The sequence below is a fragment of the Methylobacterium terricola genome, from assembly GCF_006151805.1.
GTDB classification, from domain to species: Bacteria; Pseudomonadota; Alphaproteobacteria; order Rhizobiales; family Beijerinckiaceae; genus Methylobacterium; species Methylobacterium terricola.
The window spans coordinates 1-54,666 of record NZ_VDDA01000011.1; the positions used below are offsets into that span (position 1 = coordinate 1).

At 68.3% G+C, this 54,666-nt stretch carries 58 protein-coding genes, 1 tRNA gene and 1 pseudogene (1 of these 60 only partly in view); 32 read left to right on the top strand and 28 right to left on the bottom strand.

Translation table 11 applies throughout. From position 1 onward, the window contains the following. Positions 1-82 precede the first annotated feature (82 nt). Positions 83-1,630 (bottom strand): putative bifunctional diguanylate cyclase/phosphodiesterase, encoded by a 1,548-nt coding sequence (locus FF100_RS21265; RefSeq protein ID WP_139037750.1) that lies wholly within the window; start codon positions 1,628-1,630, stop codon positions 83-85. Beyond that, positions 1,578-2,480 carry an MHYT domain-containing protein gene (locus FF100_RS21270; protein WP_139037751.1) on the bottom strand — a complete coding sequence of 301 codons (903 nt, stop codon included), beginning with the start codon at positions 2,478-2,480 and terminating at the stop codon, positions 1,578-1,580. The genes FF100_RS21265 and FF100_RS21270 overlap by 53 nt, the downstream gene beginning before the upstream one ends. Before the next feature lie 420 nt (positions 2,481-2,900). Between FF100_RS21270 and FF100_RS21275 the strand changes: the two are divergent. Continuing rightward, positions 2,901-3,248, top strand: a pseudogene (locus tag FF100_RS21275) (SOS response-associated peptidase family protein); the annotation flags it as partial. A 132-nt stretch (positions 3,249-3,380) separates the two neighbouring features. Then, on the top strand, positions 3,381-3,620 hold the full coding sequence (locus tag FF100_RS38660; RefSeq protein WP_425463335.1) for a DUF6894 family protein: 240 nt from the start codon (positions 3,381-3,383) through the stop codon (positions 3,618-3,620). A gap of 3 nt (positions 3,621-3,623) precedes the next feature. Here FF100_RS38660 and FF100_RS21280 read toward each other — a convergent pair whose 3' ends face one another. Together FF100_RS21280 and FF100_RS21285 are read right to left on the bottom strand one after the other, a co-directional pair. Further along, complete coding sequence (locus FF100_RS21280) at positions 3,624-3,878, bottom strand: hypothetical protein (protein ID WP_425463336.1); 255 nt, start codon at positions 3,876-3,878, stop codon at positions 3,624-3,626. Further along, entirely contained in the window at positions 3,875-5,041 is a 1,167-nt protein-coding gene (locus FF100_RS21285; protein WP_139037753.1) for an oxidoreductase, read from the bottom strand. The genes FF100_RS21280 and FF100_RS21285 overlap by 4 nt, the downstream gene beginning before the upstream one ends. 309 nt (positions 5,042-5,350) lie before the next feature. Here FF100_RS21285 and FF100_RS21290 point away from each other — a divergent pair, with 309 nt between their 5' ends. Further along, positions 5,351-6,520, top strand: a complete 1,170-nt coding sequence (locus FF100_RS21290; protein ID WP_342779020.1) for an ABC transporter substrate-binding protein — start codon at positions 5,351-5,353, stop codon at positions 6,518-6,520. 73 nt (positions 6,521-6,593) lie between these two features. Here the strand turns inward: FF100_RS21290 and FF100_RS21295 are convergent, their stop codons facing one another. From FF100_RS21295 to FF100_RS21320, 7 genes are all read right to left on the bottom strand, one after another. Further along, entirely contained in the window at positions 6,594-6,809 is a 216-nt protein-coding gene (locus FF100_RS21295) for a hypothetical protein (protein ID WP_139037755.1), read from the bottom strand. Between the two features lie 239 nt (positions 6,810-7,048). After that, entirely contained in the window at positions 7,049-7,210 is a 162-nt protein-coding gene (locus tag FF100_RS37215; protein ID WP_171070282.1) for a hypothetical protein, read from the bottom strand. A gap of 92 nt (positions 7,211-7,302) precedes the next feature. Further along, positions 7,303-7,485 (bottom strand): hypothetical protein, encoded by a 183-nt coding sequence (locus tag FF100_RS21300; protein ID WP_425463340.1) that lies wholly within the window; start codon positions 7,483-7,485, stop codon positions 7,303-7,305. Positions 7,486-7,543: 58 nt separating this feature from the next. After that, positions 7,544-8,191: a hypothetical protein gene (locus FF100_RS21305; protein WP_139037757.1), complete on the bottom strand. Its 648-nt coding sequence runs from the start codon at positions 8,189-8,191 to the stop codon at positions 7,544-7,546. Between the two features lie 255 nt (positions 8,192-8,446). After that, positions 8,447-9,160 carry a hypothetical protein gene (locus FF100_RS21310; protein ID WP_139037758.1) on the bottom strand — a complete coding sequence of 238 codons (714 nt, stop codon included), beginning with the start codon at positions 9,158-9,160 and terminating at the stop codon, positions 8,447-8,449. 289 nt (positions 9,161-9,449) lie between these two features. Then, positions 9,450-9,692 carry a hypothetical protein gene (locus tag FF100_RS21315; protein WP_139037759.1) on the bottom strand — a complete coding sequence of 81 codons (243 nt, stop codon included), beginning with the start codon at positions 9,690-9,692 and terminating at the stop codon, positions 9,450-9,452. Between the two features lie 124 nt (positions 9,693-9,816). Continuing rightward, positions 9,817-10,449 (bottom strand): hypothetical protein, encoded by a 633-nt coding sequence (locus FF100_RS21320; RefSeq protein ID WP_139037760.1) that lies wholly within the window; start codon positions 10,447-10,449, stop codon positions 9,817-9,819. A gap of 621 nt (positions 10,450-11,070) precedes the next feature. Between FF100_RS21320 and FF100_RS37220 the strand changes: the two genes are divergently transcribed. From FF100_RS37220 to FF100_RS21335, 3 genes are all read left to right on the top strand, one after another. Further along, positions 11,071-11,232, top strand: a complete 162-nt coding sequence (locus FF100_RS37220) for a hypothetical protein (protein ID WP_171070283.1) — start codon at positions 11,071-11,073, stop codon at positions 11,230-11,232. A gap of 275 nt (positions 11,233-11,507) precedes the next feature. After that, positions 11,508-11,891 carry a hypothetical protein gene (locus FF100_RS21330; RefSeq protein ID WP_139037761.1) on the top strand — a complete coding sequence of 128 codons (384 nt, stop codon included), beginning with the start codon at positions 11,508-11,510 and terminating at the stop codon, positions 11,889-11,891. Beyond that, a complete protein-coding gene (locus tag FF100_RS21335) occupies positions 11,888-12,163 on the top strand; it encodes a hypothetical protein (protein ID WP_139037762.1) in 276 nt (91 codons plus the stop codon). The genes FF100_RS21330 and FF100_RS21335 overlap by 4 nt, the downstream gene beginning before the upstream one ends. 80 nt (positions 12,164-12,243) lie before the next feature. Here the strand turns inward: FF100_RS21335 and FF100_RS21340 are convergent. The 3 genes from FF100_RS21340 to FF100_RS21350 all read right to left on the bottom strand — a co-directional run bounded on the left by FF100_RS21340 (position 12,244) and on the right by FF100_RS21350 (position 13,902). Next, positions 12,244-12,329: transfer RNA gene (locus tag FF100_RS21340), tRNA-Leu, on the bottom strand. Positions 12,330-12,408: 79 nt separating this feature from the next. Next, positions 12,409-13,641: an FAD-dependent oxidoreductase gene (locus FF100_RS21345; protein ID WP_425463337.1), complete on the bottom strand. Its 1,233-nt coding sequence runs from the start codon at positions 13,639-13,641 to the stop codon at positions 12,409-12,411. A 3-nt stretch (positions 13,642-13,644) separates the two neighbouring features. Then, positions 13,645-13,902, bottom strand: a complete 258-nt coding sequence (locus tag FF100_RS21350) for a zinc-finger domain-containing protein (protein ID WP_139037763.1) — start codon at positions 13,900-13,902, stop codon at positions 13,645-13,647. A 178-nt stretch (positions 13,903-14,080) separates the two neighbouring features. Here FF100_RS21350 and FF100_RS21355 point away from each other — a divergent pair, with 178 nt between their 5' ends. The 8 genes from FF100_RS21355 to FF100_RS21390 all read left to right on the top strand — a co-directional run bounded on the left by FF100_RS21355 (position 14,081) and on the right by FF100_RS21390 (position 21,218). Beyond that, complete coding sequence (locus tag FF100_RS21355) at positions 14,081-14,416, top strand: DUF456 family protein (RefSeq protein ID WP_246102209.1); 336 nt, start codon at positions 14,081-14,083, stop codon at positions 14,414-14,416. Positions 14,417-14,500: 84 nt separating this feature from the next. Next, positions 14,501-15,328 (top strand): type I methionyl aminopeptidase, encoded by an 828-nt coding sequence (map, locus tag FF100_RS21360; RefSeq protein WP_139037764.1) that lies wholly within the window; start codon positions 14,501-14,503, stop codon positions 15,326-15,328. 9 nt (positions 15,329-15,337) lie between these two features. Then, a complete protein-coding gene (gene radC / locus FF100_RS21365; RefSeq protein WP_246102211.1) occupies positions 15,338-16,090 on the top strand; it encodes a RadC family protein in 753 nt (250 codons plus the stop codon). A gap of 277 nt (positions 16,091-16,367) precedes the next feature. Further along, positions 16,368-17,807, top strand: coding sequence for a circularly permuted type 2 ATP-grasp protein (locus FF100_RS21370; protein ID WP_139037765.1), 1,440 nt, complete (start codon positions 16,368-16,370; stop codon positions 17,805-17,807). An 82-nt stretch (positions 17,808-17,889) separates the two neighbouring features. After that, complete coding sequence (locus tag FF100_RS21375) at positions 17,890-18,834, top strand: alpha-E domain-containing protein (protein ID WP_139037766.1); 945 nt, start codon at positions 17,890-17,892, stop codon at positions 18,832-18,834. Between the two features lie 113 nt (positions 18,835-18,947). After that, positions 18,948-19,814, top strand: coding sequence for a transglutaminase family protein (locus FF100_RS21380; RefSeq protein ID WP_139037767.1), 867 nt, complete (start codon positions 18,948-18,950; stop codon positions 19,812-19,814). Between the two features lie 149 nt (positions 19,815-19,963). Continuing rightward, on the top strand, positions 19,964-20,713 hold the full coding sequence (locus FF100_RS21385) for a proteasome-type protease (protein ID WP_139037768.1): 750 nt from the start codon (positions 19,964-19,966) through the stop codon (positions 20,711-20,713). A 43-nt stretch (positions 20,714-20,756) separates the two neighbouring features. Next, positions 20,757-21,218 (top strand): GNAT family N-acetyltransferase, encoded by a 462-nt coding sequence (locus FF100_RS21390; protein ID WP_139037769.1) that lies wholly within the window; start codon positions 20,757-20,759, stop codon positions 21,216-21,218. Positions 21,219-21,354: 136 nt separating this feature from the next. Here the strand turns inward: FF100_RS21390 and FF100_RS21395 are convergent, their stop codons facing one another. Both FF100_RS21395 and FF100_RS21400 read right to left on the bottom strand, forming a co-directional pair. Further along, positions 21,355-21,897 carry a glyoxalase superfamily protein gene (locus FF100_RS21395; RefSeq protein ID WP_139037770.1) on the bottom strand — a complete coding sequence of 181 codons (543 nt, stop codon included), beginning with the start codon at positions 21,895-21,897 and terminating at the stop codon, positions 21,355-21,357. A 408-nt stretch (positions 21,898-22,305) separates the two neighbouring features. Continuing rightward, positions 22,306-23,118, bottom strand: coding sequence for a helix-turn-helix domain-containing protein (locus FF100_RS21400; RefSeq protein WP_139037771.1), 813 nt, complete (start codon positions 23,116-23,118; stop codon positions 22,306-22,308). A 108-nt stretch (positions 23,119-23,226) separates the two neighbouring features. Between FF100_RS21400 and FF100_RS21405 the strand changes: the two genes are divergently transcribed. Genes FF100_RS21405 through FF100_RS21415 form a run of 3 tightly spaced genes read left to right on the top strand, consistent with a single transcriptional unit; the run spans position 23,227 to position 24,682 of the window. Then, the gene (locus tag FF100_RS21405; protein ID WP_139037772.1) at positions 23,227-23,586 is read left to right on the top strand and encodes a nuclear transport factor 2 family protein; all 360 of its coding nucleotides are present in this window, start codon (positions 23,227-23,229) and stop codon (positions 23,584-23,586) included. Next, complete coding sequence (locus FF100_RS21410; protein ID WP_139037773.1) at positions 23,583-24,389, top strand: alpha/beta fold hydrolase; 807 nt, start codon at positions 23,583-23,585, stop codon at positions 24,387-24,389. The genes FF100_RS21405 and FF100_RS21410 overlap by 4 nt, the downstream gene beginning before the upstream one ends. Beyond that, positions 24,386-24,682 (top strand): putative quinol monooxygenase, encoded by a 297-nt coding sequence (locus tag FF100_RS21415; RefSeq protein ID WP_139037774.1) that lies wholly within the window; start codon positions 24,386-24,388, stop codon positions 24,680-24,682. Before FF100_RS21410 ends, FF100_RS21415 begins: the two co-directional genes overlap by 4 nt. Positions 24,683-24,822: 140 nt before the next feature. On the opposite strand, the gene FF100_RS21420 is transcribed toward FF100_RS21415, so the two are convergent. The 4 genes from FF100_RS21420 to FF100_RS21435 form a co-directional block, all read right to left on the bottom strand. Further along, complete coding sequence (locus FF100_RS21420; RefSeq protein WP_342779018.1) at positions 24,823-25,017, bottom strand: Trm112 family protein; 195 nt, start codon at positions 25,015-25,017, stop codon at positions 24,823-24,825. A gap of 87 nt (positions 25,018-25,104) precedes the next feature. Then, positions 25,105-25,773 carry an LON peptidase substrate-binding domain-containing protein gene (locus FF100_RS21425; protein ID WP_139037775.1) on the bottom strand — a complete coding sequence of 223 codons (669 nt, stop codon included), beginning with the start codon at positions 25,771-25,773 and terminating at the stop codon, positions 25,105-25,107. Positions 25,774-25,917: 144 nt separating this feature from the next. Beyond that, a complete protein-coding gene (trxA, locus tag FF100_RS21430; protein ID WP_139037776.1) occupies positions 25,918-26,826 on the bottom strand; it encodes a thioredoxin in 909 nt (302 codons plus the stop codon). 152 nt (positions 26,827-26,978) lie between these two features. Continuing rightward, complete coding sequence (locus FF100_RS21435) at positions 26,979-28,286, bottom strand: MFS transporter (RefSeq protein ID WP_139037777.1); 1,308 nt, start codon at positions 28,284-28,286, stop codon at positions 26,979-26,981. Positions 28,287-28,400: 114 nt separating this feature from the next. Here FF100_RS21435 and FF100_RS21440 point away from each other — a divergent pair, with 114 nt between their 5' ends. The 5 genes from FF100_RS21440 to FF100_RS21460 all read left to right on the top strand — a co-directional run bounded on the left by FF100_RS21440 (position 28,401) and on the right by FF100_RS21460 (position 33,356). Then, a complete protein-coding gene (locus FF100_RS21440; RefSeq protein ID WP_139037778.1) occupies positions 28,401-29,042 on the top strand; it encodes a TetR/AcrR family transcriptional regulator in 642 nt (213 codons plus the stop codon). A gap of 143 nt (positions 29,043-29,185) precedes the next feature. Further along, positions 29,186-30,073, top strand: a complete 888-nt coding sequence (locus FF100_RS21445; protein WP_139037779.1) for a CYTH domain-containing protein — start codon at positions 29,186-29,188, stop codon at positions 30,071-30,073. Between the two features lie 466 nt (positions 30,074-30,539). Continuing rightward, on the top strand, positions 30,540-31,886 hold the full coding sequence (locus FF100_RS21450) for a dicarboxylate/amino acid:cation symporter (protein WP_139037780.1): 1,347 nt from the start codon (positions 30,540-30,542) through the stop codon (positions 31,884-31,886). Between the two features lie 5 nt (positions 31,887-31,891). Beyond that, complete coding sequence (locus tag FF100_RS21455) at positions 31,892-32,815, top strand: ROK family protein (protein WP_139037781.1); 924 nt, start codon at positions 31,892-31,894, stop codon at positions 32,813-32,815. A gap of 52 nt (positions 32,816-32,867) precedes the next feature. Continuing rightward, positions 32,868-33,356, top strand: coding sequence for an Lrp/AsnC family transcriptional regulator (locus FF100_RS21460; RefSeq protein WP_139037782.1), 489 nt, complete (start codon positions 32,868-32,870; stop codon positions 33,354-33,356). Between the two features lie 235 nt (positions 33,357-33,591). Here FF100_RS21460 and FF100_RS21465 read toward each other — a convergent pair whose 3' ends face one another. Genes FF100_RS21465 through FF100_RS21480 form a run of 4 tightly spaced genes read right to left on the bottom strand, consistent with a single transcriptional unit; the run spans position 33,592 to position 38,321 of the window. Further along, a complete protein-coding gene (locus FF100_RS21465) occupies positions 33,592-33,999 on the bottom strand; it encodes a DUF2000 domain-containing protein (protein ID WP_139037783.1) in 408 nt (135 codons plus the stop codon). A 34-nt stretch (positions 34,000-34,033) separates the two neighbouring features. After that, the gene (locus FF100_RS21470) at positions 34,034-34,876 is read right to left on the bottom strand and encodes an AraC family transcriptional regulator (protein WP_139037784.1); all 843 of its coding nucleotides are present in this window, start codon (positions 34,874-34,876) and stop codon (positions 34,034-34,036) included. A gap of 4 nt (positions 34,877-34,880) precedes the next feature. Further along, a complete protein-coding gene (locus FF100_RS21475) occupies positions 34,881-35,537 on the bottom strand; it encodes a YoaK family protein (RefSeq protein WP_139037785.1) in 657 nt (218 codons plus the stop codon). A 30-nt stretch (positions 35,538-35,567) separates the two neighbouring features. Next, a complete protein-coding gene (locus FF100_RS21480) occupies positions 35,568-38,321 on the bottom strand; it encodes a bifunctional acetate--CoA ligase family protein/GNAT family N-acetyltransferase (protein ID WP_139037786.1) in 2,754 nt (917 codons plus the stop codon). A 259-nt stretch (positions 38,322-38,580) separates the two neighbouring features. On the opposite strand from FF100_RS21480, the gene FF100_RS21485 reads away from it, so the two are divergent. Then, on the top strand, positions 38,581-38,907 hold the full coding sequence (locus FF100_RS21485) for a hypothetical protein (protein WP_139037787.1): 327 nt from the start codon (positions 38,581-38,583) through the stop codon (positions 38,905-38,907). Between the two features lie 159 nt (positions 38,908-39,066). Then, on the top strand, positions 39,067-39,972 hold the full coding sequence (locus FF100_RS21490) for a peptidylprolyl isomerase (RefSeq protein ID WP_139037788.1): 906 nt from the start codon (positions 39,067-39,069) through the stop codon (positions 39,970-39,972). A gap of 283 nt (positions 39,973-40,255) precedes the next feature. Here FF100_RS21490 and FF100_RS21495 read toward each other — a convergent pair whose 3' ends face one another. After that, positions 40,256-42,175 carry a bifunctional sugar phosphate isomerase/epimerase/4-hydroxyphenylpyruvate dioxygenase family protein gene (locus tag FF100_RS21495; protein WP_139037789.1) on the bottom strand — a complete coding sequence of 640 codons (1,920 nt, stop codon included), beginning with the start codon at positions 42,173-42,175 and terminating at the stop codon, positions 40,256-40,258. 184 nt (positions 42,176-42,359) lie between these two features. Between FF100_RS21495 and FF100_RS21500 the strand changes: the two genes are divergently transcribed. Together FF100_RS21500 and FF100_RS21505 are read left to right on the top strand one after the other, a co-directional pair. Then, positions 42,360-43,217, top strand: a complete 858-nt coding sequence (locus tag FF100_RS21500) for a shikimate dehydrogenase (protein ID WP_139037790.1) — start codon at positions 42,360-42,362, stop codon at positions 43,215-43,217. A 79-nt stretch (positions 43,218-43,296) separates the two neighbouring features. Continuing rightward, on the top strand, positions 43,297-44,634 hold the full coding sequence (locus tag FF100_RS21505; protein ID WP_139037791.1) for an MFS transporter: 1,338 nt from the start codon (positions 43,297-43,299) through the stop codon (positions 44,632-44,634). A gap of 305 nt (positions 44,635-44,939) precedes the next feature. Here the strand turns inward: FF100_RS21505 and FF100_RS21510 are convergent, their stop codons facing one another. Then, positions 44,940-48,080: an autotransporter serine protease gene (locus tag FF100_RS21510; protein WP_171070284.1), complete on the bottom strand. Its 3,141-nt coding sequence runs from the start codon at positions 48,078-48,080 to the stop codon at positions 44,940-44,942. Between the two features lie 271 nt (positions 48,081-48,351). Between FF100_RS21510 and FF100_RS21515 the strand changes: the two genes are divergently transcribed. The 3 genes from FF100_RS21515 (at position 48,352) to FF100_RS21525 (ending at position 49,989) form a co-directional block, all read left to right on the top strand. Further along, positions 48,352-49,239 (top strand): MBL fold metallo-hydrolase, encoded by an 888-nt coding sequence (locus FF100_RS21515; protein WP_139037793.1) that lies wholly within the window; start codon positions 48,352-48,354, stop codon positions 49,237-49,239. Positions 49,240-49,392: 153 nt separating this feature from the next. After that, the gene (locus FF100_RS21520; RefSeq protein WP_139037794.1) at positions 49,393-49,614 is read left to right on the top strand and encodes a hypothetical protein; all 222 of its coding nucleotides are present in this window, start codon (positions 49,393-49,395) and stop codon (positions 49,612-49,614) included. A 147-nt stretch (positions 49,615-49,761) separates the two neighbouring features. Beyond that, positions 49,762-49,989, top strand: a complete 228-nt coding sequence (locus FF100_RS21525; RefSeq protein WP_139037795.1) for a hypothetical protein — start codon at positions 49,762-49,764, stop codon at positions 49,987-49,989. A 42-nt stretch (positions 49,990-50,031) separates the two neighbouring features. Here FF100_RS21525 and FF100_RS21530 read toward each other — a convergent pair whose 3' ends face one another. Further along, positions 50,032-50,787 (bottom strand): glycerophosphodiester phosphodiesterase family protein, encoded by a 756-nt coding sequence (locus FF100_RS21530; RefSeq protein ID WP_139037796.1) that lies wholly within the window; start codon positions 50,785-50,787, stop codon positions 50,032-50,034. Positions 50,788-50,806: 19 nt separating this feature from the next. Beyond that, a complete protein-coding gene (locus FF100_RS21535) occupies positions 50,807-51,280 on the bottom strand; it encodes a RidA family protein (RefSeq protein WP_139037797.1) in 474 nt (157 codons plus the stop codon). A 311-nt stretch (positions 51,281-51,591) separates the two neighbouring features. On the opposite strand from FF100_RS21535, the gene FF100_RS21540 reads away from it, so the two are divergent. From FF100_RS21540 to FF100_RS21550, 3 genes are all read left to right on the top strand, one after another. Next, positions 51,592-52,785, top strand: coding sequence for an aspartate aminotransferase family protein (locus FF100_RS21540; protein ID WP_139037798.1), 1,194 nt, complete (start codon positions 51,592-51,594; stop codon positions 52,783-52,785). Then, complete coding sequence (argF, locus tag FF100_RS21545) at positions 52,785-53,732, top strand: ornithine carbamoyltransferase (RefSeq protein WP_139037799.1); 948 nt, start codon at positions 52,785-52,787, stop codon at positions 53,730-53,732. The genes FF100_RS21540 and argF overlap by 1 nt, the downstream gene beginning before the upstream one ends. 446 nt (positions 53,733-54,178) lie before the next feature. Further along, positions 54,179-54,666, top strand: partial view of an Hsp33 family molecular chaperone gene (locus FF100_RS21550; protein WP_139037800.1) — the start only. The gene runs 529 nt beyond the window's last position; only the first 488 of its 1,017 coding nucleotides appear in the window; the start codon lies at positions 54,179-54,181; the stop codon falls past the right edge of the window.

Below are 54,666 nucleotides of genomic sequence, written 5' to 3' on the forward strand. Positions count from 1 at the left end.
CGACGATAGCGGACAGGCGCGTCAGGTCGGCGGCGCTGGGGATCACACAGACAGTCTGAGCCATGCCTCAGACTCGCATGCCTCATGCCCCCTGTGAATCCTCTGAATGCGTCAATGCACTAGCGTTAGAAATTGCCACGACAGGCAGACGCGAATTCATCTGACGCTCAGGTCGGCCGATCAAATATCCTTGAACCGCGTCGCAGCCAATACTTCTAAGTAGCGCTAGTTGATCAGCGTCCTCAACTCCTTCCGCAATCGTAACTATGCCCATGTCACTTCCCATTTGAGTAACCGCTTTGACAACTGCCATTGAGTGTTTGTCATTTAGCGCGGCAGCAACGAAACTGCGATCAATCTTAATTCTATCCAGTGGTAGATCGCGCAAGTGGGCTAGTGAAGAATACCCTGTCCCGAAATCATCCATCGCAATCTTCAAACCGAGCTGGCGTATAGCGGAGAGAGTGTGTGCAACCTGGCGGCCGTCTTCGACCAAAGCGGTCTCTGTTAATTCTATCTCCAATCTATGAGGTGGCAATCCGCTGGCGGCGAGCGCCGATGTAATGTGAGCTAGAAGTTTTGGGGAGCGGAGCTGGACCGCCGATACATTGACGGCGACATGCTGATGAGCGGGCCAGAGAGCTGCTCGGCGGCAGGCCTCGTTCAATACCCAAGCCCCTATGGGCACAATGAGACCGGTCTCTTCGGCCAGGGGGATGAAACTTACCGGCGAGACGAAACCCCGCGTCGGGTGCTGCCACCGTATGAGCGCTTCATAGCCGACGATGGCATCATTCGAGAGTGACATGATCGGCTGGAAGACAAGGTGAAATTGATGCTTGTCTAAGGCGATCCGAAGGTCGTGCTCCAAGGCATGTCGCTCGGCTACGGCCTCAACCATACCCGGGGCGTAGCGCGTTACGCGTCCTCGGCCATGACGTTTAGCCTCGTAAAGAGCGATGTCGGCGCATTGCATGAGTTCTTCAGGGCTCGACCGATCCTCGCACCCACACAAGCCAATGCTACAGCCTATGGAAACCGTAAAATCAGTCAGCGCGTATGACTTCTCGACTGCAATGATAATGTCTTCTGCTATACGCGTGGCTGAAGCAGGGTCCGACCGGAGAATGATCGCCATCTCGTCGCCACCAAGCCGGGCCACGAAGCCCAGGTCGCCGGCTAGTGTGCGCAGACGTTCTGCGACTTTGATGAGCAGGAGGTCTCCGGTTCCATGACCGAAAGTATCATTGACTGCCTTAAAGCGATCGAGATCGATCAGTAGTAATTCATATAAATCGTTGCTCGAATGTAGCTGACCCATATGCTCGATAAGCGAGCGTCGATTGGCGAGGCCTGTCAAAGGGTCGTGGTAAGCAAGGTGAAGGATTTCCTGCTGCGCTCTCTTCTCACTTGAAATGTCGTCAAAAGTTAAAACTGCGCCATCGTTAGTGGGCTGACAGGCAATAGAAAGAATGCGCCCATCGTCGAATGTGTGTTCTACCCGCGTTTCCGTGCTTCCGGCCATCCATTCTCGATGATTTGCGATTACTCGGTTGATGCGATGCTTGTCCCAGCCATTAGCACTGCCGGTCATTTGCAAGAAGGACGATAAAGTCATGCCACGCACCATTCCACCGGGGGGGCAGCAGGAGCATCGTACACAACTTTTCGTTATAAATCTCGACTATTTCTTCCTTTGATACTTTTAGAATGCCATTAGACATATTCTGTAGAGTAGTCGCGAGTAGTCGGGCGTGTATTGCTTCTTGCCCTTCGAGGCGACTCGCAACCACCAGGGCCAAGAGAGTGCCAAACAAGAGAGTAGCTGCCCCCGTCGCGGCCAAAATTCCTAGTTGTAGCTGCATGATCGGTATGATCTGATCGGACGCTGTCCCAATTAGCTCTGTGCCGGCGATAGACACGAAATGCGTGCCGCAAACAGCTGCAACTATAAGAGAAACAGTAGTGGCTAGCTTATAGCTGCTTCGCGCCGCAATCCGAGCCAGCGACATGCAGGCGGCTCCGATCAAACAAGCAATAATGTCAAGGGCTAGCGAATGCGCTTGGGTGCAGTCCTTCAACGCAGCCATACCGATGAGGTGCATGGCTCCGATGCCGAAGCCAGATAATGCGCCGGCTGCGGCGCACGTCCACGTTCGTGCACAACGTGCCGATACAGCGAGCGGGCCGCCTACCGCGACAATGGCTACGAATGCGGAGTTCAGGGTTCTAGCAGCGTCGTAGCTCAGGAGGAGGTCAGTACGATACCCGAGCATCGCTACAAAATGAGTCGTCCAAACCCCAGTCCCACTAATGGCTGCCGTTCCGAGCAGCCACCATGGCTTTTCACCTTTCGCAGCACTTTCGGCTTGCTGGACGAAGTGCATAAGGAGCCAGGCACTAAGGTAGCATAGGACAATTGCAGCCAGCAAAAATCCAGCTGATTGACCGTCGAACAGGGAGACTAATGAGGTCTGCATTACTCAGCGGTACATCAAAATTACTTTCATAATATGAACCATCATAGTTAACAGCTGTTGGCAATTAGCAATTTTCTGCAGTCTAGACAACCAGGGATTGCGATAATCGCTCTTATGAGTTTTAACTCGGCCGAATTAGGGCGTCCGTGGACCGTCCGCCAATCTGCTCACGCTTTCCAGAGTGATCACCCGCTATTGACCGGCTCTCACCAATTTCTCGAACTCCGCTTGCTCCACTTCGTGAACTGAAAACGGACCGACGACGACCAGTTCTCTCATATCATAGATCACCCTCTCCAGGGTGCTGCAAGCGGAATTTCCCGGGGTCCGAATCGGGTCGAAAGCGGCGGCTCGCACCTCCAGCGACGGCCAACGACGCTTCACGAGACCGGTAGAGGCCAATCAGCTACGATCGCGGCCATGTGCAACCTCTACAGCTCTGTCCGCTCCCAGGATGAAATCCGGCGCACCTTCGCGGTCGATCGCGACGAGACCGGTAACCTGCCGCCGCTACCCGGGATCTTTCCCGACCAGATGGCGCCCGTCATCCACGCTGCCGGCGGCGAGCGGGTGCTGACGATGATGCGCTGGGGCTTCCCGCCGCCGCCGAAGGTCGGCAGCCAGCCAGTCACCAACGTGCGCAACGTCGCCTCGCCCTACTGGCGGCCCTGGCTCAAGCCGGCGCACCGCTGCCTCGTGCCGGTCACCTCGTGGACGAAGCCGGGCCGCTTGCACAAGCGCCTGGCTTTTGTTTTTTTCGCTGTGACTTGAGTTCGTTTCCAGACAGTCTGTGCGTAACGCAGACCAGACTGGCGTGAGCCAGATGGCACCTCGCATGACTTTCTGTCAGACCAGCATGCATAGTCATCGATATGAATGACGCAGGGCTGGGAGCGAACGATGCCCCACTTCTTCTTCGACACACACAACGGAGATTGGGCCCACGACAATGTTGGCATCGAGTGTGTCGACATAAAATCCGCACGCGAGGCAGCTAAACGGACGCTGGCAGAGATGGCGTCGTCGACTGTACCACTTGGGTCTGACTATCAGTCAGTTACAGTCGTGGTTAGGAACCATAGGAGACAACCTGTCTATACCGCGTCGCTTAGTTTCGTGGGGCTAATGGTGGAAAGCTAAAGCTCACCCCACCGTCGCCAGCAGCACCGCCGTCTTCACCGCATTCCGCCGCCGAGCCGGTGTCGCATCCTCGACGGCAAGCTCGTCCGCCGACCACTGGTGCACCAGGACGGCCGCGGCGACGTCGATACTCCCCTTCCTGACCTCGATCATCACCGGCTTCGACGGATCGGTCAGGAAGGCAGAAATTGCCGCGTCGAGCGCGTCGTCGGTAACGAGCTTCACCTTGTAGGCCTCGCCGCCGGTCATATCGTTCACGCTGGGCGGGCTTCCGTTTCCAATAACGGTGACGCTCCAGGAACTGGCCAACCGATGCAGGCTTCGTGCGCTCGGAAATTGCGCAACCACCATCCCCAATCCTCCGGAACCAGGGAAAACGGGTCTTGGTGGGCGAGTTCGCGGGCAGCCCAAACGGGCCAGTGGGGGTTCGAGAGAGCAGGACGGCCGAGGAAGACCAAATCGATGAGTTCATCACGGATCACCTGGTCGGCGACGGCAGGAAGCCCAAGGTTCCAGCTAACGCCAACTGGTATACCGATCTCCCTCTTCACGCGTGCCCCGCGCTCGACCATGAAGGCCATTCGGGCGAATGGCGGATCCGTCATCTCGTCCGTGTTGAACCCGATCGACAGGTCGGCGAGATCGAGTCCGTGCTCCTTCATGCGAGCGACGGCCGCAACGGCCTCATCAAATTGAACACCCGCCGGATGCAGATCGTCAGAGCCGAGGCGCATCGTCAGAGGCAATCGCTCGGGCCATACGGCTCGGACGGCGTCGAGAGCTTCGAGATGGTAGCGCAGCCGATTGTCGAAATTTCCCCCGTAATGATCGGTCCGCTGATTAGCCAACGGCGAGAAGAAGCTCGCCCCAAGATACCCATGAGCGAAATGCATCTCCAGCCACTCGAACCCAGCTTCCAAGGCCCTTTTGGCGGCAGCAGCGTAGGCTCTATGAACGTCACTAATCTCGTCGACAGTCATCTCCTCGACTGGATATGTGTACCGTCCGCCGTAGGAAATCGCCGATGGCGCCTTAAGCTGCCATCCATGAGGATGGTCGGGCGGAAGTTGTAACTTGCCTTCCCATGGTTTCTGCTCGCTGCCCTTCCGCCCAGTATGCCCGAGCTGGATGGCTGGTACGCCTCCCATTTCCTTGATGATGGACGTGACACGCGCGAGCCCTTCGATCTGGTCGTCGTTCCAGAGTCCAGCACATCCGACCGTAGTCCGACCTTCAGGGGTGATCGCAATCTGCTCAGGGAATACAAGACCGAATCCGCCTGCTGCGCGCGACCCGTACAGCATCACGTGATAGTCGCCGACCTTTCCGTCGACCGAGCGGTGCATTGTCATCGGCGACATGACGATACGATTGCGAAGCGTAACGTCCTTGAGGCGAAAAGGGCTGAACAGGTCGGGCATATCACTTCCAACAGGCTGATCTTCGACCGCGAACCGGACTCATCGTCATCGCTGGATGACGGATAGGCGGTAGGAAGTTCCATCACAAACGAGCGCTAGGCAAGGCCGGCAATCGCTCCCCACCCCGTAAGCGCGCATTATGACGCGACCGGCGGGCAGCTCGAAGCGATCCGTATCTCGACGGACTTCGTCTGGCGTCCTAAGGTCAGTTGTCCTGGCGCAGCGCCGGTCCACGCGCGGCTCGTGCGAACGCCGAAGGGTACAACGTCGATGCGCTCGAGCGCCTACCGTCTTCTCCTCACTGTGGCTATGGCACTCGCGCCTCTAGCGGCCCAGGCGCAGATCTCCGACGACGTAGTGCGGATTGGAGTGTCGAGCGATCACTCAGGCGTAAACTCTGCCGCTACGGGCCTCGGAACAGTCGCGGCCGTTCGCATGGCGGTGAAGGATTTTGGCGGAACGGTCGCTGGCAAGCCGATTGAGGTCGTAATAGCTGACGACGGAGGCAAGCCCGACGTTGGATTGAACGCCGTGCGCGCGTGGATCGATGGAGGGAAAGTCGACGCTGTCGTGGGCGGTGGCGCCTCGTCGATCGCGCTGGGCATCCAGAATTTTTTGCGTGAGCGCAAGAAGACGTTTTTAATCACAGGCGCCGGCTCGTCAGACCTGACCGGCAAGGCCTGCTCGCTGACGAGCGTCCATTTCGCTTACGATACTTTTGCTCTCGCAGCATCTACCGGTCGGACGGTTCTCTCGCGGGGTGGCGAGAGTTGGTTCTTTATCACAGCAGATCAGGCTTTTGGTCAGTCCCTCGAACGCGATGCTGCACGCTTCATCACCGCAGGTGGCGGCAAAGTCGTCGGCAGCGTGAAGCACCCGACCGGTACAACCGACTACTCATCGTATCTACTTCAGGCTCAAAGTTCGGGTGCCAAGGTCGTCGGACTAGCCAATTCTGGGTCTGACATGATCAACGCGGTCAAGCAGGCACATGAGTTTGGCCTGCAAATCTCCGGTCAGACACTTGCTGGATTGTTGCTAGTCGTGAACGACGTCCAGGGTATGGGACTTCAGAACGCCCAGGGTCTAGTACTCAGCGAATCGTTCTATTGGGACCTGAACGACGAGACCCGGGCTTGGTCGAAGCGCTACATGGATGCCTTCGACGGCAAAGTGCCGAATATGATTCACGCGAGCGCTTATGCCGGGGTGATGCATTATCTCAAAGCCATACAGGCAACGGGAACGGACGACAGCGCCACCGTTGTATCAAAAATGAAATCAACGCCCATGAACGATTTCATCAATAAAGATGTTATTATCCGTCAGGACGGCCGCGTTTTACACAATATGATTTTGTTGCAAGTCAAAGCGCCCAAGGACTCAAAATACAAATATGACTTTTACAACGTACTCGGAACAGCGCCTGGCGATAAGGTCTTTCGTCCAATGGCGGAAGGCGGCTGTCCGCTGCTCTGATTTATTCGCTCACACTGCACTGGCAGCATGAGGGCCAGCGCACGAACGTCCTCCGGTAGGCAGGGCATTGTCTCTAGACGCCCGTCGTTGACGCTTGCCACTCGGTGTCAGGATGCTCACGATCCTCCTGCACCACCTCCGGGTCATCGTCCCGGCTCACGAACTGGTAGATGGGCGGAAACATCGCTTCGAGACCACGAGCGACACCGTCGAGCACCGAGTCGTTGTCGCTCCCGAAGCTGCGGGTAGGGACGTTTGCCTCGGTGAAGCTTGAGTTGGTGCCCGACATCGGATCCTGCCCGCGATTAACGGGCGTTAACTTCCAGGTATGCGAGCGGTTTCACACGGTGGGGGCGAACTTTTGCCCGCCATATAAACCTCTTGCCGGCGATTATCTTGACGACGATGAAATAGCCCTGAAAGGAGCGGGGCTCCTCAATCCTAACAGTCAGACGGTCACACCCAGCCCTCAGATAGTTGCCCAGGCGGCGGGGGAAGCCGATTTGGCGAGCTTGTTCCGGCGTTCCGCTACCGCAGTGCCGTCGAGCTGCTCACTGTCTGGACTGCGGCCACGGGGAGCATGGCGCGCTCCAGGCGCGCCTGCACGCCCCGTTCCGCTGCAGCGGCCATGGCGAGGGCGATCAGGCCGATGCCGATGGCAGTCAGGAACGCGGCGTGCAGGTTCTGCATGAGTGGGGCCCTGGATTGATCGAAGCGCAGCTGTGGCAGGGGAGGGTGGCCGCCGTGTGGTCCGCTCCGGGCATCTTTAGGCTCAAAGGGTTTCAGTCGTATTCCAAGCCGATCGTTCGCTCGAACGCCGCCCCGCCCTGCTGCTGCCCCTTCGGGTCGAAAACCGAGATGTCGCGGAAGCCTCGCGACATCAGCTCTCGGACCTTGTCGAGCGCCTGCAAATCCGTGCCGCATGCGAAGGTTAGCGCGCGGCCCATTGGGTCGGTTCCTGTCACCTTGTACAAGCTCGGTTCCTTGTTTGGCGTTGAGCATACGGCCGCCTGTCGGGCGCTGCTACCGCGGCCCGGATCCGGCGTCGGGCATGGACGGAAGCTCTACTGTCTCGCCAAACCCTGGCGGATTCTTCACCCGGGCGATATGCGCATCCACGTCGGCGAAACGGTCGTCAAATCGCTGCTGAGCCTCGCCGATTGCCGCCTCCGCGTTTACCCGCAGGAGCGCTCGCAGTCCGCCTACCACGTTGAACAGCTGGAAGAACACCGACCCAAACAGGAAAGCGACAGCCGCGTTGGTTGCACCATTGCCGACACGCGTATCTAGGGCGAACCCCTTATACTCGACGAGCACCTGAGGCGTGCAGGTCGCTCCCGCGGCACACCCGATCCAGGGCTTCGCTACGACGATGAGTGCCACGGCTGCGAAGCTGTAGAGCACTAGGCCAGCCCAGAACTTCATCTGCAGGTCGAGGGCGTCGCGAAGCTGCATGAGGCGCCTCACCGACATGCCGCTGCCGCGCAGGGTTGTCGCCGTCAGCGCCATCGCCGGCAACACCGCGGCGATCACGAAGCCGAAAAAGTTGATAAGCTCGCCGCTCACGATGGCGATGAAGTCGTTGGGTAGAACGCAGACAGCAGCGATGGAAAGGGCGCATGGTAGTGCTAAGCCTTTCCATTTTTTTGCGAGTCTGAAGATCCTGCCCACAGCTAGATATACTCCTGCTTTTCGAAGTAGCGAAACGCCGCCCAAAGCGCCGCCATGATGCTTGGCCGCTCGTATAACTCACCAATCGTTTCAACCTCGGCCGGAAACGCCAATCTCGCGATTCGGCCGGACTTTTCGCGCCCACCTTTTGAGTATAGTATTAATTCTTTCTCAGGTACATCCCTGATGAGGTCGGCAAGATCGTGCCTAGATATTTCGTGTTTAGATCCGTCTGATTTGAAGTAAACTTACAGCTTAAGCTCGATGTCCACCCCCCTGCGCCTCTAGCGTTGCGATGCGCTCGTCGGTGAAGTGGGCTGCCTTGAGGATGCCGAATACGGAGGATCCGGTAAGCCGTTCCGTGTCCGCTCGCGTCTCCATGGGCACAATTTCGCGCGATTGAGACCGCCAATCCCGGCCCGGATCCGCAGCTTCACGCGGGCGGAGGACCATTTTTTGAACTGAGGCCAGCGCTTCCACATTGACCTCTGCGGTGAAACTCAGAGAAAGATCAGGCGTTGCAATCGTCGTCCTATTCGCGAGCATCCACTCGATTAGATCTTCGCATCTATGTACCGCCATTTCGCGATTGACATAAAGAAAATGATCTTCGATTACGATCGCGTAAAGAAATCCCCTGATGAGTTCAGTTCCCCGAGGGGTGTTCGCATTTTGCAAACTGTACTCGCTCCCGCCGGCGCCAGTCTGAATTAGCGGGATCTGCGAGCCGGGTGCAAAGCGCACGATCTCGATGAAAATACCTTTTGGCAACGGATCGGCATGGTTGATCACCAGAATTCCATAGTCTGGTGCCGCATCAGATCTTCTAAGGCTCGCGTCTGTGCTAATCACAACTCCGCCAATCTTTGTGTTGAGCGACGCCCTCAGGGCTTGCTCTAGGTTAGCATGATTCAGCTCCCCTTTGCGCACTCTGGCCTTCGAGTAGAGCACGTTCACGTTGCGCGTCACGTCTGCAATCCTGTCTCAAGCTTGACGCTTAGAGACCATAGATTGCGTAGGGTGTCAGCGGTGAGTCTCGCCTATTCCGGCCGATTGGCATTAACGCCCGTGAATTTCGACCCATTTCGTTTCAACCTGTGCGTGTCGTGGCTCTCGGTCGCTGGAGTAATGTTCGCTTTTTGTTCCTGCAGTATATTGGATCCACGAGGTCTCTTTCAAGTGCGTCCCCCGCCGCCTTGCCGGGCACGGAGGTCTCACCCCAATCGCCTGCCAAGCGGGAGCGCAGGTTCGCGGTGTATCAACCTCCCGGCGTCCAGTCGATCGTCGGCTTCTGCGACAGGATCCGCCCGAAATAGTCGGCTACGGCCTGCGCGCCGCTCGCGTGCATCATCGCCACCGGATGGGCGAGATAGGCCCGGGCGAGATCGAGGGGAATCTCACCGGCCTGGAGCGCGCCCAGCACCGCGTCGATGAAGGCGTTGTTGGCCTCGTTGAAGTCCGACGAGAGCTTCTTGCGGTCGTTGAGCGCCTTGATCGGCATCGTGCGGCTGCTCTCTTGGCATGCTGCTGGCCGTGATAATGAGTTCTTTACTGTGAGCAATAAGCCAGCAAGCGCCATCCAAAATTCATGGTGCTAAAATTTATCGCGTACATGTCTAATTGCATTATATTCTTTTCGCCTCGAGGGAATAATAGTATCTTGAAACAATCGACATATTAATCGCCACGCCTTCACATGTCTCTGCAATAGTTGATTTTATCTTACTCAAATCGCGCGTATTTTTTATTTCTGACAATAATTTAGATGATGGGGTAGGTAGTGCACTAACCCCGCCTCTCTCGATAATGCCACGCACATCCATTTGCATAACGAAAGGAGAGTCTGTGAATGTTTGTGTCGGCGGATGTGAAAAATAGAACCCTAGCGCTCCAATATAGTTTTGAACGTGCGGATCTTGGCAAGCCTCCAGATATCCCTTGATTTTTTGTTGAAATATATCCCTGAAAGGCTCAAGTTCTCCGCGTTCTTTTTCGAAATCATCGATAATCTTTTTCAACTCTTGAGAAAATTCAAACTCATCCAAATTTAGCTTTGCATTTCCGAGACCCCTGATTTTAGTTCGCAATCTATAAAACATATCAAAGTAATTCATATTTATTTTGACAAATTCATCATGCAATGGAGTTATAAGTATTTTTATATCTTCTCTGCGCATTCTATCTAATATCTCAAATATTTTTGTAAAATAGCTTGCAAGCCCGGTGAATGTTTTTAATCCTGTTTGCATCTCACTCATAACGGTACCTCTAGCACTTGGATTGATGCATACTATTTATTATCACACGATATATCTGGGTTTACTATTGCTCTGGAAGCGAGGCTTTTAGATGCTAGTCTGCGTAAGGCTTCTGGCCTTGAGGGTAGATCTGGCTCTAGCGCTCGAAAATGATCAAGGGCTGCTAGGTCGTCTGGCTGCAGACGTACCCCGATCAGTTCACCTGTCACTTTTGGCCGCGGCTTTCGTGTTTTCACGATAACACCAGTTGACGTCAATGTGCTATCACGTTAACACGGCAAGCGGCCCGGTGGAAGGGTTAGGAGCCTTCTGCCGGGCCTGACCACGCACGTCTTCGAGGGACGATCATGGCTATCCGTCATTCTACAACACCGGCCCGCGCCGGTGAACGCAGTCGCACGCTTTCTCCGCACTTCTATGCCCGAGAGGCGCCGACTCTCTCGCCCGACGAGATCGAAGCTCCTGACGCATGGGAGGCGGTCCAGCAGGTCCGACCCGACACGCCCCACGTTCGCGCCCTGCGCTTCCTGAACGGACCGGCGAGCTTCTGACGGCCGTCATCCTCGTGGCCGGCACCATCGCCGGCTACGGCGTCCTGCGTCCGTTCTGAGGGAGGTGGTGATGAACAACGACACTGCCGCCCCGTCGCCAGCCGATCAGGATCTCAGCCAGGACACCAACGCACTCGCGGCGCTGCGCGACGGCATCTGTCGCTACTTCGGAGCCCTAAGCCCGGAGGAGGGCGCTGCCTTCGATGCTCTTCTCGCCGAGGGAGGCCTGTGATGGCTGCTGCCCGCAATACACCCGCCAGGGCACCCCGAAACGGGAATCCCCGTATCGGCAGAGAGGGCCTGCGAGAGAGGGCGGCCGCTCTCCGCGAGAAGGCCGATCGATTGGTCTCCGCAGCGAACCGCAAGCGGAAAGCTTCCGCTGTGGAAAGCGATTCCACGCGCTTGTCGAGCCCAGGCAGGCCGAGTCACCATAGTAAAAGCAAGTCAAGCGACGCTGATAGCAGCGCTACTGCTGCTCGTTGTGAGCAATTGCGATCGGATTACCCTATGAGTAGGCATGAAAAGTTCGACACCGAGTCGTCGGTCGTTGTTGGTCGAGATGGTGGTTTGTCGGCCGAAAAGCCTCGAAAAATCGACTGCGCCGTTCGAGGTACTAAGATTGCAGCCCTCAATTTGGGTGCGATGTCGATCGGCGAGCTCGCCGCTCTCCTGAGTGTGTACGAGCAGGCCGGGCGCGCGTTCTCGCAGAACATGCTCTGGCCTGAGTTAGGAAATCACGGCGGCTGCCGGACTGATGATGAAGCCGAACGTTGTGCATCGATCCAGAACGCACTGCTCGACGAGCTTGCTCGGAGAGCATCAGCTTCACGCTGTGATCGGGTCGACGCCACACCTGCAACCGAGGTTCCTGACGATAAGGGGCGCCGATGACCAACGTGATTCCATTCCCCCGAGCCGTGGCCGGAATTCCGGCTACGCAAATCCCGCGGGTCGAGTTCGAGCGGCTAGCCGACCTCGCGCTCGACATCGTCGACCACATCATCCTGCTGCTCGACGAGGCCGACGGCGATCCCGACTCCGAACCGGATGCTGATCGAGAGCCGAGCCTGGCTGCACCACTGGGTGGCGCATCACAGGTCGTGTGGGCTGCCGGATCGGATGACGATCGGGAAGTCAGCGCGGTGCCGACTGAGGCATTTTGACCCACAAGTGCCGGGGGCGCGCCGTTACCCGTGGCGTTACCCCGGACCTCGACCGCAACCCCTTACATTGAGCTAAGTGCTGGTGCGGACGGCGGGACTCGAACCCGCACGACCAGAGGTCGCAAGATTTTAAGTCTCGTGCGTCTACCGATTCCGCCACGTCCGCGCGGGCGCTGCCCGGCCGCTCCGGGTTAGCCGGGGGCGGGGCGCAGATCAAGGCCTCGCGAGGGGGTTCGCGTGGCCGGTCAAGCCGGCGCGACCGGCCGCCAGCCGTAGAGCCAGGCGTAGCGCTCGGTCATCTGCTCCGGGCCGAGACGCCCCATCACCACGTCGCGGGCGACCGAGACCAGGGGGCCGGCGTGGTAGATGCGGCCGTTGCGGCGGGCATGGGCCTGGATCTGGCGCACCCGTTCGGTCCGGGCGCCGGAATAGGCCGAGAGCGCGGCCAGTACCGGCTGGCCGGGAGCGAGGCAGGCGGCGAGGATTGCGGCATCCTCGATCGCCAGCGCGGCCCCTTGAGCCAGGAACGGCAGCACCGGATGGGCGGCGTCGCCCAAAAGCGCGATCCGGCCGCGGGCCATCGGGCGCGCCGCCGGCCGGTCGACCAGGGACCAGACCAGCCAGGATTCGGGCCGGGCGAGCAGGCCGGCGAGCGCCGGGGCGGCATCCGCGAAGGCGGCGCGCAGGCGTGCGGGCTCGCCGCGGGCGCCCCAATCCTCGCTGCTCCCCTTGTCCGGCACGACCGCCACGAGGTTGAGCCGGCGCCCGCCATTGATCGGGTAATGCACCACGTGGCGGCCGGGCCCGAGCCACAGGCCGGTCTCGTCGGCCAGGAAATCCGGCGGCACCGCCTCGCGGGGGAGGGTGGCCCGCCAGGCGGCCTCGCCGCGGGGGCGCAAGGTCCGCCGGTCAAGGGCGGTCCGCAAGGCGGAGCGCACGCCGTCGGCCGCCACCACGAGGTCGGCCACCAGGGTCTCGCTGCGGCCACCATCGCTGGCGAGCATCAGGGTGGCGCCCGCCGCGCTCTCCCGAACCCCGGTGACGGCGCGGCCGACGAGGAGGCGGATGCCCGGCCGGCTGCGGGCGGCATCGAGCAGGATGGTCTGGAGGTCGGCCCGGTGCACCACCCAGTAGGGCGCGCCGAACCGCTCGCGCATCGCCGCGCCGAGCGCGATCTCGCCGATGTCGCGGGCGGAGGTGAGGGCGCGGATCCGCACCCGGGCCGGCTCGCCGGCGACCCGGCGCAGCGGCATCGCGAGGCCGAGATCGGTCAGGATCCGGCTGGCATTGGGCGAGAGCTGCAGGCCGGCCCCGACCTCGCTGAAGGCGGTGCGCCGCTCGACCAGCGTGACGTCGTGCCCGCGGGCGCTCAAGCACAAGGCCGCCGTGAGCCCGCCGATGCCGGCCCCGACCACCGCGACGCGCAGGCCCGGCCGGTCCGGGACCGGACGGCTCCCCGCCAGGCGCTCCTGGGTCAAGACCTACTCGGCGGCGAGGCGGGCGCGGTCGTCCCAGACGCTCGAGGCCGGCTCCGCCGTGCCGGCCTTCAGGGCCGGGTTGTAGCGGTACAGGGTCGAGCAGTACTGGCAGATGATCTCGTGGTCGGCGCCCATGTCGAGGAAGACGTGGGGATGGTCGAACGGCGGCAGCGCGCCGATGCACATGAACTCCTTGGAGCCGACCTGGATGACCGGAACGCCGTCCTGGTTGTGGAAGTGCGGAACCGCCTTGTCTGCCATCGCCTCAGAGTTCCTGGCTGCCGGGCCGCGTCGGCCCTACGAATCTCGGGTTCTCCTAGCCCCTCGGGGCCGCCGCGCCTAGGGGGCCGGGCCGTGCCTGCGCCTCCGCCGTCCTTTGGTCACGGTCTTGCGACATCGGGGCCCCCGCTGGATATCAAAAGATACGAGAGGATCGCCCGTGACCCGTTTCCTGCCGAGGCTCGCCGTTCTGGCTGCCCTCACCGGCGCGACCCTGCTCGGCGCCCCCGCCGCCCAGGCCCAGAGCCGCACGGTCCTCGGCGCCGGCGCCGGCGCGGCGGCGGGTGCCCTCGTCGCCGGGCCGATCGGCGCGGTGGTGGGTGGGGTCGTCGGCGCGGCCTGGGGCGAATCGGGACGGCGCCCGCGCCGCGCCGCGCGCCGGGTCCGGCGCTCCTACGCCGCGCGCCCGGTCGCGGCCCGGCCGGTCCGCGTCGCGCAGCGCGCGCCCGTCGCCGCTTCGCCGGCCCGGCCGCGGGCCTGGGTCGACCCGCGCTGAGCCCCAACCTCCTTGGCTTCGGGGCCGGAAGCGCCTACATCGGAAGCCTCCAGAACGCCGCCAGCAGAATGACCCGGGCCCCCGATGAGTCGTGACGATCAGACCGCGGTCAAGGACAGCCGCCGGCAGGAGCCGCCGATCCACGGCCCCGAGGCCTTTGCGGCGATGCGCAAGGCCGGCCGGCTGACCGCCGAGGCCCTCGACCTGCTGATGGAGGCGGTGGCGCCCGGCGTCACCACCGAGGCGCTCGACCGCCTCGCCTACACCTTCGCGATGGATCACGGGGCCTATCCGGCCTCGCTGCACTATCGCGGCTACCCGAAATCGATCTGCACCTCGATCAACCACGTCGTCTGCCACGGCATCCCGAACGACAAGCCCTTGCGCGAGGGCGACATCGTCAACCTCGACATCTGCCTGATCGTCGATGGCTGGCACGGCGATTCGAGCCGCATGGCCTATGTCGGCGAGGTGCCGCGCAAGGCGGCTCGCCTGTGCGACATCACCCACGAGGCGATGATGCGCGGCATCGCGGCGATCAAGCCCGGCGGCACCACCAACGACATCGGCGCGGCGATCCAGGCCTTCGCCGAGGGCGAGCGCTGCTCGGTGGTGCGCGATTTCTGCGGCCACGGCCTCGGCCGCACCTATCACGACGCGCCCACCATCCTGCACTACGTCGAGCCGAGCTACAGCGTCGTGCTGCGCCCCGGCCAGTTCTTCACCGTCGAGCCGATGATCAATCTCGGTCGGCCGGCCGTGAAGGTGCTGGCCGACGGCTGGACCGCCGTCACCCGCGACCGCTCGCTCTCGGCCCAGTTCGAGCACACCGTGGCGGTGACCGAGACCGGCGTCGAGATCTTCACGCTGTCGCCCAAGGGGCTGGACAAGCCGCACGACACCGCCGCCTGACCGCCCGCCATGGCTCGCCCGCCCCGCACCACCGCCGGATTCGCGGAGGCTGGCGGTGCCGCGCCGGAGATCAAGGCGCCAGCGAGCAAGGCGGAGGAGCCGCACTACCATGGCCACCGCGACCGCCTGCGCGCCCGGTTCGCGCAGGGCGACACGCTGCCCGATTACGAGTTCCTGGAGCTGGTGCTGTTCCGCGCCATCCCGCGCCGGGACGTCAAGCCGATCGCCAAGGCGCTGATCGCCCGATTCGGCAGCTTCGCCGAGGTGATCAGCGCGCCCGCCGAACGCTTGCTCGAGATCGACGGCATCGGGCCGTCGGTGGTGACCGACCTCAAGATCATGGAGGCGGCCGGCCGCCGCCTCGCCCGCGGCGCGGTGGCCGAGCGCACCCTGCTCTCGTCCTGGGCTGCGGTGATCGACTACTGCCGCGCCGCCATGGCGTTCGCGCAGCGCGAGGAATTCCGCCTGCTCTTCCTCGACAAGCGCAACCGCCTGATCGCCGACGAGGTGCAGGGCCGCGGCACCGTCGACCACACGCCGGTCTATCCGCGCGAGGTGGTGCGCCGGGCGCTGGAGCTCTCGGCCACCGCCCTCATCCTGGTCCACAATCACCCCTCCGGCGACCCGACCCCGTCCCAGGCCGACATCAAGATGACCCGCGACATCGTCGCGGTGGCCGGGCCCCTGGGCATCGTGGTGCACGACCACATCATCGTCGGCCGCGACGGTCATGCGAGCTTCCGCGGGCTGAAGCTGATCTGAGAGGGCCGGCGGCGGCGGAGGACGCCCCCGACGGGAGCGGCGGTCGCCGCCGCGAACGTGCGGCTCCGCCCCGAAGGTCTCGTGGCCTGGCAGGACGACACGGTTCGGTGCGCCGATCTTGCCGAAAATTTGAGCAAATCCGTCCCATCCGCAGCGCCTCCCGCACCGCCGCGGCTGACGCAGCGCAAAGTCGTGGGGAGCCTATGGGCGCCGGGCGCATTTCCTTTGCCTTGGCCCCCGTCTTGCGTCTAGCTTCGGGGCAAACAGAGGGACGCCCATGCCGCTCAGCGCGTTCGACGAGATGACGGGAATCCAGGAGAGCGGACTGGACCCGGCCGCCGTGCGCGAGGCGTACGCGGCGCTCAAGACCTGGCTCGACACGACTCCGCCCGAGCATTTCGACACGCGGCGCAGTCAGGCCGAATTGTTCTTCCGCCGGATCGGGATCACCTTCGCGGTCTACGGCGACAACGAATCGACCGAGCGGCTGATCCCGTTCGACATCATCCCGCGGGTGCTGACCAAGCCCGAATGGGGTTTCCTCGAGCGTGGCCTGAAGCAGCGCGTGACCGCGCTCAACCTGTTCCTGGCCGACATCTACGGCCCGCAGGAATGCATCAAGGCCGGGATCATCCCGGGCGACCTCGTCTACCGCAACCCGCATTACCGGCTGGAGATGCGGGACTTCGAGGTGCCGCACGGCAAGTACGTCCACATCGCCGGCATCGACATCGTCCGCACCGGCGAGGACCAGTTCTTCGTGCTGGAGGACAATGCCCGTACGCCGTCCGGGGTCTCCTACATGCTGGAGAACCGCGAGGTGATGCTGCGGCTCTTCCCCGAACTGTTCTCCAAGCACCGGGTCTCCCCGGTCGAGGCCTACCCGGACGCGCTGCTCGCCACCCTGCGCAGCCTGGCGCCGATGCGCGCCGCCCGCGACCCGAGCGTGGTGCTGCTCACCCCCGGCCGCTTCAACTCGGCCTTCTACGAGCACTCGTTCCTGGCCGACAAGCTCGGCGTCGACCTGGTCGAGGCCTCCGATCTCTTCACCAAGGACGATGTGGTCTACATGCGGACCACCGAGGGGCCGCGCCGCGTCGACGTGATCTACCGGCGCATCGACGACGACTTCCTCGATCCCCTGGTGTTCCGGCCCGATTCGGTCCTCGGCGTGCCCGGATTGATGAGCGCCTACCAGAGCGGCAGCGTCACCCTCGCCAACGCCGTCGGCACCGGCATCGCCGACGACAAGGCGGTGTACAGCTACATGCCGGAGATCGTGCGCTTCTTCACCGGTGAGGAGCCGATCCTGCACAACGTGCCGACCTGGCGCTGCCGCGAGAAGGACGCGCTGAACTACGTCCTGTCGAATCTCGGCGACCTCGTGGTCAAGGAGGTCAACGGCTCGGGCGGCTACGGCATGCTGGTCGGTCCTCACGCCACCAAGCGCGAGATCGAGGAATTCGGCCGCAAGCTGCGCCACGCGCCGGACGGCTTCATCGCCCAGCCGACGCTCGCCCTTTCCACCTGCCCGACCTTCGTCGCCTCCGGCGTCGCGCCCCGCCACGTCGATCTCAGGCCCTTCGTGCTCTCGGGCGCCGACGAGATCCGGATCGTGCCCGGCGGCCTGACCCGGGTCGCCCTCAAGGAGGGCTCGCTCGTCGTCAATTCGAGCCAGGGCGGCGGCACCAAGGATACCTGGGTGCTCGACGGCTGAAGGCCCGTCCGGCTTGCCCCCGCCGGACCGGGCTTCCGCTCGGTCCGCCCCGTACTATCCCAGCGTGAGCCTCTAGCCCGCCATGCTCTCCCGCACCGCCGACAACCTGTACTGGCTCTCGCGCTACGCCGAGCGCGCCGACTTCGTCGCCCGCATCCTCGACGCCGCGTTGCGACTCTCCGCCCTGCCGGCCAATTACGGCGGCGCCGACGCCAACGAGTGGGAATCGGCCCTGGCTTCGGCCGGCAACATCGACCTGTTCCGCCCGCTCTACGACAGCGTCAACGAGCACACCGTCCGCGACTTCCTGGCGTTCAGCCCCAACAATCCGTCCTCGATCCGCTCCTGCCTGCACACCGCCCGGGAGAATGCCCGCAGCGTCCGCACGGCGCTGACCAGCGAGATGTGGGAGGCGATCAACGAGGCCTACCTGCACCTGCGCAGCTTCGAGGGCCGGGACATGACCCGGGAGGAGTTCGCGCGCTTCCTCGACTGGGTGAAGGGCGTGTCGCTGGCCTTCGACGGATCGGCCTATCGCACGATGCTGCGCAACGACGCCTACTGGTTCACCCGGCTCGGCGTCGCCATCGAGCGCGCCGACAACACCGCCCGCATCCTCGACGTGAAGTACCACGTGCTCCTGCCCGAGACCGAGCGGGTCGGCGGCAGCCTCGACTACTTCCAGTGGACCACGATCCTGCGCGAGGTCTCGGCGCTCACCGCCTACCATTGGGTCTACCGCGAGAGCATCAAGCCCTGGCTGGTGGCCGACCTCCTGATCCTCAACCGCGAGATGCCGCGCTCCCTCGCCAATTGCTACGAGATGCTGGTGCGCAACCTCGACCGCGTCGCCGACGCCTATGGCCGCCGCGGGCCGAGCCAGCGCCTCGCCCGCGGCATGCTGGCGAAGCTCGACGACCTCACGGTGGACGAGATCTTCGCCGCCGGCCTGCACGAGTTCATCGAAGAGTTCATCGCCGAGAACAACCGGCTCGGGGCGGCGATCGTCGAGCAGTATCTGGGCTGAAGGCCCCCCGTGCGGGCGCTGGCGTCCCGCCCGGTTTCGCCCTGCCGCGGGACGGTGTATAGGACCGCCCCGCACGGCTTAAGCTTCAGCGTGACAGCGAGCGTCGCGACACCATGCGCATCCGCGTCGTCCACGAGACGGTCTACCAGTACGACAGCCCGGCCCGGGGCCTGATCCAGATGCTGCGGCTGACGCCGCGCGACCATGACGGCCAGCACGTGCGCGCCTGGCGCATCGAGCCGACGGTCGACGGCCGGCTCAGCCGGCGCGAGGACGGCTTCGGCAACATCGTCCACGTCTTCAGCGCCGACGGGCCCGAGGAGACGCTGACCATCCGGGTCTCCGGCGAGGTCGAGACCACCGAGACCCACGGGGTGATGCGCGGCATCTCCGAGTGGCTGCCCGACCCGTTCTATCTCCGCGAATCGCGGTTCGCCGTCGCCGACGAGGCGATCCGGGCCTTCGCCGACGAGACGGTCGGCGCCGGCACCGACCCGCTCGACCGGCTGCACCGCCTGCTCGCCGGCGTCCACCAGGCGGTCGACTACGCCCCCGGTCCGACCGGCGCCGCCACCACGGCGGCCGAGGCCTTTGCCTTGCGCACCGGGGTGGGGCAGGATCTCGCCCATGTCTTCATCGCGGCGGCCCGCCACCTCGAGATCCCGGTGCGCTATGTCTCGGGCTATTACTGGCGGCCCGACACCGCGGACCAGGAGGCCGGACACGCCTGGGTCGAGGCCCGGGTGCCGAATCTTGGCTGGGTCGGGTTCGATCCCGCCAACGGCATCGCCGTGACGGAGGCCCATCTGCGGGTGGCGATCGGCCTCGACTATCTCGACGCCGCGCCGGTCCGCGGCAGCCGCACCGGCGGCGGCACCGAGACCATGACCGTGCGGGTGCGGGTCGACGACGCGCGGGCGCAGGCTCAAGCCCAGCAGGCTCAGGACGCGCAGCGGAGCCAGACGCAGGCCCAGGGCTGACCGACCCCCTGTGGCCGCGCCGCGATAGGCGTGCGCCACCTCACCTGGGGGCAGCGGATTGGGCTGGATTCGGGGGCAGGCCTGCGCCAGGGTGGCGCCGCGAGCGGTGCCGGACCGTCCGCCTGACGATCGCCGGGGGGCGGTGAACGATGACCTATTGCGTCGGGATCCTGGTGGAAGAGGGTCTCGTCATGATCGCCGACACCCGCACGAATGCGGGGCTCGACGACATCTCGACCTACCGCAAGCTCCACATGTTCACCAAGCCCGGCGAGCGGGTGCTGGCGCTCGCCTCGGCCGGCAACCTCTCGGTGACGCAGTCGGTGCTGTCGCTGCTGACCGAGGGCGTCGAGGATCCCGATACCGGCAAGCCCGAGACGATCTACGACGCGCCGACGATGTTCCGCGCCGCGCAGCTGATCGGCCGCGCGATCCGCAAGGTGCGGGCGATCGAGCGCGCCGGGTTCGAGGCGGCGCAGCTGCGCTTCGAGGTGTCGTTCCTGTTCGGGGGCCAGATCGGCGATGGGCCGATGCGGCTCTACATGATCTATTCCGCCGGCAACTTCATCGCCTGCAGCCAGGATGCACCGTTCCTGCAGATCGGCGAGCACAAATACGGCAAGCCGATCCTCGACCGCGCGGTGACCTTCCGGACCGACATCTACGACGCGCTCAAGGTCGGCCTGGTCTCGATGGATTCGACCATGCGGTCGAATCTCGGCGTCGGCCTGCCGATCGACCTCACGGTGATCCGCCGCAACACCTGCGACACCGAGGTGCTGCACCGGATCGAGGCCGGCGAGCCCTATTTCCACGACCTGCGCGAGCGCTGGTCGGCGGCCCTGCGGGCGGCCCACCGGGCGATCCCGCGGCCGCCCTACGGGCCGGGGACGAAGTAGGGGCAACCTCGCCGTGACGGGACGGCCGCGGGATGGTCACGGCGTGTCCGATCTCGTGGTTCGGCCCATCGATCGGGCCGACCTGTCGCGTCTCCTCGCCCTGGACGTCCACCTCGACCCGGACGATGCGCGCTGCCCGCCCGACGTCGCCGTCCGCATGCTGGATCGCCTGCTGCGGTCCGAGGGCAGCGCCGTCCTCGTGGGGGCGATCGGCGATGCGCTGGTCACGACCTGCACGCTTGTCGTGATCCCGAACCTCACCCGTGGCGGGCAGCCCTACGCCCTCATCGAGGATGTCGTGACCCATGCCGATCATCGGGGAGCGAGGTACGGACGGGCGGTCCTGCGCGCCGCCGTCGAGCGCGCATGGGAGGCGGGGTGCTACAAGGTCATGCTGATGACCGGTTCGACGAAGCCGTCCACGCTGGCCTTCTACGCGGCGGCCGGCTTCGCGCAGTCCAAGACAGGGTTTCAGGTCCGGCGGACGGCCGTTCGACGCGAATGACGGCACGTCTCCGCATCCGGCCCCATCCGGAATCCGGGGAGGGGCCGCATCCGGGTGATCGATCAGGCGGGGGCTCGGCTGAGCGGATGAAGGTCCGGCGGCTCCCCGGCACCGGTGAGACTGAGAGCCGCCGCCGTCAGCGTGACGATCCGTGCTTCTGGCAGAACCTGATCCGATTCCCGAACGGATCGGATACCTGGACCTGGTCACCCCAGGGGAGAGTCTCGATCCCGGGGCGGCCGTAGCCGTATCGTTTGGCGATCAGCTCCGCGTGGAACGCGTGTATCCCCGTCATCCAGACGTAGGCGGTTGATCCCGGACTGGCATCGCCGTGATGCTCACTGAGATGCAATTCCAGGCCCGCTCGCGCGATCGCCATGTACAGGGGCAATTCGGGTTCGAAGCGGTGTTCCATGTTCACGGTGAAGCCCAGAAAATCGCAGTAAAACTCCCGTGCCTTCGCGACATCGAAGATGCGAAGGATCGGGATCGCCTGTTGAAACGAAATCCTGCCTGGTTTCTCATCCTTGAGCGCGGCTGCGGCCGTGTTCCAGTCGCGGTAACCAAGCTCTGCCGCCGTGAGCTCGAGGCTCAGAGCCTGGGGGATCTCAATCGCGTGACCAGCGAGGGCTGCTCGAAGTCGCCTGGCCCTCGCCTTGGCGTCGTCAATCGTCGGCATGATAGTTCCTCGCGCCGGCAACAGGTCATCGGGGCTCGCATTGCCGATCCAGTGCCGGGCGGGCTATCCGGGCGAGATCGAAACTCGGTGCCTTCACCATATCCAAACGGACGCGAGCGGCGGGCGGCACCTGCCGTCGGCGAACGTGGCAGGGCCGAGCCGGTGATGCAAGCATCTCGGCGTCGACGGCATGGCCGCTTTCGAAGAGCTCGGGTTCGCTGCCAGATCTCCTGCAAGGGTTTGGAGGCGGAGCCTCCGCTCGAAGAAGCCGGGTCCGATCCTGGCCCCACCTGGACGCCGAAGCGGTTCGCCTCTGGCACGGCAGGGTGCCGTCGACCCCGGCGACCGAGTGAGCGGGAAAGCGGTGCGCCGGCCGTCCCGGCAGGCACGGCGGCGGGCCTCGCCGCGTCACGAGGCGGGAGAGGGGTTCAGGGCTCGACGCGTCGTCTCGTCGGCAGGCAGGAAGCCCTCCAGCGTCAGTTCCGACAGTGCGATATCGGTCGCCGTCCCGAAGACCGTCGTGGTCGACAGGAACGAGAGCCGTTCGCCGGTCGCGGGATGTCGGAGGACCAGCGGCACGGCGATCCGGGCGAGAGCCGATCGAGGCTCGGATTGCTGCAAGGTCGCACCCGGCGAAGGCAGAGCGCGCAGCGCATCGTGAATGCGCTCGAGCTCGGAATCTCCGGACGCCGCCGCGTCACGATGCAGGCGCTCGAGGATGTGCTGGCGCCATTCGCCGAGATTCAGGATCGCAGGGGCGAGCCCGTCGGGGGCGAGCGACAGGCGCAGGACGTTGACGGGCGGTTGCAGAAGGTGGGGCGCCACACCGGCGAGCAGAGGCATGAGGGCGTCGTTGGCGGCCACCAGCGTCCAGTGCCGATCGACCGCAAGCGCAGGATAGGGCTGATACGCGGACAGGACTGCGCGCACGGCTCCGATCGCCGCCGCCATGTCCGGCCGGTCGAGCGAGCGCTCGGTGAAGACCGGTGCGTAGCCCCCGGCCAGGAGGAGACGGTTGCGCTCGCGAAGAGGCAGGACGAGGCGTTCGGCGAGACGCAGGAGCATCTCGCGGCTCGGGGTGGATCGACCGCTTTCGACGAAGCTGAGATGCCGCGTCGAGATCTCGGCCTCCAGCGCAAGGTCGAGTTGGCTGTAGCGCCGCCGTCGCCGCCAGTCGCGCAGCAGATCTCCCACCGTCTCGTTCGCCAGCGTCGCCTTCATGCGGCTCTTCTCCCACGACCAGCGCGTCCTGCCCATGACCTGCGAGGTAATCGCCGACTGCGCGATACTCTTCCATGCTGCGGTCTCCCGTTCGGTGAGGAGACAAGCATGAGATCCCCGCTCGAGACAGCCACGGACTATCTGTCGATCTGGAACGAAGGCTCGGCACCCGAGCGTCGACGCCGTCTCGACGCGTGGCACCCGGAGGCCCGCTACCGCGATCCCCTGATGGGTGCCGACGGGCCCGCGGGTGTCGCGGAGATGATCGAGGCCGCGAGGGCGCAGTTTCCGGGGCTCGCGTTCCGCCTGGCGGGCACGCCGGACGGCCACGGCCCGTTCGTCCGCTTCTCCTGGACGCTCGCCCCGGCGGCGGGCGCGCCCGTCGCGTCCGGCACCGATGTCGTGCGGCTCGATGAGACGGGCCGAATCGTCGAGGTGATCGGCTTCCTCGATGGGGGGCAGCCGTGAGCGCGCCCTTCGTCGAGATCGGGGACGGCCACCGGCTCTTCGTGCGGGACTGGGGCCGCGGGTCGCCCGTTCTGCTTCTTGCGGGCTGGGGGATGGATTCGCGGATCTGGGGCGAGGTCATGGTGGCCCTGAATGCCCGTGGCCTGCGCACGCTCGCCTATGACCGCCGTGGGCACGGCCGCTCCACCGATCCGGGGTGGGCCGATACCGATGCACTGGCGGACGATCTGGCGCGGGTTCTCTCGGGCCTCGACCTGCGAGGCGTCACGCTCGTCACCCATTCGGGTGCGGCCGGCGAAGCCATCCGCTACCTCGCGCGGGAGGGAAGCGAGCGGATCGCCCGCCTGATCCTCGTCGGCGCGACGGGGCCTCGCATGCTGGCGGATGGCGATGGCGGTCCCGGATTGACGCCGGACATGGCGACCGTCATGAGGGCGCGCCTGGCGACCGACCTGCCCGGATGGATCGAAGAGGCCATCGATCCCTTCGCGCCCGGGCACCGGGCCGCGCTGGGTGCCTGGATGGCCGGCATGGTGCAGGATACCTCGCGGCGCATCCTGCTCGATTTTCAGGATGCCATCCTCTCGGCCGACCTTCGGCACGAAGCCGCCGGCCTCGCACTGCCGGTCACGCTCATCCACGGCGACTGGGACGTCTCCGCCCCGATCGACCTCACCGCACGGGCGTATGCCCGCCTCATCCCGGGCGCCGAGCTGGTTGTCTATGGCGGCGCGGCGCACGGCGTGATGGTCACGCACGCTGCACGGCTGGCCGACGACATCGCCGAGAGGTGCGCCGCATGAGCGTCGCCTACACCATCACGTTCACGCTCCGGCGGGGCCAGCGGGAGCGGTTCCTGCGGCTCCTGACCGAGGTCATGGAGGCGATGCGCCATGAAGCCACCTACAGGGGAGCCACGCTCCACGAGGATCCGGGCGATCCGGCCCGCTTCCTCCTGCACGACATCTGGGCCGACCACGAGGACGTCGTGAACGTTCAGATCCATCGTCCCTATCGGCAGGCGTGGCACGAGGCGCTGCCGGACCTCTTGCAGGGAGAACGCCGGATCGAGATATGGCGACCGATCGACGCGTGAACCGACGGCCCGGCCTATTGAAGCGTGGGTCCAGGGTACCCCCGCAGGTTCGGACCCCGCCGCGCGGCCCAGGGGATCGGACGAGGCGGAAGCGCCGTCGCGCCTCCCGCCCACGGACCGGCCGGCACTCCGCCCGCCGCTCAATCCGCCAGCGGCCGCGCCTCTTCCGGCAGCATGATCGGGATGCCGTCGCGGATCGGATAGGCGAGCTTGGCCGAGCGGCTGATCAGCTCCTGGCGGGCGGAATCGTAGTCGAGCCGCTCCTTGGTCAGCGGGCAGACCAAGAGCTCGAGCAGCTTCGGGTCGATGCGGGTGGCGTCGAGGGAATCGGTCACGAGGCATCCTTGCGACATGGCGGAACGGGCGTCGCCCATCTCGTTTCGACAGGGGCTTCGCCCCAGGGCCTTACCCCAAAGCGGCGCCTATTGCAGCGTCGGCTCGCTGCCCGATCCCCGCACCAGCTCCATCTCGGTCACGGCGATCAGCACCTCGGCCCGGGTCTTGAGGTCGGGGGCCTCGAGCATCGCCTGCTTCTCGCGCGGGCCGAACGGGCTCATCATGCAGAGCGCGTTGACCAGCGCCTCGTTCGGGGCCTCCTCGATCCCGGCCCAGTCGACCTTGAGGTCGTTGGCGTCGACGAAATCGCGCAGGGCCTTCAGCACCCCGGCGCGGTCGACCGCGTCCTCGCCGGCGCGGGCGTGGAAGTCGCTCTCGAACGGCGCGAAGGTCACCTTGCAGCGGCGGTAGCCCGTGGTGGTGGACAGCTCCTCCTCGATCCGGAACCGGGCGATGCCGGTGAGCGAGATCAGGTAGCGGCCGTCGCCGGTCTCGGCGAACTGGGTGACACGGCCGGCGCAGCCGACCCGGAACAGCTTCGGAGACAGCGGCGTCTCGCCGGACTCGGAATCGGGCTGGATCATGCCGATCACCCGGTCGGTGCGCAACGCGTCGTCGATCATCGCGAGGTAGCGCGGCTCGAAGATGTTCAGCGGCATCTGGCCCCGCGGCAGCAGCAGAGCGCCGGGGAGCGGAAAGACCGGGATCACGCCCGGGCAATCGGCCGGGCCCTTGTAGGCGACGTTCATGCTCATCGGCGTCGCTCCCGCGCGAAACGAAGGGTGCCCCGGGCCCCGTCGTCTCGGGCCCGGGCTCGCATCTGACGTTCTAGGGCGCCAGCCGGCGACGTGGATACCTGTCCGGCGTAATGCCGCGCCGGACTTGGACTTATGGGCGCCCTACGAGAACATCAGGGTCGACAGCTTGCGCCGGCCGCGGATGGTCATCGGGTCCATCGGCCCCCAGGCCTCGAACAGCTGCAAGAGCTGCTTGCGGGCGCCGTCGTCGTTCCAGGTGCGGTCGCGGCGGACGATCTCGATCAGCTGGTCGACCGCCTCCTGCTGCTTGCCCTTGGCGTTGAGGCCGAGCGCGAGGTCGAAGCGGGCCTGGTAATCGGCCGGGTCGGCGTCGATCCGCTGCTGCAGGCCGGCAAGGTCGCCGAGGGCGGCGGCCTGCTCGGCGAGCTCGATCGCCGCGCGGACCGCTGCGATCGCCGGGTCCTTGGCGGCCTCGGGCGGCGCCGCGTCGAGGAAGTGGCGGGCGCCCTCGAGGTCGCCGCGGTCGAGGACAAGGCGGGCGAGCGCCGCGATGGCGCCGGCATGGCCGGGCTCTTGGGCGAGCACCGCGGCGTAGATCTCGGCGGCGGCCTCCGTGTCGCCCTCCTCGGCCACGGCGGTCGCCTCGGCCATCAGGTCCTCGACCGCGGTCGGCCCGAGGGGGCCGACCAGGCGCTCGATGAAGGCCTTGATCTGGCCCTCGGGCAGGGCGCCCATGAAGCCGTCGACCGGCTGGCCGCGCTGGAACGCGATCACCGCCGGGATCGACTGGATGCCGAGCTGGCCGGCGATCTGGGGATGCTCGTCGATGTTCATCTTGACGAGCTTCACCTTGCCGCCAGCATCCTTGACGGCCTTCTCGATGACCGGCGTGAGCTGCTTGCACGGCCCGCACCACGGCGCCCAGAAATCGACCAGCACCGGCTGCTGCAGCGATTCCTGCATCACGTCCTGGCGGAAGGTCGCGGTGGTGGTGTCCTTGATCAGGGCGCCCGCTGGGGCGGTACCGGCCGCGGGAGTGTCGGTGAGCATCGATGACCTCGGGAGAACGGCCTTCACGTCGCGAGCCCTGTCGGCCCGTCGAACAGATGGGGTAGACCGGGCGCCCCGACCAGGGCAAGGCGCGCGAAGCCGAGAGGGGAAAAGGACAATCGGGTGCGGGACGCCACGCGTCCCGCACATCCTCACGCGGCCGCCGGGGCCGCCTGGCGCATCCGGCCGATCATCAGCGACATCAACGCCGCCATCAGGGCGGTGAGGCCGGCGGCGAGGAACGCCTCGAGGTAGCGGCCTTCCGAGGCCCGCACCAGGCCGGCGCCGAAGGCGGCGGTGGCGGCCCCGAGCTGGTGGCCGGCGGCGATCCAGCCGAACACGATCGGGGCGTCGCGCTCGCCGAAGGCCTCGTTGGCGAGCCGCACCGTCGGCGGCACCGTGGCGATCCAGTCGAGGCCGTAGAACACCGCGAAGATCGACAGGCTGTAGAACGAGAAGTCGGTGAAGGGCAGCGCCATCAGCGACAGGCCGCGCAGGCCGTAATAGACGAAGAGCAGCTTGCGCGGGTCGTAGCGGTCGGTGAGCCAGCCCGAGCCGGTGGTGCCGATGAGGTCGAACACCCCCATCAGGGCGAGGAGGCCGGCGGCCCGCACCTCCGGGATGCCCTGGTCGGCGCAGAACGAGATCAGGTGGGTGCCGACCAGCCCGTTGGTGGTGAGCCCGCAGATGAAGAAGGTGCCGAACAGGAGCCAGAAATCGCCCTTGCCGCTGGCCCGCACCAGCCCGTCGATCGCCGCCCGGAACGGGTTGGCGCGCCGCGGCGGCTCGGAGGCGGTGCCCGGCGCCGCACCATAGGGGGTGAGGCCGATATCCGAGGGCCGCTCCGGCAGCAGCCAGGCGACGAGCGGGATCAGCGCCGCGATGGCGCAGGCGACGGTGAGCACCACCGGCTGCCAGCCGCCGGCTTGCGCGATCGCCGCGAGCCCGGGGAGGAACACGAGGGTGCCGGTGGCGGTGCTGGCGGTGAGCAGCCCCATGAACAGGCCGCGGCGCACCGCGAACCAGCGGTTCACCACGGTGGCGCCGAGCACGATGGCGACGCAGCCGCTGCCGAGGCCCGACAGCACGCCCCAGGTCGCGACGAGGTGCCAGGGCTCGCTCATCAGGGCACTGAGGGCCGTCGAACTCGCCATCAACGCCAGCGCGCAGAGGAGCGTGCGGCGGATGCCGAAGCTCTGCATCAGCGCCGCCGCGAACGGCCCGACGAGCCCGTACAGGAAGATGCCGAGCCCGGCGGCGAAGGAGGTGGTGGAGCGGCTCCAGCCGAAGGCCTGCTCCAGCGGCAGGATCAGCACGCCCGGCGAGGCCCGCAGGCCCGCCGCCGCCAGCAGGCACAGGAAGATCACCCCCACCACCACGAAGGCGTAGTTCTGGCCGAAGGGCCGCGGCCGGTGGGGGGCAGGGGAGGCGAGGCCCTGCGGCGACAACGTCGAACTCATGCTGGAACACCCTCCCCGAATCATGTTAGGACGTTACGTACCGGTCAGTAACATCGTCAAGGGGTCACAGGCCGTGGGAGCCGAGGCGATGACGCAGGCGAGAGAGTGACGCGGATGGCGGACGGGCGGAATGCCGACGGCACTGCGCCGGCCCGGGCCGGCGACCGGATCCGGGCGGCCGCGCGCGAGCTGTTCTACAGCCGCGGCATCCGGGGCGTCGGCGTCGACGAGATCGTGGCCCGGGCCGGCGTCACGAAGCCGAGCCTGTATCGCGGCTTCGCCTCGAAGGACGCGCTCGTCGTCGCCTGCCTGGAGGATTACGCCGCCGGCCTCGTCGGCCGGCTCGACGAGGCGCTGGCGGCCCATCCGGGCGACCCGCGGGCGGGCCTCGTCGCCTTCCTGTCCGGCATCGCCGGGCGCAGCGCCCGGCCGGGCTTTCGCGGCTGCGGCCTCACCAACGCCCTCGTCGAGTACCCGGAGGCCGATCACCCGGTCCGCGAGTCGGTGCGCGCCAGCAAGCGCGCGCTCCATGCCCGTCTCGCCGCGGTGGCCGGCTCGGCCGGCGCCGCGGCGCCGGAGCCCCTCGCCGACGCGCTGCTGCTCCTCATCGAGGGGGCCTTCGCTTGCGGCCAGATCTTCGGCACCGAGGGGCCGAACCGCTCGCTCGGCCTCGCCGCGGAGGCCCTGATCACCGCGAACCTGGCACGACCGGCCGGATGCGCCAGCAACCCCTCCAACGGCCCCGCCGCTCGATAGAATTTGGTCAATAAACCGGGGGGCAGCGGAACCATGGTCTTGATTCTGTCGCCGTGATCGGTCGATACGCGAGAGTTGACGCCGATCGCGGCCGATAGCCTCTTAGGCTGCCTCTTGGCCGCGACCCCCGTGGAGTTGAGCGTATGACCCTCGTACGACGTTTCCAGGTTGCGCCGGCGCTGGTCCGCCTGATCCGCAAGGAGCGCGGCTCCTCCCGCATCACCGAAGGCTATTTCCCGCCCCAATCCGGCCGGACCTCGTTCGTGCGCGTCGATGGCGGCCAGTGCCATCTCGTCCTCGTCACCTCCGACGGCGGCGCCTCGAGCGAGGAGCGCACCGAGGTGCCGCGCGCCCATGGCGACGCGCTGCTCGATGTCTGCGCCGGCCGCGCCGCCTACGACCGCACCCAGGTGGCGCTCGGCAACGGCCGCGACGTGCTGGTCGACCGCTACGTCGCCCCCGCCCATGTCGACGTCGTCTCGGTGGTGTTCGACAATCCCGACGAGGCCAACGGCTTCCCGGTCCCGCCCTGGTTCGGACCCGAGGTCAGCACCGACCCGGCCTACGAGGGCCGCAGCATCGCCCTCCAGGGCGTGCCGCAGCCGGGCGAGATCGCGCTCTCCAACGCCGCCCTCGATGCAGTGCTCGACCTGATCGAGCCGCGCTACGGCTTCGGCCGCTACGCCGCCCCGAGCCGCAACGGCGACGATGGCGTCGTCAACGCGCTGCGCCGCATCGCGACCCCGCCGGCCCCCGAGCCGACGCCGCCCCCGCCGCCCCAGGCCGAGGCGTCGCCCGAGCCGGTCCACGAGCCGGCGCCGCCCCCGCCGCCCCAGGCCGAAGCGCGGCCGGAGCCGACCCCGCCGCCGCCGCCGGAGCCCCACCCGGATACCCGCATCGACGACGTGATCGAGAGCCTGTCCCAGGCGCTCGGCGCCGCGGTGCCGGGTGGCGACGCGGCCCGCGACGACGGGACCCCGAACTTCGAGCGCTGGACCGTGCGCCCGCGCCGGACCCAGCCAACGCCCTGAGCGCCGCGGCCGGCCGTCATCCGTCGTATCATCGGACATCCCGGGTTCCGCCCTGCCGGAGCCCGGGATTTTTCATGGCCGCGACCTGGGTGCGGTCCCGCGGTCGCCAACCGCGCGCGACGAATCCGCCCCGCACGATCGAACCGCCCGCCGTAATCCATTGGGCCGTTGACGCCGCCGCACGCGCACGGCATGCCGCGTCCGGCCCGGGTCCCAGCCCTGTCGCGCGAAGGTGATCGCGGGGCAGGATGGCGTCCGGGCCGGACCGGTCCGGATGTCCTCAAGGTATCGGGACCGGAATGGGGAGGGCCGGCAGGTTCTCTAAAAATTTCGACTTGGACGGCACGGCGCGGACTTCCTACACTGTCCGGGTCCGCGGGCCGTCCGACACACGACAGTCACGCGGCCAAGGCCGCACAGCGACGGCCGCTCGCGCGCCGGCCGGCACCGTGGGGAGAGAACGAACATGCAGCACGCCACGCCCGCCGCGGCGGCCCCGGGCTCGTCGCAGCCCTGGTACAGGGTCCTCTACATCCAGGTCCTGATCGCCATCGCGCTCGGCGTCCTGCTCGGCTACGTCGCGCCCGACACCGCCAAGGCGATGAAGTGGCTGGGTGACGCCTTCATCGCGCTCATCAAGATGATGATCGCGCCGATCATCTTCTGCACCATCGTGCACGGCATCGCGTCGATCGGCGACCTCAAGAAGGTCGGCCGGGTCGGCCTGAAGGCGCTGATCTACTTCGAGGTCGTGTCCTCGCTCGCCCTGGTGATCGGCGTCGTCGTCGGCGAGATCGTGCAGCCGGGCGCCGGGTTCGGCGTCGATCCGGCGAAGCTCGACGCCAAGGCGGTCGCCGGCTACGCCAGCAAGGCGCAGGCCGATTCGACGATCGCCCACATCATGGCGATCATCCCCAAGAGCTACTTCGACGCCTTCGCGGGCGGCGACCTGCTGCAGATCCTGCTGATCGCGGTGCTGACCGGCGTGGTCATCACGGGTCTCGGCGAGCGCGGCAGGCCGGCGATCCACGCCATCGAGGCGGCGGGCGAGATCTTCTTCCGCATCATCGGCATGATCGTGAAGCTGGCGCCGATCGGCGCCTTCGGCGCCATGGCCTACACGATCGGCGAGTACGGCATCGGCAAGCTCGGCAACCTCGCCGGCCTCGTCGCCACCTTCTACCTCACCAGCCTGCTCTTCGTGCTGGTGGTGCTCGGCCTGATCGCGCGCTTCTCCGGCTTCTCGATCATCAAGTTCCTGGCCTACATCAAGGACGAGCTCCTGATCGTGCTCGGCACCTCCTCGTCCGAGACGGTGCTGCCGCACATGATGCAGAAGATGAAGCGCCTCGGCGCCTCGGATTCGGTGGTCGGCCTCGTCATCCCGACCGGCTACTCGTTCAACCTCGACGGCACCAACATCTACATGACGCTGGCGACCCTGTTCCTGGCGCAAGCCGTCGGGGCGGATCTCAGCTTCGGGCAATACGCCACCATCATCGCGGTCGCGATGCTGACCTCGAAGGGCGCCTCGGGCGTCACCGGCGCCGGCTTCGTGACGCTGGCGGCGACGCTGGGCGCCATTCCCGGCAACCCGGTGCCGGTGGCCGCGATGGCGCTGATCCTCGGCATCGACAAGTTCATGTCGGAGTGCCGCGCGCTCACCAACCTCGTCGGCAACGGCGTCGCCTGCGTGGTGGTCAGCCGCTGGGAGGGCGAGCTCGATCCGGTCAAGCTGCGCGAGGTGATGGCCAACCCCGTCGCCATCGGCACCGCGATCGCCGACGAGAAGCCGGTCCCGGTCGCGCCCTGACGGCGATGGCGGCTTTGCGCATCGGCATCGATCTCGGCGGCACCAAGATCGCCGGGATCGCCCTCGACGAGACCGGCCGGGTGCTGGCCGAGCGGCGGGTCGCGACCCCACGGGGCGATTACGACGCCTCGCTCCGGGCCATCGCGGCCCTCGTCGCGGCGCTGGAGGGGCAGGCCGGCGGGAGCGGCACGGTCGGACTCGGCATTCCCGGCGCCCTGGTGCCGGCGACCGGCCGGGTCAAGAACGCCAACTCGACCTGGCTCAACGGCCGGCCGCTCGGCGCCGACCTCGCAGCGCGTCTCGCTCGCCCGGTGCGGCTCGAGAACGACGCCAACTGCCTCGCGGTGTCGGAGGCCGTCGACGGGGCGGGGCAGGGGGCGGGCGTGGTCTGGGCGGTGATCCTCGGCACCGGCGTCGGGTCCGGGATCGCGCTCGCGGGCCGGGCCCTGTCCGGGCGCGGGCGCATCGCCGGGGAATGGGGCCACAACCCGCTGCCGCACCCGCGCGACGACGAGCGTCCGGGCCCGGCCTGCTATTGCGGCCGCCACGGCTGCCTCGAGACCTGGCTCTCCGGCCCGGGCCTCGCCGCCGACCACGCGCGGCGCACCGACCGGGCGATGACCGGCGAGGCGATCGTCGCGGCGATGCGCCGGGGCGACGCGGCGGCGCGCGAGACCTTCGCCGCCTGGCTCGACCGTCTCGCGCGCGGGGTTGCGGGCGTCGTCAACGTGCTCGATCCGGACGTGATCGTGCTCGGCGGCGGCCTCTCGACCATTTCCGAGATCTACGACGCCCTGCCGGGGCGCGTCGCCCCGCACGTCTTCGGCGGCGGCTTCGACACCCCGATCCGTCAGAGTCGCCACGGCGACGCCTCGGGGGTGCGCGGGGCGGCGTGGCTGTGGAACGATTCGGATGGGTCTGCCGCCTAGGGCGTGATAGACGGCCGTTCCGACCGCGTTTCACCCCGGATGAGGCAGGACCGTGCCGGCCAGACCCGTCGACCTCGATCCGGCCTCGATCCGCATCCTCGAGCACCTGCAGCAGGACAGCGAGGTCGGCATCGGCGAGCTTGCCGAGGCGGTCGGGCTCTCGACCTCGCCGTGCTGGCGCCGGGTCGCCGACCTCAAGGCCCGGGGGATCATCCGGCGCTGCGTCGCCGTGGCCGACCCGCAGGCGCTCGGCCTCCACGTCAACGTGTTCGTCCACGTCTCGCTGGAGAAGCAGACCCAGGCCGCTCTCCAGGCCTTCTCCGACGCCATCCGTCACCGGCCGGAGGTGATGGAGTGCTACCTGATGAGCGGCGAGGCCGACTACATGCTGCGGGTCGTGGTCGAGGACCTGGCTGAATACCAGCGCCTGATCGTCGATCACCTGACCCGGATCCCCGGCGTGGCGAAGATCCGGTCGAGCTTCGCGCTCGATCAGGTGAAATACACTACGGCCCTGCCGCTGGATCATCTGAAGGGATGACGGTGCGTGTCCGGATTTTTCGGCAGACGATCCCGCTCCGGAAACCCTCCGCGTCATCCTGGGGCACGACGAAGCCGGGAGCCCGGGATCCGTATCGGCTGAATGCCGGCGGAGGCGACCGGCGTTCCGCTGCGTCCTCGACCGTCGGCGGTGATGGATCCCGGATCCCGCGGTCGCGGCCCCGGGACGACGCGGAAATCGTCGCGATCGGGTCGATCGTGGTGACGTCGGCGTCTCACGGGTGCAACGCCGCCCCCTTCGCCGCCTTGTCGACATCCTTCCTCGGGCCGTGCAGGGCGAGGCCGACGAGGTCGGGCGCGTCGGCGGGCTCCTTTTGGAACACCGCCCGGTTGGCGGCGTCGTCCCCGGTCTCGAACATCGCCCGCACATAGGCGCTGCGGGTCAGGTCGCGCTGGATCGCCTGCTGCCAGGCCCGTTGCAGCACCTCGGTGGAGGCGGAGAGAATCAGGATCGGCTGGCCGAGCAGGCGGGCATGGGCGCGCCCGGCGGCGTCGCGATAGGGCTCGCCCATGGCGTCGGGCACGGCCCCGGCGATGCCGGTCGCCAGGAACGCGGTGACGTTCAGCTTCTGCCACATGGCCAGGTCGTCGCGGACCAGGACCGCCACCTTGGTGTCGAACATCGGCGTCTTTCCCTGCGGGTGATCGACCGCAGGGCTAACCGAGCCCGGCCGGCGCGTCTGGAACGTTCGTGCGCCCGCTCCGGTAGACGGCCGGGGTGAGCCCATAGGCGCGGCGGAACCAGCGGCCGAGATGGCTCTGGTCGGCGAAGCCGGCATCGAGGGCGGCGTCCGCCGGCGGAACCCCGTCGCGCAGGAGCGCCCGGGCCCGGGCCAGCCGCAGCTCGACCAGGCAGGCATGCGGCGAGGTGCCGAAGCGCCGGCGGAAGGCCCGGGCGAGCTGGAACCGGTCGGCGGCGCCGGCCGCTTGCGCGAGCGCGTCGAGACCGAAGGCCGTCGCGGCATGGGCCTGGAGGAACGCCATCGCCCGCTCGGCGACGACCGGATCGCCGGCCGGTGCCGGAGCGGGCTCGGCGGCGCCGAGGTGGCGGCGCAAGTGCCGCGCGAGGTCGTCGAGGGCCGCATCGGTCGCGAGCGGTGAGGCGGCCTCGAACACGGCCCGGCAGGCCTGGCCGATCGCGTCGCCGAGCCGACGGTCGTCGGCCAGCGTGCGGCGAAAGCCGATCCCCATATCGCTCCCGCCCATGGCACGGCGCAGCCAAGCCTGCGGCAGGTACAGCATGCTGTAGCGGAAGCCCGGCGCCTGCAGGGCCTGCCCGTCGTGGCGCTCGCCCGGCTCGATCAGGATCACCCGCCCGGCCGTGCTCTGCCGGCGGGCGCCGCGGCAGTAGAAATCCTGGATGCCGTCATGGGTCACGCCGACCAGCCACTCGTCGTGGTGGTGCATGTCGTAGGCGTGGCCGTGGAACCGCGCCGTCACCGCCTCGATGCCGCTCGCCGGCTCGCGCCGGAGGTGGAGAAAGTCGTGCGGGCCGGCCATCCCGTCACGCCCCCGCCCGCACGGCCCGGCCGACCGCCACGGCGAGCACCAGCCCGACGCCGAGAACCGGCGCCACCAGCGCCTCGAGCCCGTAGCCGCGATAGGCCAGGGCCCCCGCCACCGCCCCGCTGACCAGGGCGAGCCAGGTGCAGGCATCCGGCACCCAGCCGAAGGCCGGCCCGACCCGCGCGGCGGCCTGGGCGAGGGTGTGGCTGAGGCTGTAGAGGGTGCCGGTCACGAAGGTGACGCCGGGCCGGAAGCCCGCGCTCCGGCGGAGCGCCGCGTTCTGCGCCCCCATGGCGGCGGCGAGCAGCGGCGCGGCCGGGCCCCCGAGGGACGGGCTCAGCGCCGTGGAGAGGGCCGCGACGAGGAAAACGGCCTCCAGGCCGAGCACTGCCGCCGGACCCCAGCGCCCGGGCAGGCGCAGCGAGACCAGGCTGCCGGAAAAGCCGCCCGCGAGGAAGGACACGAACAGCAGGGCGATCTCCCAGGCGACCGGGTGGCCGGGCTGGGTCAGCGAGACCGCGAACTGGGTCGAGTTGCCGCTCATGAACGAGGTGTAGAGCCCGTCGAGCCGCAGGAAGCCGACGGCGTCGACGAATCCGGCGGCGGCGGTGAGGAGCAGGCCGCCGGCGATGTCGGGGGGAGGGGTGTCGCGCATACGGGAGCAGGGTCTTGCGAGAGCCGAATCTCAAGGGGAGGGCGCGGCACTCTCCCCCGTCAGCGCCCGCCGCACCAGCATCAGGTCGGGGTCGGACGGGTCCGTCCTCACCGTGAAGCCGAGCTTGCGGCACATCGCCAGCATGGTGGTGTTCTCGCGCAGCACCTGCCCCTCGACGTGGGCCAAGCCCTCGTCCTTCGCCCAGTCGAGCATCAGCCCCATCAGCGACCAGCCGAGGCCGAGGCCCTTGAGGTCGGACCGGACCAGGATCGCATATTCGCCGGTCTCGTGGTTGGCATCGGCGTGGAGGCGCACCGCCCCCATCATCGTGCCGGTCGCCTCCTCGATCGCCACGAAGGCGATGGCCCGGGCGTAATCGAGCTGGGTGAGCCGCGCCAGGAAGGCGTGGCTGAAGTCGCGCACCGGGGCGAAGAAGCGCAGGCGCAGGTCCTCGGCGCTGACCTGCCGGAAGAACGTCTCGAACAGCCCCTCGTCCTCGGCCCGCACCGGCCGCACCAGGACCGCCTGCCCGTCGCGGACGATGCGGCGCTCCCAGGCGCGGGGATAGGGTCGCACGGCGAAGCGGGCATGGCTCGGGCCGGCCCCCGCGTCGCGCCGGCGCTCGGGCGGCAGCGGTCCCACGGCGGCGCGGGCATCCAGCGCGATGACGCCGTCGCGGTCGGCGAGCAGGGGGTTGATGTCGAGCTCGCGCAGTTCGGGCAGGTCGGCGGCGAGCTGGCCGAGCTTGACCAGCACCAGGGCGACCGCCGCCTCGTCGGCCGCCGCCACGTCGCGGTAGGCCTTGAGCCGGCGCGCCACCCGGGTCCGCCCGATCAGGTCGGCGGCGAGGCGCCGGTCGAGGGGCGGCAGGGCGAGCGCCCGGTCGTCGATCACCTCGACGGCGGTGCCGCCGCGGCCGAACACCACGACCGGGCCGAAGACCGGATCGTCGACGAGGCCGGCGATCAGCTCGCGGGCCTGCGTGCGCCGCAGCATCGCCTGGACGACGAAGCCAGTGACCCGGGCCTCGGGCCGCTCCCGCGCCACCCGGGCCAGCATCTCGGCGGCGGCCTCCCGCACCGCCGCCTCGCTGGTCAGGCCGAGCCGCACGCCGCCGACATCGGACTTGTGCACCACGTCCGGCGAGGCGAGCTTGAGCGCCACCGTGCCCCCGGCGGCGATGATCGGCCAAGCGGCCTCCGCCGCCGCGTCGGCGTCGGGCACGAGGGTCAGCGGCTGGGTCGGGATGCCGTAGGCGGCGAGCAGGCCGGCCATCTCCCGCGGGTCGAGCCAGGTGCGGCCCTCGGCGAGCACCCGATCGACGATCGTCCGGGCGGCACCGGCATCCGGCACGAGATCGTCGGGCAGGACCGCCGGGGTGGTGGTGAGGTCGTCCTGCGCCGCGCGGTACCGCACCAGATGGGTGAAGCCCTCGACCGCGTCGGCGTCGGTGGCGAAGCGCGGGATGCCGGCCTGGCTCAGGATCTCGCCGGCGGCCTCGTCGCCGACGGTGACGGCGAAGACCGGCCGGGCGCGGAAGCTGCCCTTGCGGCCCCGTTGCACCGCCTCGACGATCTCGGTGGCGACCGCGCTGCCGCCGGAGAGCGCCGTCGGCACGTTGATGACCAGCACCGCGTCGTTGTCGCGGTCGGCGAGCAGCGCCTCGAGCGTTGCGGCGTAGCGCGGCCCGTCGGCATCGGCGCCGATATCGACCGGGTTGCGCCAGGCCTCCGCGGTGGTGCCCGGCACCGCGGCGGCGAGGCGCTCCCGCGTCGCGCCGGAGAGGCCCGCCAGGCTGCCGCCGAGATCCAGCAGCCGGTCGACCGCGATGGCGCCGACGCCGCGGCCATTGGCGAGGATCGCCAGGCGCCGCCCCGGGAACGGCCGCTGGCGCCCCAGGGTCTCGACGGCCGAGAACATCTCGTCGAGATCCTGCACCCGCAGGAGCCCGGCGCGGCGGAAGGCGGCGTCGTACACCGCGTCGGTCCGCGCCAAAATTCCCGTATGCGTGATGCCGGGATGGCGGGGACCGCCCTCCACCGCCGAGGGGGCGTCGTGCCGCCCGGAGCGGAGCACCACCACGGGCTTTGCCCGCGCGGCGGCCCGGGCCGCCGACATGAATTTCGGCGCATCCGTGACGGTGCCGATCGAGAGCAGGATCGCCCGCGTATGGATGTCGGCGGCGAAGTGGTCGAGGCAATCGGCGATGTCGACGTCGACGGCGTTGCCGAGGGAGACGATGCCCGAGAAGCCGGTGCCGCGCCCCTGCGCCCAGGCGACGATGCCGGCCGCCACCGTGCGCGACTGCGAAATCAGCGCCAGGTCGCCGGGGAGCGGCGCCCGAGCGAGCAGGCTCGCGTTGAGCGCCGCGTTCGGCACCGCCAGCCCCATGCTGTCGGGGCCGACGAGGCGCAGGGAATGGCGCCGCGCCGCCGCCCGCGCCGCCTCGGCGAGGGAATCCGGACCGCTGCCGAGGCCGGTGGTGATGACGATCGCCGCGCCGCAGCCCTTGCGGCCCGCTGCCTCGACGACGTCCGGCACCGTCTCCGGGGGCGTGACGATCACCACGAGATCGGCCGGCTCGGGCAAGTCGGCGAGGTCGGCGAAGGCCTGGACGCCGTCGACGCTGTCGTGGCGCGGGTTCACCGGCCAGATCGGCCCCGTGAAGCCCGCCTCGCGCAGGTTGCGCAGGATCGCGGCGCCGAACGCGTTCGGCCGCGCGCTCGCGCCCACCAGCGCCACGGAGCGCGGGGCGAGGAGCCTGTCGAAACGGTAGGTGCTCATGGGGCGTCTCGTCGGGCGTCCGGCGTCGGCGGCGGGTCTGGCAGGACTTCTGAGGGGCGGCGTCCGTCCCGCAGGTAGGGCGGCGGCCGCCCCAGGTCACGCGGGGCGCGACAGGATGATCTGAAGTGCGACCGCCGTATTGTGCAATGCAACATAATTCTATTGCATTGCAAAAGAATGAATGGTTAGTTTGCGTCTCCCGGCGAATCCCGGCTTTCCGGACGCGTTCCCCGCCCCGGACAGAACCCCTGGACCACCGATGCGTCTCCTCTCCCTCACCGCCCTCGGCCTCGTTCTCGCGACCGCTGCGGGCGCCTCCGAGCTGAATCCGCGCCAGGCCCACAGCCTCGATCTCGGTCCGGTGCGCGGCTCGGCCTACTACACCGTCGAGAAGGACGGCCTTCGCGTCGTCGCCACCCTGGCGCCGACGGAGGCCGGTGCCGCCACCCCGCTGCGGGTGATCACCACGCTTGCCTCCGACCAGGTCGTCAGCTTCTCGGTGCCTGGCAGCCAGGACGGCGCCGCCGCCTCGGTGGCCTTCGCCCGCCGCGGCAACCGGGTCGAGGTCGCCTCGACCGGGTACTGAGCCACCGCTTCGCAGCCCCGGCGGATCACGGATCCGCGGGGGCTGCTCGTGCGGCGTGCGCGCCGCTTGTCTTGTCGGCCGATCTTTGCCACCTGTCCGCCGGTCTCACGACCGACTTCGCGCACGGGCCCCAAGGCGCACGGACCCAAGGATCACGCCATGCCGACCCTCTCCCCCCTCTGGCGCAACGGCGCGCTCGCCCTCGGGCTGCTCGTGCCGGGCCTCCTGCCGGGCGCGGCTCTCGCCCAGGCGCCGGCCCCCGCCGCCGCTCCTGCCACTGCGCCCGCCGCCCCGGCCCCGTCGCCCGACACGGTCGTCGCCAAGGTGAACGGCGCCCCGATCACCGCCGGCGACCTCGCGGTGGCGGCGGACGATCCGGCCCTGTCGCTGCCCGGCGTCGACGAGGCGCAGAAGAAGGGCCTCCTCGTCGACTACATGGTCGACCTGAAGATCGGCGCCCAGGCCGCCGAGAAGGCCAAGGTCGGCGACAACCCGGATTTCGCCCGCAAGCTCGCCTACTTCCGCGACAAGCTCCTCCTCGACGAGTACCTGGAGCGCGAGGCCAAGAAGGCGGTGACGCCGCAGGCCGAGCGGGCGCTCTACGACGAGACCGTCAAGGCGATGAAGCCCGAGGAGGAGGTGCATGCCCGCCACATCCTCGTCGACAACGAGGCCGAGGCCAAGAAGATCGCCGCGCGCCTGAAGGGCGGCGAGGACTTCGCCAAGGTCGCGGCCGAGACCTCGAAGGATCCCGGCTCGAAGGCCGAGGGCGGCGATCTCGGCTGGTTCACCAAGGAGCGGATGGTCGCGCCCTTCGCCGATGCGGCGTTCAAGATCGAGGCCGGCAAGATCTCTGACCCGGTCAAGACCCAGTTCGGCTGGCACGTCATCAAGGTCGAGGAGAAGCGCACCAAGCCGGTGCCGAGCTTCGACGAGATGAAGGAGCAGGTCGAGGCCTACCTCACCCGCAAGACGCAGCAGGACCTCATCACCAAGCTGCGCGAGCAGGCCAAGATCGAGAAGACCGCCGCGGCTCCCGCGACGAAGGCGGACGAGAAGAAGTAAGTTTGGATTGACGTAGAAGGACGGCCCTCGGAGCGCGGCTCCGGGGGCTTTTTGCTGTCTGCCGATCGGTCATGCCGCCCACGCCCTTTCCCGGACGACTGAAGCGCCAGCCGAAGGAGATCCGGGAACCAGCACAAGAAATCGCGAAGCGTCCATTTATCTGCAACGTTGCAGCATCCGGAGCCGCGTCGCGGCACCTCTCCCCTGGATCCCGGATCTCCTTCCGCTTCGGTTCAGTCGTCCGGGAAAGGGGAGGGGCGGGACCGGCCCGCTCCCGACCCGCCTACCGCAGCACCTGGGACAGGTTCGGCCCGCGCAACGCCGCGAGCGCCGCCATCCGCACCGGGGCGTTCGGCGCGCCGTAGAGGTCGTAGCCGCCCGTCCTCTGCACGACCTCGAAGTAGAACCGCTCCTCGAACGGCGTCGTGTAGAATTGCAGGAACTCGCCGTCGCCGACCCGGTCGTAGAGGATGCTCAGGGACTGCATCCGGGCGATGGTGGCGTCGTCGAGGCCGAAGCGGGCGGCCACGTCGTCGTAGTAGTTGGCCGGGATCGGCAGCAGCGTCGCCCCGGCGGCCTTCAGGCGCTCCGCCGCGGCGAAGATGTCGTCGGTGGCGAGCGCGATGTGGTGGACGCCGGCGCCCGCGAAGCTCGTCACCAGCCGGGCGGTGGCGGTGTTGCGGCTCTCCGAGATGTTGAGCGGCATCCGCATCGTGCGCTCGGCATTCGACATCGCCTTGCTGCGCACCAGGCCGTAGGGGTCGGGCAAGACCACCACGTCCTCGGGCTCGAGGCCGAGCACGGCGCGATAGAACAGCACCCAGGAATCGAGCTGGCCCTCGGGCAGGGCCTGCGCGACGTGGTCGATCCGGGTCAGGAGGCCCGTCGGCGCCGCACCCTCGTCCATCACGAAGTCGCGCTCGAAATCGTCGCCGGTCTGCGGGTCGGTGAGGATGATCAGGCTGCCGTCGGGCGCGCGGATCGACGGGAAAGTGTTCTCGTCCGGCCCGATCCGGCCGCCGAAGCGGCTGGCGCCGTAGGATTCGGCCCGGCCCAAAGCGGCGAGCGCGTCGTCGGTGGCGATGGCTTGCGCGCAGACCGAGGGGCCGTGCATCAGGAAGTAGGACGAGGCGAAGGAATCCGGCTCGCGGTTGAGCACGATGCGGATCTCGCCCTGGCCGTAGAGCGTCACCGCCTTGCTGCGGTGGCGGCCCAGCCGCGTGAAGCCGAGCTGGCCGAGGAGCCGCGCCAGCGCTCCCTCGCAGCGCTCGTCCACCGCCACCTCGATGAAGCGGTGGCCGGCGATGGCCGGCGGCAGCGGCGGATCGAACAGCTCGACCCGGCGGCGCGGCCGCTTGGCCGGGGAGGGGGCCTGCGCGGCGGCCTCCTCGGTACGGCGCACCCGCTCCTCCAGGAACAGCAGCGAGCGGTGGCCGTCGGCGGCGGTCTGGCGCGGGGGCGCGGCCCGCATCTCGTCGTTGAAGATCTCGAGCGAGATCGTCCCCGTGTAGCCGCAGGCGAGCACCGCCTGGAGGAAGCCCGGCACGTCGAGGTCGCCCTGGCCCGGCAGGCAGCGGAAATGGCGGCTCAGCGTCAGCGGGTTCATGCCGATGCGCGGCGCATCCGCCAGCTGGACGAAGAACACCCGCTGGCCCGGGAGATTCGCGATGCCCGACCAGTCGTCGGGGAGCGCGAGCGTGTGGAAGCTGTCGAGGATCAGGCCGAGATGCGGGTGGTTCGCCCGCTCGACGATGCCCCAGGCCCGGTCGAAGGTGCGCACCCGGGTGCCCCAGGACAGGGCCTCGAAGCCGATCTTCAGGCCGCGCTTCGCTGCCCGCTCGGCGAGCTGGTAGAGCTGGTCGGCCATCCGGGCATCGTCATCCGAGACTTCGGTGCCGACATTCGAGCAGACCAGGATCAGCGGCGCGCCCAATTCCTCCATCAGGTCGAACTTGCGCTCGGCCCGGTCGAGGTTGCGCTTCAGCTGCTCGTCCGACACGCCCTCGAAATCGCGGAACGGCTGGAACAGGTCGATCGAAAGCCCGAGGTCGGAGGCGTAGCGGCGTACGTCGCGGGCGGCGCCGGTATGGAACAGCAGGTCGTTCTCGAAGATCTCCACCCCGTCGAAGCGCGCCGCCGCGATCGCCTCCAGCTTCTCGATCAGCGTGCCGCTCAGCGACACCGTGGCGATCGCCTTCCTCATCGCGTTCTCCCCTCCGCGTTCCCGCCGGCTTTCCATCGCAAACGCGGCCGGCTCCGTCGAGCCCGGAGCGAGGCTCGGAGGCCTGCCGCTTTTCCGGGTTGACATGAACGTACTGGTTCGTACATTTGGATTCAAGCGCGTCGCAATCGCGCCATCCGAGGAACGCTACAGAGGAGCCCGCGCCATGGGCGCTGCCCCCCCATCCGTGCTGGCCGGGTTGATCGGCAACGGCATCCAGGCCTCCCGCACCCCGGCGATGCACGAGCGCGAGGGCGACGCGCAGGGCCTGCGCCTGCTCTACCAGAAGATCGACCTCGCGCTCCTGCGCCTCGGGGCGGACGCGCTGCCCGAGCTGCTGCGGGCGGCCGAGCTGATGGGCTTCTCCGGCCTCAACATCACCCATCCCTGCAAGCAGGCGGTGCTCGACCATCTCGACGAGCTGTCGCCCGACGCGGCGGCGCTGGGGGCGGTCAACACCGTGGTCCTGCGAGACGGCAAGCGGGTCGGCCACAACACCGACTGGTGGGGCTTCGCCGAGGCGTTCCGGCGCGGCCTGCCCGATGTGGCGCTCGACCGCGTCGTGCAGCTCGGCGCCGGCGGGGCCGGCGCGGCGGTGGCCCACGCGCTGCTCACCCTCGGGGTCAGGGACCTCGTCCTCAACGACATCGATCCGGGCCGGGCGGCGGCGGTCGCGGCCTCGCTGTGCGAGCGCTTCGGCGCCGGCCGGGCGCGGGCCTGCACCGACCTGGCGGCCGAGGTGGCGGCGGCCGACGGCCTCGTCCACTGCACGCCGACCGGCATGGACAAGTATCCCGGCCTGCCGCTTCCGGCGGAGTACCTGCATCCGAAGCTGTTCGTCGCCGAGATCGTCTACTTCCCGCTCGAGACCGCGCTCCTGCGCGAGGCGCGGCGGATCGGCTGCCGCACCCTCGACGGCGGCGGCATGGCGGTGTTTCAGGCGGTCGAGGCGTTCCGGCTCATCACCGGCGTGACCCCGGACCCGGAGCGGATGCTCCGCCATTTCGCCGAGCTCGGCCGGTAAGCCCGAGCCGTCCCTCCCCGAACAAGGCGGCCCGACCCAACGGGCCCGTTCTCTCCCCCTCCCCGACAGGAAACGTCCGATGTCCTCCTCCGTCTATCCGGCGGCAGCGACCGCTGCCGTCGCGCACGATGCCGCGAAGACCCCCAAGAAAGCCGCGCTCGCGAGCTGGATCGGCAGCGCGGTCGAATATTACGACTTCTTCATCTACGGCACCGCCGCGGCGCTGATCTTCCCGAAGCTGTTCTTCTCGCCCGACAACCCGCAGGCGGCGGCGATCGCCTCGTTCGCGACCTTCGGCGTCGCCTACATCACCCGGCCGCTCGGCGCGGTGGCGCTCGGCCATATCGGCGACCGCTTCGGCCGCAAGAAGGTGCTGACCTTCACGCTGCTGCTGATGGGCATCTCGACCTTCATGATCGGCTGCCTGCCGACCTACGAGCAGCTCGGCATCCTGTCGCCGATCCTCCTGGTGATCGCCCGCCTGCTCCAGGGCGTCTCGGCTGCCGGCGAGCAGGCCGGCGCCAACTCGATGACCCTCGAACACGCGCCCGAGAACAAGCGCGCCTTCTTCACCAGCTTCACCTTGAGCGGCACCCAGGCCGGGCTGATCCTCGCCACCCTGGTCTTCCTGCCGGTGACGCAGCTGCCCGAGGCGCAGATGCTGTCCTGGGGCTGGCGCATCCCGTTCTTCCTCAGCGCCGTCGTCGTCGCGGTCGGCTTCTGGGTCCGCCGCACCCTGCCGGAGACCCCGGTCTTCGAGAAGGAGCAGCAGGCGCAGCCCCACAAGAAGGAGGGCCTGCCGGTCGCGGTGCTGTTCCGCACGCAATGGGCCGACGTGCTGCGGGTGATCTTCGCGGCGCTGGTCTCGGTGGTGAGCACGATCTTCAGCGTCTTCACCCTGTCCTACGCCGTCAACACGATGAAGATCGACCGGTCGATGATGCTGACCGTACTCATCCTGGCCAACCTCGTGGCGCTCGGCGCGATCCCGGCCTTCGCGGCGCTCGCCGACCGGATCGGCCGCCGCCCGGTCTTCATCTTCGGCGCGCTCGGCTCCGCGGCGCTGATCTGGCCCTACATGTGGGCGATCAGCCAGGGCAACCTGGCGCTGATCTTCACCTTCGGCATCCTGCTCTCGGGCGTGGTCTACAGCGCCGCCAACGGGGTGTGGCCGTCGCTCTACGGCGAGATGTTCGACACCAAGGTCCGCCTGTCGGGCATGGCGATCGGCACCCAGATCGGCTTCGCGCTCGGCGGCTTCGCCCCGGTGATCAGCGCCTCGCTCCTCGGCACCGGCCCGACCGGCTGGGTTCCGGTGGCGGCCTTCGTCACCGCCACGGCGGCGATCGCCGCGATCTCGATCTTCACGGCGCGGGAGACCTACCGGACGCCGATGGAGATGCTGGGCAAGCGGTAATCTTCGGGGCAAGCCGGATTCTCGAGGCAAGCGGGCAAGCGCCGATCGTCTCATTCGGTCGATCCTGAAACCCTCCGTGTCGTCCCGGGGCCGCGTCAGCGGAGCCCGGGATTCACACATGCGGGCCTGACCGGAAAGGTCGACCGGCGTTTCGCGCGATCCTGCACCATCGGCGGTTCCGGATCCTGGATTCCGCGACGCGGCCCCGGGTTGCCCCTGAGAGGTGGGACCGGGTTCGGCTCGAATTGCACAAGCAAGGCCCGCCGCCTCGGCCGAGGCGGCGGGCCTTTCCCGTCGTCACCCCGTCAGAACCGATACGTGAAATTCCCCTTCACCGCATGGTCCTGCGCCCGCTCGCCGGCCTGTCCGGTATAGGACACGCCGAGCGTCGCCGCCGGCGAGACGGCCCAGTCGATTCCGGCTTGCGCCACCACCGCGTCGCGGTTGATCGGCACGCCGGCGACCAGGAACCCGGTCTGGCCGGCCCCGAAGGCGAGGAGCGCCTTCGGCACCACGTCGCCATAGGCCCGGCGCCAGCCGACGAGCCCGGTCAGGGTCACCGGAAGATCGGCCGAGAGCCGGGTCGCACCCCGCACGCCGACGGTGGTCGCGGCGAGGTCGTTGTCGCGGCCGAGGCCGGACAGCGCCGCCGGGCCGCCGCGCTCGGTGAAGGCGTCCTGGCCGATGCGGATCGCGGCCGCGCCGACGAAGGGCTCGATGATGGCCGCCCCGAACGCCACCCGGTAGCCGACCTCGCCGAAGACCTGCGCGGTGAGGCCGCTGGCGCGGGCATTCAGCCCCTGCGCGAAGCCGGGGGCCAGGATGCTGCGCCGAAGCGACAGGCTGTTGCCACCGGCCACGCCGCCGAAGCGGAGAGCCACGGGTCCGAGGGCCGTGCCGGCATAGAGGCCGCCGAAGCCGCTCTCGATCACCCCCGAGGCGGCGCGGCCGGTCACGTCGAGGCTGGTGTTGGTGTAGCCGCCGGCGACGCCGAGGCGCCAGCCGCCGGCGATCCCGCCGAGATCGACCGGGGTGTCGGCGCCGAGCACGAAGCCGCTGATCTGGCGCGACAGGGAAGCGGCGTTGCCGTCGCCCCGCGTGCGGCCGAAGGCGCCGAAGCCCTGGCCCCAGATCGCGTAAGGCCGCGGCGCGACGAGCTGCGCCGGCACCTGGACCGGCGGCGCGACCCGGCCCGGCAGGTCGGCCGAGTAGGCCGCCGGCAGGCTCGGCGCCGAGAGGCCGGGGAACACCGGCGCGTCCGACGGATCGCCGCGGCGCAGGCGGTCGAGGATCGCCTCGCGGACGAAGAACGCGGTCTCGAACTGCGCCGTCACCGCACTGGCATGGACCTCGCCCGACAGGGCCGCGAAGGCGGTCCGCGCAGCGGCCGGATCGGTGTTGACCAGCACGGTCTCGTAGAGCGCGTTGCCGGCCCCGAGCGCCTCGATCGCCCCGCCCGTCGCCGCCTGGTTGCGGGTGGCGCCGACCGAGGCGAAGCTCGTGGCGTTGCGCGCCAGCGTCAGCCCGACGCTGTCGGCGCGGTAATCGAGGTTCGCCCCGATGAAGGTGTAGCCCGGCGTCACGGCGTCGAAGCGGCCGGTCAGTCCTTGGCCCGCCGACAGGATGGTGGTGCGCTGGCCCAGGAGCCCGCGCAGGGCGCCCGGGCTCAGGGGCGCGCCGGTCCCTTCGGCCGACACCGTCACGGTGCCGCCGTCGATCCGCGCCGTGCCGGTGGCGCTGATGCGGTCGCTCGCCCCCGGCGCCACCTCGACGGCGTAGCGCGATCCCGCCGCGAAGCTGACGTTGCCGGCGACGTTGAGCGTGCCGATGCTGTTGCCCGGCGCCACCGTGCCGCCCGAGCGGACGGTGAGCCCGCCGAGGGTGCCGCTGCCCCCGAGCGTGCCGCCGGCATTGACGTTCGCGACCGAGGTGATCGAGCCGTTGACGGCGAGCAGGCCGCCATTCACCTCCGTGCTGCCGCTATAGGTGCTGGCACCGGTGAGGATCAGCGTGCCGTCCCCGGCCTTGGTCAGCCCGCCCTGGTAGGTGCGGGTGAGGAAGGCCCGGTCGCGCGCCTCGCGGTAGGTGTATTCGGTCTGCTGGTCGGCGGTGGTGCCCGCCGGCAGGCCGGCGCTCCAGCCGCGGGCGGCCTTGTCCTGGATCCAGGCCGCGTGTTCGGCGGAATCTTCCACCTGGCGTTGGCGCAGGGCCGCATCCGAGATGTCGTTCGACCAGATGTCGGCGGTGCTGCCCGGCAGTGTGGCGGTGAAGCGGCCGAGGAACTGGCCCGGGCCGTTCATCGCCCGGTCGAGGTCGATCTTGCCCCAGCCGAAGGTCTCGTTCGGCCGGTCGGCCGGGCCGCTGCCGAGATGGGTCGCGGTGGTGAGCAGCACGTCGCGCGCCTGCTCGTTGGTCATGTAGGGATAGCGCTCCATCACCAGCGCCAGCGCCCCGGTGACGTGGGGCGCCGACATCGAGGTGCCGCTCTTGGTGCCGTAGCCGGCGACGCCCGTGGTCGAGGTGACGGTGCTCAGAATGCCGCGGCCGGGCGCGGCGATGCACCAGTACTTGGCCAGCCCGCAGCGGTTGAACGCCGTGCCGTCGTCGATGGTGAGACCCGAGGCGGCGATCCAGCGCGATTCGAGGTCGGGCTCGAAATACGGCAGGGCGGCCCGGACGGTCGGGTTGTTCACCCCGGCATTGCCGGCGGCGAAGACCATGATGGTGCCGTACTGGCGGGCGGTCTCGGCCACCGCGTCGAGCCAGTCGGGCCGGCCCTGGAACCTGGCATAGCCGGCGGCGACCCCGGCGAGGGTGTTGTAGTTCTCGGACGGCGGCGGGCTGCCCCAGGACGAGTTGATCACCCGGGCGCCGGACGCCGCGAGGTTGCCGTAGGCGGCCTTGAAGTAATTGTAATCCTGGTTGGCGCCGTAGATCGACGAATCGGTGGCGTTGGTGTTGGTGGCGAGCAAGGTCGCGCCGAAGGCGACGCCGTGCATGCCCGTGCCGTCGCGCCGCGCGACGATCGTGCCGTCGACATGGGTGCCGTGGTCGTCGTTGACGCCGCGGATCCAGGTGCCCGGCACCGAGAACGGTGCGCCCGCGGAGAACAGATCGCTGCGCACGCCGGCGGCGGTCTCGTAGCGGTAGCCGCTCGCCAGGTAGGTGCCCTGGACGGTGAGCGGCGTCACCTGGCCGGCGAATTCCGGATGGGAGGCGAGGAAGCCCGAATCGACCGAGCCGACCACGACGCCCCGGCCGGTGATGCCGCGGGCATAGGCCTGGTCGGCCCGCATCGAGGTGAGGCCCCAATCACCCATATATTCCGGCGTGCGCCAGCTCGCGGCGTCGCCGGGGCGTCCCGGATCCTGGTAGCCGGACGATTGCGCCAACGCTGCATACGAGCTCGTCGAGCAAAGGAGCGAGAGCAGGCCGCGAGCGGCCATCGTCTTTGCTCTCGATCGCGCCTGAACTTTCATCAAATTGCCTCGATATGATCGTGGGCTTTGCAGCCTTCTTCTTCGAAGGAAGCGGCGAATGCGCTGACGATGATGCTAGCCGCGAAAAAGCCGGAGTGATGCCGCGATCGTTTCGCATTCGTGTGTTTCCCGGTAGCCGTGGCGGAAACGTCACGGGGGCAAGCCGTCCGTGCGCATGCGCACGGGAACCGATACTCCAGTGGGGCATTAGCCGGGCGATCCACCGCGAGGTGCCGGCATGACCCAGCAGATCCCGATCGGCCGCGATTGCGTCGCCGACGTCCCCGCTGGACCGGACGGCACCCACGCGCTCCGCCCCGACCTCGCCTATCAGCGCCACGCCATCGTCAACGTCGCCTATCTCGGACCGCCCGGGGCCGGCGACCGGGGCTGGGTGCTGGTCGATGCCGGGATCATGGGCTCGCGCAGCGCGATCGAATCCGCCGCCGCCGCCCGCTTCGGCCAGGGTGCCAGACCGGCGGCGATCGTGCTCACCCACGGCCATTTCGACCATGTCGGCGTGCTGGAGGATCTGGCGGAGGAATGGGACGCGCCGGTCTGGGCGCATCCGCTCGAGCGGCCCTATCTCGACGGCAGCGGCGCCTATCCGGCCCCCGACCCGAGCGTCGGCGGCGGTCTCGTCGCCCGGCTCTCGCCGCTCTTCCCGACGAAGCCGGTCGATGTCGGCGCCCGCCTGCACCTCCTGCCCGAGGACGGCAGCGTGCCGCCGCTGCCGGGCTGGCGCTGGATCCACACCCCCGGCCACGCGCCGGGCCACGTCTCGCTCTGGCGCGCCGGCGACCGGACGCTGATCGCCGGCGACGCTTTCGTGACCACGGCGCAGGAATCGGTTTACGCCGTCGCCACCCAGGCGCCCGAGATGCACGGGCCGCCGCGCTACCTGACGATCGACTGGGACGCGGCCGGGCGCTCGGTCGAGGCGCTGGCGCAGCTCGAGCCCGAACTGGCGCTCACCGGCCACGGCCGGCCCCTGCGCGGCCCGGGGCTCCGCGAAGCGCTGCACCGGCTCGCCCACGACTTTTCCGCCGTGGCGGTGCCGGATCGGGGGCGCTATGTCGAGGCCCCGATCCGCACCGGCGACCCGGCGGCGACGCGGGAGCCCTGACGGGCTCTCTCCCCGCTATCCACATCGCGGCCCGCCGCGCGCCCGGCAGGCGCGAACACAGCTTGACCGACTCGCCCTCCCCGTGGCTTGTTCACTGTATGTTCTAGCGTGAGTCGGCCGGTGCCGGCGACGTGCAGCGGCGAGCGGGAAGCCATGAATCACGAGCCGGCGGAGCGATGGGACGGGCGATCGCCCGGCGTCGAGACGATCGCGGTGGCCTACCTCACGGCCGCCGGGGGCGACGCCGCGCTCGCCCTGCGCCGGGCGATCGCCGACGCGCTCGCCGATCTCGGCGAGGCGGAGCGGCGCACCCGCCAGCGCGACCGCCTGATCTCGCGCGGCTACGTGCGGGCCGGGCCGATCGGGCGGGGGTGACCCCTCCGCCCTCAACGGGGGGATCAGCAGCGTCGCGCTTCCACTGCATCTCGGTCGATCACCCGCCCGCCGCGCCGCGTGCGCGCCGGCACATCGACCGTGCTTTCACCGGACTACGCCAGTCCTCACCAGCCGGGACCGACCCCCATGCCGCTCCATGCCCTCCGCTACGACATCCGCCGTGACCGGGACGGCTGGACCGTCTACGACGTGCGCTCCGGCGCCATCGCGGTGATCGACGACGTGCTGCAGGTCGGCCTCGCGATGGACGAGGCCGATGCCGTGGCGGATTCGCTGAGCGCCGAATGCCCCTCGGCGGCGCTCGCCGGCCTGCCGCCGCGGTTCGCCTGGTTCCAGCTTCCGGCAAGGCCGTGAACCCGAGGCCCTGAACCGTCCCTTACGGCGATCCGGCCGTGATCAGGGCCGGAAGCCCTCGAACACCATCTGGTCGGCATGGGCCCGGGCGAGGCGCACCTGCGCCTCGTTGCGCACGGTCCAGGTCATCACCGGCATCCGCCCGAGCAGGCGGCAGAGATGGGTGGCGGCGTTCGGCAGGTCGTCGACGCGCCAGGACAGGAAGTCCGGCCGGCTCTCGGACACGTGCAGCAGCTGGCCGAGCCCGTGCCGTTCCGCCTCGGTGAGGCCGGCATAGGACGGGTCGTCGTGCCGGCTCTCCGCCACGATGCCGCGGGGAATGCCCGGGAGGAGGTCGGCGAGCGCGCCGACGACCACCGGATCGAACGACTTCACCGCCACCGGACCGTCATAGGCCGCGACGATCGCGGCGGTGCGGCGGGCGAGCGCGAGGTCGCCGTCATGCCGGGTCTTCACCTCGACGACCAGCGGCGTGCGGCCGGCGATCCGGCCGAGAAACTCCGGCAGGGTCGGGATGCGCTCGCCGCTGCCGAGCACCGTCAGGCGCGTCAGGTCGGCGGCGTCGCGCTCGCGCACCAGGCCGTCGGTGCCGGCGAGCCGGCCGAGCCCGGCATCGTGGAAGACCATCGCCTCGCCGTCCCGGCTGAGCTGGACGTCGCACTCGATCGCGTAGCCGGCACCGATCGCGGCCTCGGCGGCCGCGACCGTGTTCTCGGGGATGCCGGCGGCCCTGTCGTGCAGGCCGCGATGGGCGATCGGGCGGGCGGTCAGCCAGCCGGGGGCGAGGCGTTCGGTCATTGTCGCGATGCGTCCCGGCTCAGCGGATCTCGAACATGCCCTCGACCTCGACGACGGCGTCGAGGGGAAGCTCGGCGACGCCGATCGTCGAGCGGGCGTGGCGGCCGCGCTCGCCCAGCACCTGCACCATCAGGTCGGAGGCGCCGTTCATCACGCCGGCGATGGCCGAGAAGCCCGGCGCCGCGTTGATGAAGCCGCCGAGCCGCAGGCAGGACACCACCGCCTCGTCGAGGTTGCCGGCGGCCGCGCGCAGCTGCGCCAGCACGTTGAGGGCGCAGTGCCGCGCCGCCTCGGCCGCGGCCTCCGGCGAGACCGCGGCGCCGACCTTGCCCTTGTGGGCCGGGTCGATCTGGCCGTTCGCCCCGAAGGGCAGCTGGCCCGAGATGATCACCAGGTTGCCGCTGCGCTGGAAGCCGACGTAGTTCGCCACCGGTGCCGCGGCCGGCGGCAGGGTGAGGCCGAGCTCCTTCAGGCGGTCGAGGGTCGCGCTCATCTGTCTGGTCTCCCACCAGGCCCGTCCGGGGCGTGGCGCCCGCCGGAGTGAAGGCCGGTCCGTCGGCCCGCGGCGGCCCGCCGCGGCGCGGCCGAGACCGGCCGCGACAGGGTCTGTGCCCCGAAGGAAGTCCGGCCGCAACCCCGGGCCGGGGGTCTCGGCAAGGGTATCTCGGCGTCATCTCGGCGTCATCGTCGCTCCACGGCGTTGACAGGGCGCTCTCGTTCCATAGTATCCGCGCGCGCCGCCCTTCGAGGCGGCGCTTTGTTTTACGGTCGACCGACTCACTCGACCGCGACGGAGACGAGATCGTGACCTCCTCGCTGCTGCCGACCTACGCCCGGGCCAAGGTGTCCTTCGAGCGCGGTGAGGGCGCTTGGCTCATCGCCCGAGACGGCTCGCGATACCTCGATTTCGGCGCCGGCATCGCGGTCAACTCGGTCGGCCACGGCCACCCGCACCTCGTCGCCGCGCTGACCGAGCAGGCCCAGAAGGTCTGGCACGTCTCGAACCTGTTCGAGGTGCCGGAGGCCGAGCGGCTGGCCCAGCGGCTGACCGAGGCGAGCTTCGCCGACGTGGTGTTCTTCGCCAATTCCGGTGCCGAGGCCAACGAGGCCTGCATCAAGATGGCCCGCAAGTACCACGCCGCCGGCGGCCACCCGGAGCGTTACCGGATCATCACCTTCGAGGGCGCCTTCCACGGCCGCACGCTCGCCACCATCGCGGCCGGCGGCCAGCAGAAGTACATCGACGGCTTCGGCCCGAAGGTCGACGGCTTCGACCAGGTGCCGTTCGGCGACCTCGAGGCGCTGAAGGCCGCCATCACCCCTGAGACCGCCGCCCTGATGATCGAGCCGATCCAGGGCGAGGGCGGCCTGCGGGTGGTGCCGCACGAGTGGCTGCGCACCCTGCGCGCGCTCTGCGACGAGCACGGCCTGATGCTGATCATGGACGAGGTCCAGACCGGCATCGGCCGCACCGGCAAGCTGTTCGCCCATGAATGGTCGGGTGTCACGCCCGACATCCTGTCCTCGGCCAAGGGGATCGGCGGCGGCTTTCCGATGGGCGCCTGCCTCGCCACCCGCGAGGCCGCCCGCGGCATGACCGTCGGCACCCACGGCACCACCTTCGGCGGCAATCCCCTCGCCATGGCGGTGGGCAACGCCGTGCTCGACATCATCCTGGCGCCGGGCTTCCTCGATCATGTGCGTCAGACCGGCCTGCTCCTGAAGCAGCGCCTCGCGTCGCTCAAGGACCGCTATCCCGACGTGATCGATGCGTTGCGCGGCGAGGGCCTGATGATGGGCCTGCGCCTCGTGGTCACCAACACCGATTTCGCCGCCGCCGCCCGGGACGAGCACCTGCTGGTGATCCCGGCCGGCGACAACGTCGTGCGCCTCCTGCCCCCGCTGACCATCGGCGAGGACGAGGTGGCCGCGGCGATCGACAAGCTGGAGGCGGCCTGTGCCGCCATGGAGACGAGGGGCCGGAGGGCCGCCGAGTGATGAATGCGCCCGTGAAGATCGCGCCGGCCCCCCGGCATTTCCTCGACCTGACCGACTTCTCGAAGACCGAGCTGCGCACGGTCCTCGACGCCTGCGCCGAGCTGAAGCGCCGCCGCCGCAAGGGCGAGCCGCCGGCCGAGCGGCCGCTCGCCGGCAAGTTCCTGGCGATGGTGTTCGACAAGCCCTCGACCCGCACCCGCGTCTCGTTCGACGTGGCGATGCGGGAACTGGGCGGCGAGACCCTGATGCTCACCGGCCGGGAGATGCAGCTCGGCCGCGGCGAGACCGTCGCCGACACCGCCCGGGTCCTGTCGCGCTACGTCGATGCGATCATGATCCGCATCCTCGATCACGGCATGATGCTGGAACTGGCCGAGTACGCCACCGTCCCGGTGATCAACGGCCTGACGAAGGACTCGCATCCGTGCCAGATCATGGCCGACGTGCTGACCTTCGAGGAGCATCGCGGCCCGATCACCGGCCGCACCGTGGCCTGGTCGGGCGACGCCAACAACGTGCTGGCCTCCTGGGCCCACGCCGCGGCGCGCTTCGACTTCAAGCTCAACGTCGCCTGCCCGCCGGAGATGCCGGTGCCGGAGAGCCTCATCGCCCGGGCCAAGGCCGAGGGCGCCGAGCTCACCATCACCGCCGACCCGTTCGAGGCGGTGGCGGGGGCCGATGCGGTCGTGACCGATTGCTGGGTCTCGATGGGCGACGAGGACGAGGCGCACCGCCACAACCTGCTGATGCCCTACCAGGTCAACGGCCGGCTGATGGCGGCGGCGGCCAAGGACGCGGTGTTCATGCACTGCCTGCCGGCCCATCGCGGCGAGGAGGTCACCGCCGAGGTGATCGACGGGCCGCAATCGGTGGTGTTCGACGAGGCCGAGAACCGGCTCCACGCCCAGAAGGGCATCCTGGCCTGGTGCCTCGGGGCGGTGCTCTGAGGGAGCGTCCGACCGGTTGACCCGGTCGATCCGGCCGGCGCGCTTCCCATCCGGGGGCGAGCCTCGGCGAGAACCCGGGATCCATCACCGCTGACGAGGCAGGACAGGGCGGGCAGCGTTCCGCTTCGTCTCGTATCACCAGCGGCGACGGACCCAGGGCTCCGCCGCGAGGCCCCAGGATGACGTCAGGGGTCATCGGCGCCTCCGAGGCCGGCTGAGCGGGCCCCGACGCTCCGCCCCCGGCACTAACCCCTTCGAAAACATCGCCCGATCCCCCATATAGCGGGATACGCCGGTCTCTCGCCGCGGCGTCTCCCGCCCCTTCGCTCCGCCTGCCCGCTCCATGCGAGTCCATGCGGCGCGGCTCGCGCGGAAGACCCCTCGCCGGGAGACCTTCAGATCGTGCGCGAGAGCCGGCCTTCAGCGGAGCCGGCGGCGGTGACAGCATGTCCGACACCTCTTCTTCCCAAGCTCCCGGCGCCCAAGGTTCCGAGGGCCGCGACGACGCGATCCTGCCCTTCGCGGTCGAGCCCCTCGACGTGCGCGGCCGCGCCGTGCGCCTCGGCCCCTCCGTCGACACCATCCTGCGCCGGCACGGCTACCCCGACACGGTGGCGCGGCTTCTCGGCGAGGCGGCGGCGCTGACGGTGCTGCTCGGCTCCTCGCTCAAGTTCGAGGGCCGGTTCCAGCTCCAGACCAAGTCGAACGGCCCGGTCGAGATGGTGGTGGTCGATTTCGAGGCGCCGGACCGGGTGCGCGCCACCGCCCGCTTCGATGCGGACCGGGTCGCCGCGGCCGGGCCGCGCGCCGGAACCGCGGCGCTTCTCGGCCACGGCCATCTCGCCATGACCATCGACCAGGGCTCGGCCCAGAGCCGCTACCAGGGCGTGGTGGCGCTGGAGGGCCAGGGCTTCGAGGAGGCGGCGCACCAGTA

What these genes read in the sequence shown, in the direction of transcription:
- radC (WP_246102211.1), top strand. Translation starts at nt 15,338, where the DNA reads ATGGCTCGCCCGCCCCGCACCACCGCCGGATTCGCGGAGGCTGGCGGT.
- FF100_RS37215 (WP_171070282.1), bottom strand. Translation starts at nt 7,210, where the DNA reads ATGCAGAACCTGCACGCCGCGTTCCTGACTGCCATCGGCATCGGCCTG.
- FF100_RS21405 (WP_139037772.1), top strand. Translation starts at nt 23,227, where the DNA reads ATGAGATCCCCGCTCGAGACAGCCACGGACTATCTGTCGATCTGGAAC.
- FF100_RS21385 (WP_139037768.1), top strand. Translation starts at nt 19,964, where the DNA reads ATGACCTATTGCGTCGGGATCCTGGTGGAAGAGGGTCTCGTCATGATC.
- FF100_RS21470 (WP_139037784.1), bottom strand. Translation starts at nt 34,876, where the DNA reads ATGGCCGGCCCGCACGACTTTCTCCACCTCCGGCGCGAGCCGGCGAGC.
- FF100_RS21475 (WP_139037785.1), bottom strand. Translation starts at nt 35,537, where the DNA reads ATGCGCGACACCCCTCCCCCCGACATCGCCGGCGGCCTGCTCCTCACC.
- FF100_RS21535 (WP_139037797.1), bottom strand. Translation starts at nt 51,280, where the DNA reads ATGAGCGCGACCCTCGACCGCCTGAAGGAGCTCGGCCTCACCCTGCCG.
- FF100_RS21335 (WP_139037762.1), top strand. Translation starts at nt 11,888, where the DNA reads ATGACCAACGTGATTCCATTCCCCCGAGCCGTGGCCGGAATTCCGGCT.
- FF100_RS21290 (WP_342779020.1), top strand. Translation starts at nt 5,351, where the DNA reads ATGGCACTCGCGCCTCTAGCGGCCCAGGCGCAGATCTCCGACGACGTA.
- FF100_RS21400 (WP_139037771.1), bottom strand. Translation starts at nt 23,118, where the DNA reads ATGAAGGCGACGCTGGCGAACGAGACGGTGGGAGATCTGCTGCGCGAC.
- FF100_RS38660 (WP_425463335.1), top strand. Translation starts at nt 3,381, where the DNA reads ATGCCCCACTTCTTCTTCGACACACACAACGGAGATTGGGCCCACGAC.
- FF100_RS21435 (WP_139037777.1), bottom strand. Translation starts at nt 28,286, where the DNA reads ATGAGTTCGACGTTGTCGCCGCAGGGCCTCGCCTCCCCTGCCCCCCAC.
- FF100_RS21510 (WP_171070284.1), bottom strand. Translation starts at nt 48,080, where the DNA reads ATGGCCGCTCGCGGCCTGCTCTCGCTCCTTTGCTCGACGAGCTCGTAT.
- FF100_RS21515 (WP_139037793.1), top strand. Translation starts at nt 48,352, where the DNA reads ATGACCCAGCAGATCCCGATCGGCCGCGATTGCGTCGCCGACGTCCCC.
- FF100_RS21315 (WP_139037759.1), bottom strand. Translation starts at nt 9,692, where the DNA reads ATGCCGATCAAGGCGCTCAACGACCGCAAGAAGCTCTCGTCGGACTTC.
- FF100_RS21320 (WP_139037760.1), bottom strand. Translation starts at nt 10,449, where the DNA reads ATGAGTGAGATGCAAACAGGATTAAAAACATTCACCGGGCTTGCAAGC.
- FF100_RS21465 (WP_139037783.1), bottom strand. Translation starts at nt 33,999, where the DNA reads ATGTTCGACACCAAGGTGGCGGTCCTGGTCCGCGACGACCTGGCCATG.
- FF100_RS21415 (WP_139037774.1), top strand. Translation starts at nt 24,386, where the DNA reads ATGAGCGTCGCCTACACCATCACGTTCACGCTCCGGCGGGGCCAGCGG.
- FF100_RS21265 (WP_139037750.1), bottom strand. Translation starts at nt 1,630, where the DNA reads ATGGTGCGTGGCATGACTTTATCGTCCTTCTTGCAAATGACCGGCAGT.
- FF100_RS21270 (WP_139037751.1), bottom strand. Translation starts at nt 2,480, where the DNA reads ATGCAGACCTCATTAGTCTCCCTGTTCGACGGTCAATCAGCTGGATTT.
- FF100_RS21375 (WP_139037766.1), top strand. Translation starts at nt 17,890, where the DNA reads ATGCTCTCCCGCACCGCCGACAACCTGTACTGGCTCTCGCGCTACGCC.
- FF100_RS21490 (WP_139037788.1), top strand. Translation starts at nt 39,067, where the DNA reads ATGCCGACCCTCTCCCCCCTCTGGCGCAACGGCGCGCTCGCCCTCGGG.
- FF100_RS21395 (WP_139037770.1), bottom strand. Translation starts at nt 21,897, where the DNA reads ATGCCGACGATTGACGACGCCAAGGCGAGGGCCAGGCGACTTCGAGCA.
- FF100_RS21295 (WP_139037755.1), bottom strand. Translation starts at nt 6,809, where the DNA reads ATGTCGGGCACCAACTCAAGCTTCACCGAGGCAAACGTCCCTACCCGC.
- FF100_RS21480 (WP_139037786.1), bottom strand. Translation starts at nt 38,321, where the DNA reads ATGAGCACCTACCGTTTCGACAGGCTCCTCGCCCCGCGCTCCGTGGCG.
- FF100_RS21285 (WP_139037753.1), bottom strand. Translation starts at nt 5,041, where the DNA reads ATGCCCGACCTGTTCAGCCCTTTTCGCCTCAAGGACGTTACGCTTCGC.
- FF100_RS21485 (WP_139037787.1), top strand. Translation starts at nt 38,581, where the DNA reads ATGCGTCTCCTCTCCCTCACCGCCCTCGGCCTCGTTCTCGCGACCGCT.
- FF100_RS21525 (WP_139037795.1), top strand. Translation starts at nt 49,762, where the DNA reads ATGCCGCTCCATGCCCTCCGCTACGACATCCGCCGTGACCGGGACGGC.
- FF100_RS21380 (WP_139037767.1), top strand. Translation starts at nt 18,948, where the DNA reads ATGCGCATCCGCGTCGTCCACGAGACGGTCTACCAGTACGACAGCCCG.
- FF100_RS21350 (WP_139037763.1), bottom strand. Translation starts at nt 13,902, where the DNA reads ATGGCAGACAAGGCGGTTCCGCACTTCCACAACCAGGACGGCGTTCCG.
- FF100_RS21440 (WP_139037778.1), top strand. Translation starts at nt 28,401, where the DNA reads ATGGCGGACGGGCGGAATGCCGACGGCACTGCGCCGGCCCGGGCCGGC.
- trxA (WP_139037776.1), bottom strand. Translation starts at nt 26,826, where the DNA reads ATGCTCACCGACACTCCCGCGGCCGGTACCGCCCCAGCGGGCGCCCTG.
- FF100_RS21520 (WP_139037794.1), top strand. Translation starts at nt 49,393, where the DNA reads ATGAATCACGAGCCGGCGGAGCGATGGGACGGGCGATCGCCCGGCGTC.
- FF100_RS21445 (WP_139037779.1), top strand. Translation starts at nt 29,186, where the DNA reads ATGACCCTCGTACGACGTTTCCAGGTTGCGCCGGCGCTGGTCCGCCTG.
- map (WP_139037764.1), top strand. Translation starts at nt 14,501, where the DNA reads ATGAGTCGTGACGATCAGACCGCGGTCAAGGACAGCCGCCGGCAGGAG.
- FF100_RS21450 (WP_139037780.1), top strand. Translation starts at nt 30,540, where the DNA reads ATGCAGCACGCCACGCCCGCCGCGGCGGCCCCGGGCTCGTCGCAGCCC.
- FF100_RS21455 (WP_139037781.1), top strand. Translation starts at nt 31,892, where the DNA reads ATGGCGGCTTTGCGCATCGGCATCGATCTCGGCGGCACCAAGATCGCC.
- FF100_RS21330 (WP_139037761.1), top strand. Translation starts at nt 11,508, where the DNA reads ATGAGTAGGCATGAAAAGTTCGACACCGAGTCGTCGGTCGTTGTTGGT.
- FF100_RS21370 (WP_139037765.1), top strand. Translation starts at nt 16,368, where the DNA reads ATGCCGCTCAGCGCGTTCGACGAGATGACGGGAATCCAGGAGAGCGGA.
- FF100_RS37220 (WP_171070283.1), top strand. Translation starts at nt 11,071, where the DNA reads ATGAACAACGACACTGCCGCCCCGTCGCCAGCCGATCAGGATCTCAGC.
- FF100_RS21425 (WP_139037775.1), bottom strand. Translation starts at nt 25,773, where the DNA reads ATGAGCATGAACGTCGCCTACAAGGGCCCGGCCGATTGCCCGGGCGTG.
- FF100_RS21505 (WP_139037791.1), top strand. Translation starts at nt 43,297, where the DNA reads ATGTCCTCCTCCGTCTATCCGGCGGCAGCGACCGCTGCCGTCGCGCAC.
- argF (WP_139037799.1), top strand. Translation starts at nt 52,785, where the DNA reads ATGAATGCGCCCGTGAAGATCGCGCCGGCCCCCCGGCATTTCCTCGAC.
- FF100_RS21530 (WP_139037796.1), bottom strand. Translation starts at nt 50,787, where the DNA reads ATGACCGAACGCCTCGCCCCCGGCTGGCTGACCGCCCGCCCGATCGCC.
- FF100_RS21495 (WP_139037789.1), bottom strand. Translation starts at nt 42,175, where the DNA reads ATGAGGAAGGCGATCGCCACGGTGTCGCTGAGCGGCACGCTGATCGAG.
- FF100_RS21500 (WP_139037790.1), top strand. Translation starts at nt 42,360, where the DNA reads ATGGGCGCTGCCCCCCCATCCGTGCTGGCCGGGTTGATCGGCAACGGC.